The sequence below is a fragment of the Thermosporothrix hazakensis genome, from assembly GCF_003253565.1.
Lineage (GTDB): Bacteria > Chloroflexota > Ktedonobacteria > Ktedonobacterales > Ktedonobacteraceae > Thermosporothrix > Thermosporothrix hazakensis.
In genome coordinates, this window is record NZ_QKUF01000002.1 from 290,450 (window position 1) to 332,543 (window position 42,094).

39 protein-coding genes are annotated in these 42,094 nt (G+C 55.0%); 17 read left to right on the top strand and 22 right to left on the bottom strand.

Features of this window, described 5'->3' with window-relative positions; translation table 11 throughout:
* Positions 1-324 precede the first annotated feature (324 nt).
* Positions 325-684: a four-helix bundle copper-binding protein gene (locus EI42_RS06530; RefSeq protein ID WP_111320072.1), complete on the bottom strand. Its 360-nt coding sequence runs from the start codon at positions 682-684 to the stop codon at positions 325-327.
* Positions 685-1,087: 403 nt separating this feature from the next.
* On the opposite strand from EI42_RS06530, the gene EI42_RS06535 reads away from it, so the two are divergent.
* The 6 genes from EI42_RS06535 (at position 1,088) to EI42_RS06560 (ending at position 9,103) form a co-directional block, all read left to right on the top strand.
* Positions 1,088-2,974: a glycoside hydrolase family 15 protein gene (locus tag EI42_RS06535; protein WP_111320074.1), complete on the top strand. Its 1,887-nt coding sequence runs from the start codon at positions 1,088-1,090 to the stop codon at positions 2,972-2,974.
* 14 nt (positions 2,975-2,988) lie between these two features.
* The gene (locus tag EI42_RS06540) at positions 2,989-4,089 is read left to right on the top strand and encodes an enolase C-terminal domain-like protein (RefSeq protein ID WP_111320076.1); all 1,101 of its coding nucleotides are present in this window, start codon (positions 2,989-2,991) and stop codon (positions 4,087-4,089) included.
* 22 nt (positions 4,090-4,111) lie between these two features.
* Positions 4,112-5,137, top strand: coding sequence for a hypothetical protein (locus EI42_RS06545; protein WP_211326055.1), 1,026 nt, complete (start codon positions 4,112-4,114; stop codon positions 5,135-5,137).
* Complete coding sequence (locus tag EI42_RS06550; protein WP_111320078.1) at positions 5,134-5,901, top strand: gluconate 2-dehydrogenase subunit 3 family protein; 768 nt, start codon at positions 5,134-5,136, stop codon at positions 5,899-5,901. The genes EI42_RS06545 and EI42_RS06550 overlap by 4 nt, the downstream gene beginning before the upstream one ends.
* Positions 5,902-5,922: 21 nt before the next feature.
* Entirely contained in the window at positions 5,923-7,656 is a 1,734-nt protein-coding gene (locus EI42_RS06555; RefSeq protein ID WP_211326056.1) for a GMC family oxidoreductase, read from the top strand.
* 196 nt (positions 7,657-7,852) lie between these two features.
* Positions 7,853-9,103 carry an HAD-IIA family hydrolase gene (locus EI42_RS06560; RefSeq protein WP_111320080.1) on the top strand — a complete coding sequence of 417 codons (1,251 nt, stop codon included), beginning with the start codon at positions 7,853-7,855 and terminating at the stop codon, positions 9,101-9,103.
* 25 nt (positions 9,104-9,128) lie between these two features.
* On the opposite strand, the gene EI42_RS06565 is transcribed toward EI42_RS06560, so the two are convergent.
* Complete coding sequence (locus tag EI42_RS06565) at positions 9,129-9,929, bottom strand: arylamine N-acetyltransferase family protein (RefSeq protein ID WP_111320082.1); 801 nt, start codon at positions 9,927-9,929, stop codon at positions 9,129-9,131.
* Positions 9,930-10,087: 158 nt separating this feature from the next.
* Between EI42_RS06565 and EI42_RS06570 the strand changes: the two genes are divergently transcribed.
* The 8 genes from EI42_RS06570 to EI42_RS06605 all read left to right on the top strand — a co-directional run bounded on the left by EI42_RS06570 (position 10,088) and on the right by EI42_RS06605 (position 18,720).
* On the top strand, positions 10,088-10,444 hold the full coding sequence (locus tag EI42_RS06570; RefSeq protein WP_111320084.1) for a nuclear transport factor 2 family protein: 357 nt from the start codon (positions 10,088-10,090) through the stop codon (positions 10,442-10,444).
* An 87-nt stretch (positions 10,445-10,531) separates the two neighbouring features.
* Complete coding sequence (gene msrA / locus EI42_RS06575) at positions 10,532-11,011, top strand: peptide-methionine (S)-S-oxide reductase MsrA (protein ID WP_111320086.1); 480 nt, start codon at positions 10,532-10,534, stop codon at positions 11,009-11,011.
* A 416-nt stretch (positions 11,012-11,427) separates the two neighbouring features.
* Positions 11,428-13,095, top strand: a complete 1,668-nt coding sequence (locus EI42_RS06580) for an MFS transporter (protein ID WP_111320088.1) — start codon at positions 11,428-11,430, stop codon at positions 13,093-13,095.
* Positions 13,096-13,283: 188 nt separating this feature from the next.
* The gene (locus EI42_RS06585) at positions 13,284-14,978 is read left to right on the top strand and encodes a protein kinase domain-containing protein (protein WP_111320090.1); all 1,695 of its coding nucleotides are present in this window, start codon (positions 13,284-13,286) and stop codon (positions 14,976-14,978) included.
* Positions 14,979-15,557: 579 nt separating this feature from the next.
* A complete protein-coding gene (locus tag EI42_RS06590) occupies positions 15,558-16,067 on the top strand; it encodes an Lrp/AsnC family transcriptional regulator (RefSeq protein WP_111320092.1) in 510 nt (169 codons plus the stop codon).
* A 202-nt stretch (positions 16,068-16,269) separates the two neighbouring features.
* A complete protein-coding gene (locus EI42_RS06595; RefSeq protein ID WP_111320094.1) occupies positions 16,270-16,785 on the top strand; it encodes a GNAT family N-acetyltransferase in 516 nt (171 codons plus the stop codon).
* Positions 16,786-16,986: 201 nt separating this feature from the next.
* Complete coding sequence (locus EI42_RS06600) at positions 16,987-17,622, top strand: LysE family translocator (RefSeq protein WP_111320096.1); 636 nt, start codon at positions 16,987-16,989, stop codon at positions 17,620-17,622.
* A 327-nt stretch (positions 17,623-17,949) separates the two neighbouring features.
* A complete protein-coding gene (locus EI42_RS06605; protein ID WP_111320098.1) occupies positions 17,950-18,720 on the top strand; it encodes an HAD-IIA family hydrolase in 771 nt (256 codons plus the stop codon).
* Positions 18,721-18,881: 161 nt separating this feature from the next.
* On the opposite strand, the gene EI42_RS06610 is transcribed toward EI42_RS06605, so the two are convergent.
* The 4 genes from EI42_RS06610 to EI42_RS06625 all read right to left on the bottom strand — a co-directional run bounded on the left by EI42_RS06610 (position 18,882) and on the right by EI42_RS06625 (position 26,157).
* Positions 18,882-20,882 carry an aldo/keto reductase gene (locus EI42_RS06610; RefSeq protein ID WP_111320100.1) on the bottom strand — a complete coding sequence of 667 codons (2,001 nt, stop codon included), beginning with the start codon at positions 20,880-20,882 and terminating at the stop codon, positions 18,882-18,884.
* Between the two features lie 490 nt (positions 20,883-21,372).
* Positions 21,373-22,353, bottom strand: a complete 981-nt coding sequence (locus tag EI42_RS06615) for a class I SAM-dependent methyltransferase (RefSeq protein ID WP_111320102.1) — start codon at positions 22,351-22,353, stop codon at positions 21,373-21,375.
* 48 nt (positions 22,354-22,401) lie between these two features.
* Complete coding sequence (locus EI42_RS06620) at positions 22,402-23,682, bottom strand: class I SAM-dependent methyltransferase (protein ID WP_111320104.1); 1,281 nt, start codon at positions 23,680-23,682, stop codon at positions 22,402-22,404.
* A gap of 432 nt (positions 23,683-24,114) precedes the next feature.
* Positions 24,115-26,157, bottom strand: a complete 2,043-nt coding sequence (locus EI42_RS06625) for a molybdopterin-containing oxidoreductase family protein (protein WP_170142413.1) — start codon at positions 26,155-26,157, stop codon at positions 24,115-24,117.
* A gap of 653 nt (positions 26,158-26,810) precedes the next feature.
* Here EI42_RS06625 and EI42_RS06630 point away from each other — a divergent pair.
* Together EI42_RS06630 and EI42_RS32365 are read left to right on the top strand one after the other, a co-directional pair.
* Positions 26,811-27,062 (top strand): hypothetical protein, encoded by a 252-nt coding sequence (locus EI42_RS06630; protein ID WP_111320108.1) that lies wholly within the window; start codon positions 26,811-26,813, stop codon positions 27,060-27,062.
* Positions 27,059-27,223 carry a hypothetical protein gene (locus EI42_RS32365; RefSeq protein WP_170142414.1) on the top strand — a complete coding sequence of 55 codons (165 nt, stop codon included), beginning with the start codon at positions 27,059-27,061 and terminating at the stop codon, positions 27,221-27,223. The genes EI42_RS06630 and EI42_RS32365 overlap by 4 nt, the downstream gene beginning before the upstream one ends.
* Positions 27,224-27,261: 38 nt before the next feature.
* Here EI42_RS32365 and EI42_RS06635 read toward each other — a convergent pair whose 3' ends face one another.
* The 6 genes from EI42_RS06635 to EI42_RS32370 all read right to left on the bottom strand — a co-directional run bounded on the left by EI42_RS06635 (position 27,262) and on the right by EI42_RS32370 (position 31,939).
* Positions 27,262-28,056 carry an FprA family A-type flavoprotein gene (locus EI42_RS06635; protein WP_111320110.1) on the bottom strand — a complete coding sequence of 265 codons (795 nt, stop codon included), beginning with the start codon at positions 28,054-28,056 and terminating at the stop codon, positions 27,262-27,264.
* A gap of 72 nt (positions 28,057-28,128) precedes the next feature.
* Positions 28,129-29,322, bottom strand: a complete 1,194-nt coding sequence (locus EI42_RS06640) for a tetratricopeptide repeat protein (protein ID WP_170142415.1) — start codon at positions 29,320-29,322, stop codon at positions 28,129-28,131.
* Between the two features lie 461 nt (positions 29,323-29,783).
* Complete coding sequence (locus EI42_RS33130) at positions 29,784-29,987, bottom strand: hypothetical protein (RefSeq protein WP_211326057.1); 204 nt, start codon at positions 29,985-29,987, stop codon at positions 29,784-29,786.
* Positions 29,987-30,250, bottom strand: a complete 264-nt coding sequence (locus EI42_RS33135) for a deaminase (protein ID WP_211326058.1) — start codon at positions 30,248-30,250, stop codon at positions 29,987-29,989. The genes EI42_RS33130 and EI42_RS33135 overlap by 1 nt, the downstream gene beginning before the upstream one ends.
* 52 nt (positions 30,251-30,302) lie before the next feature.
* Positions 30,303-31,586 (bottom strand): aspartate aminotransferase family protein, encoded by a 1,284-nt coding sequence (locus tag EI42_RS06650; RefSeq protein WP_111320114.1) that lies wholly within the window; start codon positions 31,584-31,586, stop codon positions 30,303-30,305.
* A 197-nt stretch (positions 31,587-31,783) separates the two neighbouring features.
* Positions 31,784-31,939, bottom strand: coding sequence for a hypothetical protein (locus EI42_RS32370; RefSeq protein WP_170142416.1), 156 nt, complete (start codon positions 31,937-31,939; stop codon positions 31,784-31,786).
* A gap of 202 nt (positions 31,940-32,141) precedes the next feature.
* Here EI42_RS32370 and EI42_RS06655 point away from each other — a divergent pair, with 202 nt between their 5' ends.
* The gene (locus tag EI42_RS06655) at positions 32,142-32,447 is read left to right on the top strand and encodes an RNA-binding regulator (RefSeq protein WP_111320116.1); all 306 of its coding nucleotides are present in this window, start codon (positions 32,142-32,144) and stop codon (positions 32,445-32,447) included.
* Between the two features lie 161 nt (positions 32,448-32,608).
* Here EI42_RS06655 and EI42_RS06660 read toward each other — a convergent pair whose 3' ends face one another.
* The 10 genes from EI42_RS06660 to EI42_RS06700 all read right to left on the bottom strand — a co-directional run.
* A complete protein-coding gene (locus EI42_RS06660; protein ID WP_111320118.1) occupies positions 32,609-33,562 on the bottom strand; it encodes an aldo/keto reductase in 954 nt (317 codons plus the stop codon).
* Positions 33,563-33,630: 68 nt separating this feature from the next.
* A complete protein-coding gene (locus tag EI42_RS06665) occupies positions 33,631-34,212 on the bottom strand; it encodes a TetR/AcrR family transcriptional regulator (protein ID WP_111320120.1) in 582 nt (193 codons plus the stop codon).
* 112 nt (positions 34,213-34,324) lie between these two features.
* A complete protein-coding gene (locus EI42_RS06670; protein ID WP_111320122.1) occupies positions 34,325-34,930 on the bottom strand; it encodes a type 1 glutamine amidotransferase family protein in 606 nt (201 codons plus the stop codon).
* 56 nt (positions 34,931-34,986) lie between these two features.
* A complete protein-coding gene (locus EI42_RS31870) occupies positions 34,987-35,220 on the bottom strand; it encodes a hypothetical protein (protein WP_137686036.1) in 234 nt (77 codons plus the stop codon).
* A gap of 158 nt (positions 35,221-35,378) precedes the next feature.
* Positions 35,379-36,413, bottom strand: coding sequence for an alpha-hydroxy acid oxidase (locus tag EI42_RS06675; protein WP_111320124.1), 1,035 nt, complete (start codon positions 36,411-36,413; stop codon positions 35,379-35,381).
* Positions 36,414-36,670: 257 nt separating this feature from the next.
* Positions 36,671-37,621: a threonine/serine dehydratase gene (locus tag EI42_RS06680; RefSeq protein ID WP_111320126.1), complete on the bottom strand. Its 951-nt coding sequence runs from the start codon at positions 37,619-37,621 to the stop codon at positions 36,671-36,673.
* 83 nt (positions 37,622-37,704) lie between these two features.
* The gene (leuA, locus tag EI42_RS06685; RefSeq protein ID WP_111320156.1) at positions 37,705-39,381 is read right to left on the bottom strand and encodes a 2-isopropylmalate synthase; all 1,677 of its coding nucleotides are present in this window, start codon (positions 39,379-39,381) and stop codon (positions 37,705-37,707) included.
* A 433-nt stretch (positions 39,382-39,814) separates the two neighbouring features.
* Complete coding sequence (locus EI42_RS06690; RefSeq protein ID WP_111320128.1) at positions 39,815-40,252, bottom strand: hypothetical protein; 438 nt, start codon at positions 40,250-40,252, stop codon at positions 39,815-39,817.
* Between the two features lie 138 nt (positions 40,253-40,390).
* Positions 40,391-40,939: a DUF6036 family nucleotidyltransferase gene (locus tag EI42_RS06695; RefSeq protein WP_111320130.1), complete on the bottom strand. Its 549-nt coding sequence runs from the start codon at positions 40,937-40,939 to the stop codon at positions 40,391-40,393.
* A 55-nt stretch (positions 40,940-40,994) separates the two neighbouring features.
* On the bottom strand, positions 40,995-42,094 hold a 1,100-nt coding region (locus EI42_RS06700), incomplete at its 5' end, for an RNA-guided endonuclease InsQ/TnpB family protein (RefSeq protein WP_111320132.1).

Sequence of the window (42,094 nt, forward strand, 5' to 3'; positions counted from 1 at the left end):
GGAGAGCCAGTCTTTGTCTCTCCCTCCCCGATCCGCAGTGAACATAAAAAGAGAGGGAGAGCCAGTCTTTGTCTCTCCCTCCCCGATCCGCAGTGTAAAATGGCTGACGACCGGTTCGAATGATGCCCACGTCAGTGAGGTTTCCTCTTTCACTATACTGTGCATTGAAACAGAAAAGTATAGATTCATCAATTCTATGATATGGCATAATAGATTACCCGGGAGAGATACTGACAATATAGAGAGATGAGCTGAAATAAAAATTCGGCACCTGCTTCCAGAGTGGAAAACAGGTGCCGCCACAACAAACGGGAGTAGAAGGAGCTATGCCCTTCCCTGAGACATCTGCTGGCAGGTCTGTGCGCAGCGATGGCAGTGCTCAGCACAGGCTTTCATCTGAGCATCGTTCGGATCTACCTTCTCGCAGGACTCGGCACAGCGGAGACAGATCTGAGCGCAAAGCGTGCACAGTGCCGCATACAAGGGCGACTGCCGCAGCATGAAATCCTCACACATCTGACACATCTGGCTACAATCCTGCATCAGCCGAATGTGGTCAAGTTCGACATGCTTCCCACCTTGCTGAATACAGTATTGAAGGGTCTGGAGACAGCTTGCATGACACTCATGACACTCCTGAATACATTGCTGAAGCGTCTTCTGGGTTGTCGTTGTACGCTGCATGTTTTCCTCCTTTTATTGAGCGGTTACGACTATTACGTGAGAAACGAGACTTTGCCCTTTGCCGGCAAAGTACTCGACTGATAGAACTATTGAACAGGGCCACTTTGCCCTATTTCAACTCACCACTTGTATTCTACTCCTACGCTAAATACGCGCTTCTGAATAAACGACACGCTCCGCTATTGTTTCTCACGAACGAAGCTCAAAAAGGTGACAATGGGGCGGAAACATGCGCGGCGCATGCCCTTCCCGGCTCTCTCCGGCCCACAAATAAAGCGTGTTCACCCCGAAACACAAAATACAGGCAATACCGTCTATTACGGCAGAGCATGTAACATCACACCCCGCTCTATACGTGTGAACAGAGGATCACTGTCGTGTTCAGTTGAGGAGATATCGTTTTATGAGTGAACAACCCGCCACCTATCTTCCAATCGAAGATCATGCACTCATCGGAGATCTGCATACTGTGGCACTGGTTGGCATTGATGGATCCATTGACTGGTGCTGTCTACCTCGCTTTGACTCACCCGCCGTTTTCTGTTCCCTGCTTGACGCAAACAAGGGCGGCTTCTTTCGCATCTCGCCTACCGAGCAGGTCAAATGCAGGCAGCTCTATCTTCCCGAAACAAACATTCTGCTGACGCGCTTTCTCAGCACAGAGGGCGTCGCAGAACTGACGGACTTCATGCCAATCAAAGAAGCGGAATCGACGGAGCTTCAACACTTCCTGGTACGTGCTCTGAGTATCATTCATGGCTCGCTGACCTTTACCATTCATTGTCGGCCCACGTTCGATTATGCGCGTATGAGACACAAGGTCCACCTGGTCGATACCGGAGCCATCTTTGAGAGCAAGCAGATAACGATGGGCCTCGCCTCGCCGATCCCGCTGGAAGAAGATGGGCACGGAGGTGTAAAGGCAACGCTGACGCTACACGATGGCGATACCATTCGCTTCGTCCTGTCGAGCGATCATAGAGACGGGAGTTCGCCCCGCCCTCTGGATGAGCAGGAGTATAATCAGTCCTTTCGGAACACGGCCATGTACTGGCATAGCTGGCTTTCCCAATGCCTCTATCAGGGGCGCTGGCGCGATGTGGTACAGCGTTCGGCTCTGGTATTGAAGTTACTCACCTATGCTCCTACAGGCGCTCTGCTGGCGGCTGCAACTACCAGCCTGCCCGAATCAGTCGGCGGCGCACGCAACTGGGATTATCGCTATACCTGGATACGCGACGCCTCTTTTACGCTCGATAGCCTGCTTTCGCTTGGCTTTACGCAGGAGGCCGAAGCGTTTATGAAATGGCTTGATAACCGCTGTCATGAGCTCAAAGAGGGGGGCACGCTTCAGCCCATGTATGGCATTAACGGTCAACAGACGCTGACCGAGATCACCCTTGACCACCTGGAAGGCTACCGCAAGAGCCGCCCTGTGCGTATCGGAAATGGAGCCTATACCCAGAAACAGCTTGACATCTATGGCGAGATGCTGGACGCATTGTATATTTACAATCGCTATGACGCCATTTCATACGATCTCTGGAGTAATCTGCTCTTGCTGCTTGAATGGCTGGAAAAGCACTGGGAGGACCCTGATGAAGGCATCTGGGAGGTACGTGGCGGCCCAAAACAATTTGTCCATTCACGCCTGATGAGTTGGGTGGCCTTCGATCGCGCTACCCGCATCGCCCGCTTGCGCGGTTGGCCTGCCCCTATTAATCGCTGGATCAAAATGCGCTCCAGGATCTATCAGCAGATCATGCAACGTGGCTGGAGTCAGGAGAAGCAGAGCTTCGTGCAATACTACGGAAGCGAGGCGATTGATGCAAGCTCACTGCTGCTGATGCTCACTCATTTTACCGGGACGAAAGAGCCGCGCGTGCTCTCTACCCTTCGGCGCCTGAAAAACGAGCTTGCCAGCGGAGCACTGGTCCGGCGCTATCTGCCACAGTATGCCGCAGATGATGGCCTGGGCTCACAGGAGGGGACCTTTAGCGCCTGTAGCTTCTGGTTTGTGCAAAATCTGGCCCTTGCCGGGCACCTGGAGGAGGCACGCCTGCTGCTGGAAAAGCTACTCTCCTACAGCAACCACGTCGGCCTGTATGCCGAAGAGATCAACCCGACGGGTGAGGCGCTCGGGAACTTTCCGCAGGCCTTTACGCATCTATCACTGATTAGCGCCTGTACTACGATGGATAAGATGTTGAACCGACATCACAGACAATTACAGCTCACACTCAGACCACTCTATGGAGATTATAGACAAGAAATAATGAGATTACCATAAGCAAGGAGCAAAACATGACATCACTTGAAAAGGCAGCGATTGATGCCATCAAGGTGACAGCATGTACTATTCCGACCGACTTCCCTGAGTCGGATGGATCCTATACCTGGGATAAGACAACGATTGTGCTTGTAGAGGCGCACGCGGGCCATCGCTGTGGCCTCGGGTACACCTATGCCGATGAGGCCACGGCACACCTGATTCAGCGCTTGCTTGCGGGCATCGTCACCGGTCAGAACGCGCTGGACGTGCCCGGCTGCTGGCGAGCGATGGTTGCGGCTATCCGCAATCTGGGACGACCTGGCATCAGCTCAATGGCGATCGCTGCCGTTGATGCGGCCCTCTGGGATCTCAAGGCTCGCCTGTTTGATGTCGCCCTGGTCACGCTGCTTGGTGCCTCACGCGAGTGCGCACCCGTGTATGGCAGCGGTGGCTTTACCTCGTATTCACGTGAGCAGTTACAGCGGCAGCTAGGAGACTGGGCCGCACAGGGCATCCCGCGCGTAAAAATGAAGATCGGTAGAGAGCCCGACCACGATATAGAGCGCGTTCGTGAGGCACGTGAGGCCATCGGTCCACACTGTGCACTCTTTGTCGATGCCAATGGCGCGTACAGCCGCAAGCAGGCGCTGGCTCAGGCTGAGCGCTTTACCGAGCAGGGCGTGAGCTGGTTTGAGGAGCCCGTTTCTTCGGATGATCTGGCAGGCCTGCGCCTCATTCGGGATCGGGCGCCCGCTGGCATGGATATTGCTGCCGGGGAATACGGGTATGATCTCTGGTACTTTCGTCGCATGCTGGACGCCGGGGCTGTTGATGTGCTTCAGGCCGATGCCACACGCTGCGCGGGAATTACCGGATTCCTGCGTGTAGCAGCCCTCTGCGAAGCGCACGGCCTGCCACTCTCCTCACACTGTGGCCCGGCACTCCATGTGCATGCCTGCTGTGCCGTCCCTAATTTCCGCCATATGGAATACTTTCACGATCATGTACGCATTGAACATCTGCTGTTTGACGGCGTGCTGACGCCCCACAAAGGTGCACTGTATCCAGACCGCTCACGTCCGGGTATGGGGCTTGAGCTCAAACGCGCCGACGTCGCACGCTATGCGATTTGAGAGCGAAAGGGAACACAACTCTATGAAAGCCAAACCACCCATGCACGTTGTCCAGACGTGGCCTTTACCCGCAAAGTGGCTTCAGCGCCTGCTTCCTGCACCGCTGGCACAGGAGGAGCGCACGATTATTCTGCATATCCGTGAGGGACGCTTCCAGCGCAGTCTTGCTGTGATTACGGCCTGCGCCAGCCTGTTGAGCGGGCTCGAAGTCGCCTACGAACACTATATCGGGAGCTACAGCCAGAAGATCATGTATACACCGGTCATTCTTTGCTGCGGTCATATTCTCAGCAGCATCGGCGCGATCTTCAACCGCTGGATTGCTCGCATCCTGTTGCCCGTTATGTCGCTGCTGCTGGCGCTGGATGGCGTGGTCGGTTTCTTTCTGCACATCCGCGGTGTCCAGCGCAAGCCCGGCGGGTGGCGGCTCCCGATCTTCAATATTGTGATGGGACCACCGCTCTTTGCGCCGCTGCTGATTGCAACCAGCGGTTTTCTGGGCCTGATTACCAGTTTTCTGCGCAGTGAGAACGCCCTTCCTCCAGAGCTCTTTGAACACGTGAAAGGCGTCAGGAGGCGGTTCCCGCTCTGGATGGACCTGATGCCCAAAGCCCCGGTCAGAGAGCTCCTCTCAACAGAACAGGATATCCGCGAGGGACGCTTTCAGGGCTTGATGGGCGGAGCCACGGCCCTCTCAGCCTTCTTCAGTGGAGCCGAGGCCCTGTACTCGCACTATAAGAACAACTTCACCTATAAGATCGAGTGGACGCCTATTCTGCTTTCGCCGCTGGTCATGATCGCTGGTATCGGCACCATCTGGAGCCGCACGATTGCTCGCACGCTGCTGCCGATTACCTCGCTGCTGGCCGCCATCAACGGTATGCTCGGGCTCTATTACCATTTGCGCGGCATTTCCCGCCGCCCCGGAGGCTTCAAGAAGTTTCTCTATAACCTGCTCTATGGCCCGCCCATCTTCGCGCCGTTACTCTTCGCCTCGACCGGCTTTCTGGGACTGCTTGCAAGTCTTTTGAGGAGGACTCGACCATGAAGCATTCAACCGACCGTCTGCCTGTCGATCCACACACCGGGCAACCCATTCCACCGCGCGCGCAACCCGGCTACTATCCTGGCTTCCACACGCTCGATCAGCAGGCGTTCTGGGATGAGGCAACTCGTAAGGTCGTCCTGGATCGCGTCGAACATGTGCCGCCGATCCGCTTCTTTACGCCTGAAGAGGCTGAGCTAGCGAAAGCTATCTTTGATCGCTTGCTCCCGCAGGACGATCGGGACGAAGAGCATACCATTCCCATTGTGAACTTTGTGGACGAGCGCCTCTATCACAAGCGCATCGATGGCTACCGCTACGAATCGATGCCACCCGATGACGAGGCCTACCGTCTCGGTTTGCGGGCGATTGATGAGATCGCTCAGCATCTGTTTCAACAGCCATTTGTGCAGCTTGGCCCCCACGAGCAGGATCAGGTATTGCTCACCCTGCATTCCGCCGAGCCACCCGCCGCACACGAGATCTGGCAGAAAATGCAGGTGCATTACTTCTGGCTCCTGATCCTTCAGGATGCGGTCGGAGTCTATTATGCGCACCCCTACGCCTGGGATGAAATCGGCTTCGGAGGACCTGCCTATCCACGTGGCTATATGCGCCTGACAGGCGGTGCGCCTGAGCCCTGGGAGGTCGAGGAACAACGCTATGAGTGGCAGGGGCCCCCTACCTCCCTCTCCGATATATACAAGCAGCCGGGCGGCCCCGGTGGACACGGTCAACAGCCTCCCGGACAGGGCGGCACCCATTAGCGAAGGGAGGAATGACACGCGATGAAAAAACCGCTTTTCGGAGCCTTCAGAAAGCCAGAGGACAAAGTCCATCACCTCGGCCCGATGCAGAAGATCGAGACGCCTATGCGCCGCTTCGATCCTGATGAGGAGGTCGATTTCTGTATTGTCGGCGTCGGCTCTGGCGGTGGGGTGCTGCTTCAACGGCTGGCACGGGCTGGCTTCAAGGTCGTTGGCATTGAGGCAGGCCCGTTCTGGGATACCGAACGCGATTGGGTCAGCGATGAGGCGGGCTCACACCAGCTCTACTGGAACGACCTGCGCATCACGGGCGGCAGCGATCCAATCACGCTCGGCGCGAATAATAGCGGCAAGGGCGTCGGGGGCGGGTCTGTGCACTGGGCGGGCTTCACGCCGCGTTTCCATCCCTCGGACTTCCGCGTCTATTCCGAAGACGGCGTCGGGATCGATTGGCCGATCTCCTATGAAGCGCTCAAGCCCTATTACGAGCTGCTTGAGCTGGAAATTCCGGTTGCCGGTCCGGCCTATTATCCCTGGGGTGACCCGCACGGCTACCCGTTTGGGCCACATCCGCCCGCTGGCGTGCCCGACGTCCTTTCCCGGGGCTGTAGCAAACTTGGCATCCCGGTCAGCAGTGGCGGCCCGGTCGCAATTCTGGAAGGATCACGCAATGATCGCCCGCACTGCATCTATCGCGGTTTCTGCCTTCAGGGCTGCAAAGTCGGCGCGAAGCAGAGTACCCTGGTCAGTCACGTTCCAGACGCCATTCATCATGGGGCCGAGATCCGTGCAAACTGCATGGTGGCCCGCATTAACATGAAGAACGGGCGGACTACCGGCGTCACCTACTTCGATCCGGACAAGCGGGAACGTGAGCTCAGGGCAAAGGTGGTCGTGGTCTGTGGGTACGCGATCGAGACGCCGCGCCTGTTGCTGAACTCGGCCTGCCCGGGCTTCGAACACGGACTCGCCAATTCCAGCGGCACGCTCGGTCGCTATCTGATGGTGCAGATTGGCAATGTCGTTCTGGGGCGCTTTGAGGACCCAATCCGCATGTATAAGGGCCCACCCGCCCACTCGCTTACCGAGGAGTTCTACGAAACCAATCCCAAAAATGACTTCGCACGCGGCTTTGCCATTCAAACAGTCGCACCGTTGCCGATCGCCTTTGCCAAACAAATGCTGATGGCAAAGGGAGCCTGGGGTTGGGGCCTGCGCCGCGTGATGATGGACTACAACCACTGGGCACCGCTTGGCGTCCTGGGTGAGATTCTCCCCTGGGAAGATAACCGCGTTGAACTGGCCGAGGAGAAAGATCAGTACGGCCTTCCCGTCGCGAAAATCACGTTCGGGCTCCATGACAACGATCGCAAAATTGCGAAAGCAGGCGTACAGAAGACAACGGAGATTCTGGATGCTGCGGGAGCACAGGAGGTCGTTGAGGAGGCTCGCTATGCGCATCTGGTCGGGGGAGCGCGTATGGGCAACGACCCCCGGACCTCGGTCACAAACAGCTTTGGCCTGACACATGACATCCCGAACCTGTTTATCTGTGACGGGAGCCTGCTTCCCACGCAGGGCTCAGCCAATCCCGGGCTGACCATTCAGGCGCTGGCCGCTCGCAATGCTGACTATATGATCTCCAACGCCGCCGACATCTTCGCAGGGCGGTCTCCCTCCGTAGAGCAGCCGCCAGTGCGGAAACAGCTTTCACCTCCTGGCATAAAGGGGAAAGGCACTCCCAGAATCAGGTAATCCAAAGGGCTCCTCTTTTTTAAGCAGAGGAGCCCTTTTTTTTTGCTATTTCGCACGGCGCAAAACTTTTTATGACGGGTTAAAAACGACTTTCCAGCGTCAGCAACAACCTTTCGTCCAGGCGCAAAAACCGCTATACTGTAAGGGCCATATCCAGGCTCCGACGGGGCTTTTTCTACATCAGGAGGTTTTTCTTTTGCTGGCTGACAGATTTGACGCATTCTTTCTTGATCTTGATGGTGTCGTCTATGTTGGGCGTCAGGCGCTTCCCCATACAGTTCCGTCTCTGCAACGACTCCGGGCCGCTGGAAAGCAGATTCGCTTTCTGACCAATGCCACCTGTGCAACCCGGGAACAACTGGTTGAACGCCTGCGCAACCTGGGCATTGAGGCACACAAAGAGGAAATACTGAGCGCTTTCTGGGCAACCTGCCTCTATTTACGCGAACAGGGCATTCGCACCGTCTACTCGATTGGCAGCCCGAGCGTTGTTCAGGAGTTCAACGAAGTGGGCATCAGCATCGATGAGGAGCACCCCGAGGCTGTTGTTGTGGGCTGCGAGGAATTCTTTACCTATAACGAACTTAAACAGGCATCCTTCCATATCCGAAGAGGGGCACACTTTATCGCCACAATGGTTGACGCGACCTTCCCGACGCCTCTGGGGCCCGCTCCTACCACCGGCGCGATCGTCTCCGCCTTGCAAACCGCCACCGGGCAGTATCCGACCGTCATCGGCAAGCCATCGCCCACCATGTTTCTTGAGGCGCAGAAGAGCCTCGATGGCGTTGATGCCTCCCGCATTGTGATGATCGGTGATACGCCTGCGAGCGACATTCTTGGCGCTCATCAGGCGGGTCTCAGTGCTCTGCTTATTTCAAAAGCGGCTCCCAGCACACGCCTGTTTACCGGAGCCCGCGACCTGCGCGAACCGGATGGCATTATTCCGGATCTGGCCGCGCTCTTCGATGAAGAGTACACGATTCAGCCTCACAAGCCGCTTGGTTATCGCTGGCCGCAGAGCATACAGCCGGGCGTTGCCGCTGTTGTGCTCAATGCGGAGGGACAGGTGCTGCTGGTTCAGCGAAGCGATACCGGCCTGTGGAGCCTGCCCACGGGTCATGTTGAGGCGGGGGAAACGGTCGAGGAAGCGATCACCCGCGAGATACAGGAGGAGACAGGGCTACAGATCCGCGTTGAGCGGCTCAGCGGTGTCTACTCCGACCCCACCACCCAGGTCTTCTCATATCCTTCCGGGGAGGTCATTCACTTTATCACGACCTGCTTCCGGTGCACGGTAACAGGCGGCACGCTCCGCAGCGACCGACAGGAGACGATCGAAGCGCGTTTCGTCGACTCCAAGCATCTGCCTGATCCCTTCCTGCCACTACAACGCCGCTGGCTTGCCGATGCGCTGACAGAGACCGAGCGAGCGTTTATTCGCTAGCCTGCACGAGCGATAAGGGCAGCCTCTAGCGGTTGCCCCTGCTCCACTGCGCACCAGCCGGTAAGCGAATCCCGAAGTAGGAACGAAGCGCATCGCGGAACATCGTCTCATCCGCCAGTTCCATTGTATGGCTCTCGCCGTTCACATGGCGAATCTTCAACTCCATATTATTGAGTATCACCCGGGCGTCGGGAGCCGCGATTGCGCAAATAGGGTTATGTATAAAAGGCGAGTCAGGCGAGTGCGAGGTGTAAAAATTCATCATCCGGTAATCGGCGGGATAGTATGGTTCAAGCGTGAAGCCATAGAGCGGCCTCCATTCGTCCCTGACTTTATGTTGCAGGATGTAGCCAAAATCGGGATCGGTGACCAGCCGAAGCACCTCGAGCCGCTGATCGACCTCAACACCCGGCTCCAGAGGCAGGGGAGCAACCGGACAATTACCGCCGAATCCGACATCAACGAGCCAGCGCCGCCCGTTCAGCTCGATCAGCATCAATTTATGTGACTTCTGCTGCACAACGCCACCAATCATCACTCGCGCCGCCAGCGTCGTCACCTGAAAGCCGAGCTGACGCAATACCTGCTCAAGCAGCCCGTTCAGCTCGAAGCAATAGCCGCCCCGCTGGCTCTGAACCAGCTTCTGAAACAGGCTGGCCGGGTCAAGCGCGATCGGCTCGCCCATCAGTACACTGAAGTTTTCAAACGGAATATGCATGATCTGCCCGTTGTGAAGCTGAAACAGCGTCTCTTCTGTGGGGGTTGCTGGCCCCTGATACTCGATTCGTTCAAAATAGGCATCCAGTTGAAGCTGATCCTCAAACATATTTCTCTATCCTTATTTGTATTGAGCTTGCATCTACTCTGTACTTGCTATAACAGTGCTCTTCAGCTCCAGCATTCCCCTGATTTGAGGAAAGGATATACTGAAAATGATCCATGTTATGCTGTCCTCAGGTAGAATATGCGTAAGGAGCACTTGTGATGACACAAACAACTCTCAATATTACCACACTGCGACAGGCAATCGAACAGGAAAATGTTGATGTACTTGCCACGCTCTACGCCGACGACGCCTGCCTGACCATCGTTGATACGCTGCATCCGCCCTCCGCGCCGTTGGAGCTGAAGGGGAAAGAGGCCATCTGCGACTTTTACACCGACAATACGACCCGTCACCTTGCCTGTACGATTGTCGATGAGGTCATCAGCAAGGAGAAGCTGGCCTTCACCGAACTCTGCCAGTATCCCGGCGGTCAGCCGATGCTCGCGGCCACCTTTCTCGATCTTCGAGACGGCCTGATAACACGCCAGTTCACCATTCAGGTCTGGGACGAATAGGAGACAGCTCAATCGAACGGAACAAACGCCCCGACACGGTTGTTTTCTCTTAGAGAAGGAAGCCAAAAAGAAAGGAAGGTCTTCACCGTGGCAAAAGCAAAAGCAACGTTCGGCGCGGGCTGTTTCTGGGGCGTCGAAGAAGTATTCCGTACACAAAAGGGCGTCCTCTCGACCACTGTTGGTTATGAGGGCGGGCATCTGGAAAACCCGACGTACGAGGATGTTTGCACCGACAAAACCGGCCATGCGGAGGTGGTCGAGATCGAATACGATCCGGAGCAGATCAGCTATGACGAGCTGCTCACCCTGTTCTGGGACAATCATAATCCGACGACGCCCAATCGTCAGGGGCCCGATATCGGGACACAGTATCGCTCGGTCATTTTCTACCACACGCCAGAACAAAAGGCGGCTGCGCTCGCTTCCAAAGAGCGTCAGGAGCAATCGGGCAAATATCACCGCCCGATCGTAACCGAGATTGTTCCGGCATCAACGTTCTACAAAGCAGAAGACTATCATCAGCAGTATCTGGCAAAACGCGGCATCTCGCATTGCCACTTTGCCTGATCGTCGGCCAGTGGCAGCAGTTCAACAAGCTGCCCTGGCCCGCCTGCATACATTATTCTTCTCCCTGCAACTCCCCTTGCAATCTTCTCCCGGGCATGCTACACTAATAACCACTACAGGGGTTATGATGTATCAGTTCGCGACGAATATGATACAATAACTCGGACAAGAAACGCCACGTATTTGTGCTATCGGATGACCGGGCTTCGCACGAAGCAACAGTAAGGCGCGTCTCTCAGAGAGCATCAATCATCGTCCTGTATCCTGCAACTCGCCTGCGGTCCTCACCCCGGACGATCCTCTAGGATACCTGCCAGGAACATGCGCTATCATGTTCTCTTTTCTTATGCCTTCATTCTGTCTGTTTCGTCCATACGTCGATATCTATCTATTCACGAAAGGATAAGCTAAAGCATATGCCACCGACAGATCATACTGCCGGAGTGCGAGATGTTCAGCCACAACACGCAATCGCAGCCAGAACGCCGAACGTCCGTCCCTGGTTAGCGCTTCTCTCCATGATGTTCGGCCTCTTTATGGTGCTTATGGACGTCACCATTGTGAATGTCGCGCTTAACGAGATCCAGACCAGGCTTCAAACCGATCTGACAACCGTCAGTTGGGTGCTGAACGCCTACAACCTGGGATTTGCCGTCCTGCTGGTGACGATGGGCCGTCTGGCCGACCTGTTCGGGCGGAAACGTATGTTCCTTTTTGGCATGATCATGTTCAGCCTGGGCTCGCTCCTATGCGGTCTGGCCCCGAATATTGGTTTTTTGATCGCGGCCCGCGCGCTCCAATCCATCGGCGCGGCAGCCATTAACCCGATCAGTCTGGCGATTATTACCCATATTTTCCCGCCCCAGATTCGTGGACGTGCCATCGGCATCTGGGGTGCCGCCATTGGCGCGGCGGCGGCAGCAGGCCCGCTTCTGGGGGGTATTCTGGTTGAGATGCTCAACTGGCGCTGGATCTTCTTTGTCAATCTGCCCTTCTGCGTTGCTGGTATCATCATGGTGCTGCTCTTCGTTCCTGAGAGCCGGGATCAGGAGGCAAGCAGGCGCGTCGATATTCCGGGCGTAGTGGTCCTGACAGCATCGCTCTTCTGTCTGGTACTGGCAATCATCCAGGGGAGTGAGTGGGGCCTGACCTCTCTGCCGATTCTGGGCTTGCTGATCGCGTTCGCGGTTGGCCTGATCGCCTTCGTACTGATCGAGAAGCGCCAGGCCGAGCCGATTGTTCGCTTCTCGCTCTTCAAGATTCGGAGCTTTGCCATAACGAACGTCAACATGTTCCTTGCCAATCTGGCAGCACAGGGCGCGTTCCTGCTGCTGGTGCTGTTCTATACAAAAGCGCTTGGCTTTGATCCGATGCATGCAGCCCTTTTCACCATCGGGCTTCCATTGGCGGAACTGATCGCGGCAAGCCTGTCCAATACGCTCGGGCGCCTGATCGGTCCGGCGCGAACGGCGGCGCTTGGCATGGCTCTGATCTCAATTGGCATGCTGCTCCTGTTACTCCTGCCCTCAAATCCCACAGCCTTTGAGGCGGTCTGGCATGCCGCGGTGATCGGTGCGGGCGTGGGACTGGCCTTCTCCAGTTTCTCCAATCTGTCGCTCATGGATGTGCCACCCACACAACTCGGCATGGGAAGCGGCATCTACAATACGTTTATGCAGGTTGGGGCCACGATGGGCGTGACGATCCTGATCAGCCTCTTTACGCTCCAGTCGCACGTCAACATCGCGCAAGCACAGCAGCAGGTAAACACCGCCATTCAGGCCGAATCCCGCCTGCCCCAACCCTCACGCACCGAGATTGTACAGCTCGTCAACGAGCAAACAACTCACGGCGACCAGACCGTGATTACAAACTGGCAGCTTGATACAAAAGCACTCGCGCAGAAGCAAACCAGCAGCGAGGCAAAAGCCGCCATTGACGCGGCACAACAGACTATCACGCAGACCTTCAAGGATGCGCTGGTATCGGCCTTCAAGAATGTCTGGGTTATCGCGAGTATCATTGGCCTGGTGAACGTGGCCCTGATCCTGCTGAACCGATCGGGCAAGAAAGTGCTTCGCTAGGCTTTTCGGTTGAAGGACAGAGCGGCGTCTGCGGGCGTACGCTCTGCTTTTTGTTGCTCCTCTTGTTGTGTGGCCGGAATATGAGATAAAATAATATATTCGTTGCTTGATTTTGAAATGCCGTTTTCACTGGAAAAGGACGGTGTTCATCGCCCTGTGCGGTGCTCATATGAAAAGAGGACACACGCATGCAGCTTGAGAACAGGCTTCTGGACCAACGCTACCGGATCACTCAAGAGATTGGCAAAGGAGGCATGGGCACCGTCTACCGGGCACGCGACATCAGACATCAGCGCCTTGTTGCGATCAAGGTGATTGCGCTTGACGCCTCAAACAGCTTTTCCGCAGAACAGCTTCGGCGGGATCTCAAGCGCGAGATCGATATCATCGCCCACCTCACCCATACGCTGATTGTGCCGTTGTACGACTCCGGGACGATCGAGGATCAGGAGCCGGGCCTTGCCGCGTACTTCGTGATGCCTTACTATCAGGCAGGCTCGTTGCACGACTGGTTACGCCGCAGGGAGCAACCGTTGCCGCTTTCAACTCCGGCTGTAATCTTCTTTATCAATCAGGCAGCCGACGCGCTATCCTATGTACATCAAAACGCGATCGTGCACTGCGACGTGAAGCCGTCAAACTTCCTGCTCGATACTCAGAGCGCCACCGGTCTTCCCTATCTGCACCTCGCTGACTTCGGGATCGCGCGCATTCTGACGACAACAACCAGCACGAAACATGAGGGGGTCGGCAGCCTACCATATATGGCACCCGAGCAGATCAAGGGGAAACCCGTCTTTGCCAGCGATCAATATGCCCTGGCAGTCATGGCATATGAGATGCTGACCGGGAAACCACCCTTTCAGGGGAGTGACGAGCAGGTCCTGTACCAGCATTTACATCGCTCACCCAGACCGGCCAGCGAATTGAACAAACGTCTCTCACAGGCAGTTGATACCGTGCTGGGAAAGGCGCTCGCGAAAGATCCCGAGGAGCGTTTTGGCTCGGTGCTGCGGTTTGCTCAAACGCTGGAAAAGGCGCTGATAAGCCCGCGCACCTATACCGACGAGACGATCATACAGAAGTTTGTGCCTCCGCCACAGCAGAAACCACCGTCACAGCAGGCCCAGAAACAACCGGAAAAGCAGCCTCCAACCCGAGTCGAGCCACAGCGCAAGCGCGGTTGTCACCCCATCCTGCTGATCCTGGCGCTCTGTATGCTCGTCCCGGTAGGCTTTCTCTGCCTGCTTCTACAGGCGCATTTCAGCGGCCTTCAGCACAAATCACCACAGAAAATAGAGCAGACAACCACGTCACCATTTCTCCAACAGGTGCAGGGAGCGCCGACCGTCTTTCCCTTCGAGCAGAACAGCCCGGCCTTCCAATGGGAGCAGACCAGCGATCAGGCAGGCTCATGCATGATACAAGATCATGCCTATGCGGTCAGCCAGAAACAGCAAAACCTGTTCACAACCTGCATTGCCACCGCAAGCGACTTCCAGAACTTTGGCTACTCGGCGGAGGTTACAATTGTTGAAGGCGACACGGCGGGCATTCTGTTTCACGCGCAGGGGGCCAGCCTGTTCTACGTCTTTCAAATCGAGCTCTCGGGGCGCTACAGGCTGATACGCTACACCGAGAACAGGCGTCAGGGGGCGCAAATCCTGGCCGAGGGAAGCAGCGCGGCAATCCACACAAAGCCCAACGAGGCCAACACGCTCGGGATCATCGTGCGCGATACAACGATACAGCTCTACGTCAACGGGCAACTTCTGAAACAGAGCTCCATCGCCGCCGAACATGGACAGATCGGGACCTTTGTCGATGCGCTCAATCAGCCCACAACCGCCCTGTTCCGCAACGTCCGGCTCTGGAAGCTCTAGCGTCTCCCCATCTGAAGAAGAGAGGGCTGCACTGATCACTTCACCATCGATCTCTATGGTGATTGGGCCGCATCCTCCCTCGAAACAGGTAATAGCGAGTATGGAGGGCAGCTTTCGTTCACAAGAGATGAAGCCAGAAAGAGAGCTGTTCCCGCTTCATCAGCCCCATCAGAAAGCTATCTCATCCCTGAGAAACAAGCATGTTTCCCGATGCATTATCATCAAAACGGGGAGGGCCTCCCGAAACCGTCCTCGTCATATGAAGCACTCCCTGTATGCCCTTTTTCAGAAGAAGAGAGACCGATATCAATGCACTCCTTGCAATTCGTTTCTTTCAGCAGATCACCATTTTCATACCAGGCTATCAACCTGTGCCTCTCTTCCTATCGCCGCTACACAACAGCCAGCCAGGCGTATTCTCCCCTTTCTTCTCAACATATGCCCGGAAATGAAGGGAATACTGCTCACCTTATCAACGATTCATAGGCAAATAGCAGAGAGAGCTATTGATTTATTGAAGAGAAGGTGCTACAATACTACCAGTCGTAGGAAGCAGCCTGCGGTTTCTGATGGTGTGGTATGACCACGTTAGATGATATTGATCTCAAGATCCTGGAACTGCTGAATGAGGATGGTCGCCTCTCGCATGCGGCTATCGGCAAGGAGATCGGCATGACCGGGCCATCTGTCTATGCGCGTGTCCAGCGCCTGGAGCGGGATGGCATCATCCAGAAATATTCGGCGCATCTGTCTGCCGAGAAAATGGGCCTCGGTCTCACTGCCTTTATTCGCGTCAATATGCAATCGACGCCCGATGAGGATCTGATCTTTGAGCAGTTTGTGCGCTCGGATCCGCGTATCCTCGAATGCCACGAGGTGGATGGCGAAGCCACGTACTGGCTCAAGGTGCAGACGGGTTCCGCCCGCGATCTGCGCCACCTGATCACGGCGTTGCGGCGGCTCCCCGGATCTGTGTACACAACCACAAATATCTCTCTGGGTACGATTAAGGAGCAACAAACAACCGTTGCCCTGTATCGCAAAATTCACGGCCAACCAGAGGAAAGCGACGCGGACCGCTCCTGGTAACTCGGGTGCGGCGCTCTCTCAACCGCAGAGAAGGGGCTCTCTGTGGTGATTTTTGACGCCCTCGTTTGGGCATGCAGTAGAGTAGAATACCGGCAGAAGAGCAAGCGAGATCAAGTAAAAAGCAAGTTGCATTGCAGTGCTATGGTACACTGGCAATGCTTCCCATGAGAGAGCACAGCGATGTTGAAAGGATTGAGCAGGGATGATGATTGCCGAAACGGAGCGGCTACGCGTTCGCTATCTGCGAGATGACGACTTTCAGGAGATGCATGCCCTGTGCAGCGACCCGCTTGCCATGCGCTTTATGGGCGATGGCAGTACGCTGACAGCAGAGCAAGTCACTACCTGGATTGAGAAATCTCAATGGAACTATCAGGATCACCGGTTCGGTTGCTTTGCGGTGGAAACCCGGGCCGAGAGACAGTTCGTCGGCTTCTGCGGGCTGGTCTATCCACACGAGCATCAGAACCATGTCGAGATTATTTACGCCTTCTCCCAACCACATTGGGGCAAGGGGTACGCCACAGAAGCCGCCAGAGCCGTTCTCGACTATGGCTTCACGCGGTGCAACCTGCCGCGCATCGTCGCGACCATCGTTCCGGCAAACACGGCATCCCGGCGGATCGCGGAGAAGCTCGGCATGCGCTTTGTCGGGATAGTTCAAGACGCTGGTGAGGACGTTGCTTTCTACGAACTGCTGAACCCGCAACAGCACTAAAGCAAGCCGTTTGCGGACAGTATCACACAAGAGCATCGGGCAAAGAGCGCCCCTCTTTCCCCGGTGCTCTCTTATGGCCTGAAAATCCTGTCTTAAAGCAAAGCAAGTCTTGCATCCAGGCTTGCAGCTTACACATGCATAAAAAACCAGCATAGTAGAGAGAATAAAAAATATTCAAAAACGCTATTCAGGAGGACCGAAATGCCAGACATCACAACCTTACTTCTCTTTCTGACCTCTGCAATGACGCTGCTCCTGATTCCCGGGCCTGCGATGCTCTACATCGTTACACGGAGCGCCGCCCAGGGAAGACAGATCGGGCAAATCTCGGCGCTCGGCATTGCTCTGGGTGATATCGTGCAGGTGCTTGCCGCCACTTTCGGTCTCTCGGCGTTGTTGGTCTCCTCAAGCCTGGCCTTCTCACTGGTCAAATATCTGGGAGCGGCCTACCTGCTCTTCCTCGGCCTCAGCACGCTGATCAAGCGCGGGAAAGTAGAACAGCAGAGCATTCAACCGGTCAAAAGATCGCGAGCCTTCCTACAAGGGCTCGTTGTGGAAATTCTGAATCCGAAGTCGGCACTCTTCTTTCTGGCCTTCCTGCCTCAGTTCGTCAACCCGGCTCGGGGCTCGATCATTTTGCAGATGCTCTTCTTCGGCAGCCTCTTTGTGGCGCTCTCGTTTAGCTGTGACAACATCTATGCCTCGCTGGCAGGCCTGTTGAGCGGCAAACTGAAGGAGAGCAAGGGCTTTCTCTCCTCACAGCGCTACGTCGTCGGTGCCATCTATATTCTGCTCGGGCTCATCACGGCGTTTACCGGCATCCAGACAGAGGGCTAGCAAGACAACCATCCGTCCATCTCCACAGCGAAAGAGGCGGGAGCAGGCCCCACTCCTGCCCTCGCCTCCTCTATTGAGGAGAACATAACACAGAATAGTTGCATCCCGCTTCGAGAGAACAGGCAAAACGCTTCTCTAGCTTGATCTCTCTTTTAGCACAGGGACGCTTCAAACTCTTCTGCAGGCGACACTCGATCGCGAGTACATGCCAGCAGCAACGGGCAGAAGACGCCCTTGCATTGACATGACACGCGCCTTTACGCTACACTGATTCAGTGCTTCTTTGCACAAACACTACGGTGAGGGGCCGGTTTCCCGGAAGGAGTGATGTCATTGGATAACATCAAAAACTACCTGATCGATATGGATGGGGTCATTGTTCGCGGCGCAACGCTCATCCCCGGTGCCGCGGAATTTATACACAAACTACGTGAAAAAGAAGTTCCTTTTCTGATCTTCACCAATAACTCTCTATACACCCCACGTGACTTGCAGATGCGCTTGCACTATATGGGCCTCGAAGTGCCACCCAACGCCATCTTCACGTCAGCGCTGGCGACCGCGCAATTTCTGCATTCACAGCATCCGGGCGGGCGCGCCTATGTTATCGGTGAATCTGGCCTGACAACCGCTCTTCACGATATCGGCTATATTCTGACCGATCAAGATCCAGAATATGTTGTGATCGGTGAAACCACTACTTACAGCTTCGAGCGCATTTCGCGGGCAATTCGCTTTGTCAATGCTGGCGCCCGATTGATCGCGACAAACCCGGACGTCATGGGCCCCGGCGAAGGCGGGATCGTCCCGGCAACCGGCGCATTGGCCGCGCTCATCAACGCGGCAACTGGCACCAAGCCCTATTTTATCGGGAAACCAAATCCGCTGATGATGCGCATGGCCTTGCGCACCCTGAACGCTCACTCTGAGGAGTCGGTAATGATCGGCGACACCATGAGCACCGATATTGTGGCCGGCATCGAAAGCGGCCTGCGTACCATCCTGGTGCTGACTGGCGTTACCTCCCGTGAACAGGTAGAGCGCTTCCCCTATCGCCCGACCTGGATTCTCAACTCGGTCGCGGATATCGAGGTCTGATCACCTTGTTCTTTCTATACTATATATATAAAGGAATACAAAAAGCCAGGGAGGGCTGCTAGAACAGCCTTCCCTGCACTCTTGTTCTTCGTTCAGCTTCGGCGGCACATCATTGACGATCACGTGCCAACCATCGCGGCAGCGCCGTGCTTCCCGCTTGCTTAGAGGTGATCTCTTTCCAGATTCAGCCAGCGCACTTCATCCGGCGTCAGCTCGATCTCAAGCGCCTCAAACGAGGTTCGGGTCTCCTCAAGCGCCCGTGGCCCGATCAGCGGGAAGGTCGGGAACGGCTGCGAGAGCACGTAGGCCAGCGCGATCGAGATCGGCAGCACCTGCTTCTCGCGGGCCATCTGGTTCACCCGCTCCAGGCGCTGGAAATTGTCCTCGCTGTACCAGCAGCGCACCAGCTCAGGATCAGAGTGATCGTCGGGACGCGCCCGACCGGTGAAGAAGCCACGCGCCTGGCTTGACCAGGGCATCAGGGCCATTTGCCGCTCTTCTAACCAGGCCCGGGATTGTGAGTCGGAAGCCGCGATACAGCCCGCCCAGACCGGATCAACCATACGAGCAAGGCTGAAGTTGTTGCTGACCGCCACAAAACCGGACAGGCCATGCTCGGCAGCCCAACGGTTCGCCTCTTCAACACGCGCAAGCGACCAGTTGGAGGCGCCAAACGCACGAATGCGTCCGGCCTGCTTGTGCTCGTTCAGCACCGTGATAAACTCGCTGACCGGAATCTCGGGGTTATCACGATGCAACATGTAGATGTCGAGATAGTCGGTTTGCAGGCGCTCAAGACTGATCAGAAGCTGCTTCGTCAGCCACTCCGGCGTACAGAACGGCGTGTGCGCTCCCTTGCCCAGAATCACCACCTGCTCGCGAACGCCCCGGTTCTTGATCCACTGACCGAGCACCGTTTCACAGCGGCCACCACCGTAGATAAAGGCCGTATCAAAGCAGTTGCCGCCACGCTCAAAGTAGTCATCAAACATGACGGAAGCATGCGGCCACTCAGTCTGGTTGTCAACGCCCATCACCAGCCGCGCCACCTGCTTCTCGACGCCCGGCAGCGTGCCATACTTCATCTTGCTCCCGGGACGCACAGCAAGCGGACGACCACTGACGGTCAGCGTTTTTCCCTCTGGCTTCTCGGCCTCGTAGACAACACCGATGGCCTGCCGCCAGAGATCCAGCGTCCGCATATTGCCAAGCGAGTCACGCCAGGACATCGCCGCCGCCTCCCGCTGCTCAAGCGAGTTCGCGACCGTATCGGCTTCAAGCCCATAGAGATACTCGGTACACTCAACCTCGATCTCCTCCGGCTGCTCCTTCCCATATTGATAAAGAATGATCTTTGTATTCTGCGCATCGGGCGGCGTCCAGGGATCGGGCAACAACAGTGAGCCCTTGCTTCCCATGACGCGCACCACGTTCTCGGTTCGCAGGCGCACTCCGGTGGTCAGTTGCGCCAGAATCCCCCCTGGAAAGGCCAGAGAAGCGGTGGTATACTCATCAATGCCCGTCTCGCCAACAACGCCAGTCGCCACGACGGACAGCGGGTCCTCAAAGGGCTTGCCATTCGCTACCCCGGCAATCAGGCGAGCCATCGAGACGGGATAACCACCAACATCGAGAATGCCACCACCACCGAGCGCGTTGTTCATCAGGCGGCTCTCGGGATTGGGAGAGGTCTGGAAGCTGAAGGATGCCTGAATCAGCTTCACCTCGCCAATTGCTCCATCTCGAATCAAAGAGAGCAATGTATCAATCTGCGGGTGACAGCGATACATGTAGGCTTCCATCAGAAAGACATTGTTGCGCTGTGCCGCCTCCACGATCGCCATAGCTTCCGCATGATTAAGCGCTAGCGGCTTCTCACAGAGCACATGCTTCCCGGCCTCAGCGGCCTGGATAGCCCAACGAGCATGAAAGGGGTGAGGCGTTGCGATATAAATAGCCTGAACATCCTTGTCCTGTAACAGCGCCTCATAACTGCCATATCGATGTGAAATAGACCACTGCTCGCCAAAGCGCTCGGCTGCTTCCTGTGTGCGGCTCCCAACCGCATATAATGTCCCGGTTCGAGAATGGGTGACACCACGAGCGAACTTCCCGGCAATTGAACCTGTTCCCAGAATGCCCCATCGGAGCTTTTCGATCATCCTGACCTCCTGTCTGCTTCACTGCAAGTGACGAATGCACAATACGCTCTTGCCGACACACAAAATCTTCTGCGCGACGAAGCAAGCGGTTTTTTCTTTTATATCACCTGTAAAACAGCCAGGTCAAGTGTTGAAAGCGGTCCCGCCCTCGCTTTTCCTTCTTTCAGGGCATGCATATTCCACTATTTCATGAATATTGCCTCGCTTATTTCACCAGAAGAGGATCTCTTTTCCGCCTATCTGTCAAAGATCGATATATTTCTTTTCTGAAGCATGCTATAATTTTAATAGAAGTCGGGAGGCACCGGGCGGAGTCTATTTTTTCGGTTGTGTTCTCCTGCACGCTACGAAGCAAAGATCCAGGTCATCTGCTTGCTTCCCTATTCCTTTCTCTCACTCACGCTGCGGCTTCTCTCTGCTAACTGGTCCATTTCAGAAGGCAACCTCTTCCTGAGTCATACCCGGGAAGAGGTTTTGACCTTATCAACACTCAATGCGCCACCCATGCGGGACGAGTCGCAATCAGGACAGCCTCAGCAGTGATATCAGTCCAGATCTCGACGCGGAATCCCGCTTCTTTCAACCACTGATAGAGCCTTTGTGACGTACAGGACGGCTGGCTGACTGCGAAGAGATCCTGCACCGCTTCCCGGTAGCTCTCCAGCACAACCATGCAGGCACCTGGCTTGAGCGCCTGATAACACTGCCAGATCAGCGCCTGTGCTCCCTCAGGCATGCGGGCAAGATGTCCGGCAAAAATAAGATCAAAAGCCTCGCCGGGCAACTCAAGGGCAGCCAGATCGGTCGCACAGCATTCCAGGCGTTCACTCACACCATACTCCTGTGCGGAGCGCTGAGCCTGAAAAAGCGCCTCCGCGAAATCAAACGCGACTCCATGCGCCTGCGCGTCCAGTTCCAGCGCGGCAATCGCTCCAACACCAGAACCCAGATCTGCAATCCGCTGCGCGTGCCTGCTGCGGCCCACACCCAGACGATCCATGATACATCGTGCGACGGGATACATCAACAGGAATAGCGGATCAAGCGCCAGATCGGACAAAGGGGTTTCGAGCAGTAGCTTTTCCAGAGAGCAGAGAGAGAGCGCGCCGTCTGACTCCCAGAGCCGCACCTTGCATCGAAGCTCAAGCATCAGGTCGCCCAGGTAGTGGCTCCGATCAGCCACAAGATACCGCTCACTGATCGGCGTTAGCGCGTAGCCGCTGGCTGTACAACGCAGAAAGCGAAGCGCACAGAGCGCTCCGAACAGGCGGCTGAGTGCGGCTTCCGAAAGGGGCACCAGGAACGCCAGGCGGGCCGGGGTATCCACGCCACGAGCAACCCAGGTAAAGAGATCGAGCTTGACCGCGATCCAGAGCGGGTCACTTTGAGCGAAGGCAAAAGCAATATCAGTCATCTGAGCTGGCGGTATACACACATGCTCACCCAATCGTGCGATCGTTCCATTCTCCATGCAGGCATTGCTCCTCTACGAACTCTTGACCATCCCAACGCCAGTAGCTTACTCGGCAACGGTCGCGCCAACTGCCACAGCTTCCTGATGCTCCTGCGAGGCCGCGGCACGGGCCAGAAACAGCGCCACTCCCGCACTAACCGAGCGCTGTTCCAGCTCCGAGAATCCCGCCTCCTGGCACCAACCGCTGTAGGTCTCCGCCGCATAGATTCCGCCTTCCCGGGCCAGCGTTGCCTGAAACAGCGCATGCAGCGCGGGCAGTAGCGTCCCCATCTGATCGGCGCAGTAGTCAGCCAGCACCAGATGACCACCCGGACGCAGATATTGAGCACATGCCGTAAGAATGCGCTGATTGTCTGCCGCGCTACAACCATTACAGACGTAGCCCAGGTAGATAACATCATAAGGCGGTTCACCCCACGTCTCGGTCTGAAGCAGATCGCCGTCTGTAAAGCGAAACTGCGATAGCACCTTACAGCGCTTCGCAAAGGCGCGTGTGCTCTCCAGGACTGCCGGAACGTCAAGCGCATCAACGCGAATATCCCGCTTCTTGCGGGCCAGCGCGATACTCCAGACGCCTGAACCGGTGCCCAGATCAAGGACACGCTTCACCTCGCCCCGCTTGAACAGCGTATCGGCAACCTGCTGAGCCTCTTCCTGATGCAGCGGATAAAGCAGGCTGACGAGCGACTTGAGCACCTCGGGCTTCTGACTCGTCTCCGTTTGCCCGGTCTTCAGCAGAGACTCAAGTCTTGTAATAATATGGAGTAACACTTTTCGCATGGAACACACGTATTGCCCGAGGTAACATTCCTGATTGGGCACAAAATAGCGCCGCCCGGCCTCGGTCAGCACAAGCCGCTCATCCTCGCGTCGGGCAATCCCGAGCCAGATGAGCGTTTCTGAGGCATGAGCAGGCAGCGCCCCATCTTCGGACACAGCCGCGAACAGGCCATCCTCAATGCTCTGCTGTAAGGTCTGCAAGGCCAGCGCTATTTGATGAAACACGTCGGGAACGGAATGCATACGCTGGATGTAACGCCCGTCACGGAGCTCAAGCACGCCAGCCGCAAGCAAGACCTGCAAAATACAACGGGTACAACGGGGGTCGAAATGGGACTGCTCTATCAGTTCGTCTACGCTCTCAAAGGGAAGACGCAATCGGGAAAACAGACCTGTGCGCTCGGCAACCTGAAAGGCTGGCTCGACAAGCAGCGAGAGCAGCCATTCTTCCACTCGATGAGCCTGACTACCCGATCCATCAGCGTCCAGAAACGCTTTACTTGATGACCTGAAATAATGGGGATACTCTTGTAGTGATCTCAGCATTGCTTCTTCTCCTCCCTCAACCACCAGGCCCCACAAAACAACAACCGCTTACCCTCGGCGCAGTTCTGCCGTTGAATGACGCCGATCTTTTTTGCTTCCACTCGTGCGCTTCAATGCATCTTTGAGCTTTTCACCCGTTAACTCTTTTTATATTATAAACCCGCGATCAACCATAAAATGTACCTATCCATATACAGGTATATTTTATAATCATACAGCATCCAGATCTTATCCATTTACTTCAGATATACAATATAAGCAGAGCAATAGTAACCCGGTTTACTCCACCTATTACACACAAGAGATGCACGGTTCCTTCGGTCTTCCGTGCATCCCTCCTTTGCAGCAACTATCATTCAGCAGGAGAAATACGACATCCCTCTTTGCTAAGGAAGAGATGCGGTTCAAGTATGGGCGCATCTCTTCTCATCTTCAGACATTCTGAAGATCAACCCAGGCATCATAGGTCGCCTGCCCGCCAGGAATATCGGCAATGATATCGTTGGCCACAAGCGGCACAGTCTGTTGTCCGCTGGTGACTCGATTCACGCCAGACCAACCATCACGCATCCAGACAACACCCTGCAAAATTCCCTCGGTCACAAGGGCTTTTGCCTCAAAGTGGCCATGTCCGTTCGAGATCAGCACCCGGTTCCCTGTCTCAATTTTACGAGGGCGGGCGTCATTTGGATGCAACCAGATCTCCGGCTCAGGATTCGCCTTCGCCAGCGTGGGAAGCACCTTCCCCTCATCGTAGAAGGAATGGAACGCCGTGAGCGTCCGTCCCTGACAGAAGCGCAACGGATAGCGCGTGGCCTCCTCCTCAACAGCCGGGGTGAAGGAAGGCAGTGGCGACAGACCAGCCTGTAATGCGCGCTCGCTCCAGAACTCGACCTTCTTTGAGGGCGTATCGAAGCGTCGATCAGGATAGGCAACCTCTGAAAGGGCGGTTTTCTGCCAGTATCCGCCCTGCTTCCTCAGTTCGGCAACCGTCAGGGCCTCGCCTGAAGGAAGCTTCTGTGTGCTCAGGAGCGCATTGATATATGCTTCATCGTCCTGCCAGGGGAAGACGTCGGGAATGTCCAGCCGCTCCGCAAGCTCGCGCAGCACCCTGCTTAACGGACGAACCTCACCGACGGGCTGGAGCGCCGGTTCCATCAGATAGAGATGTGTGGCGGTTTGCTTCAGCCCCAGTTCTTCAAGCCAGATCGTGCCGGGCAACACGAGATCAGCCACGCGCCGAATCGTCTCATTCATAAAGATGTCATAGGAGACGATCAGCCCGACCTTCTCAAGCCCTCGTTCAACTGTGTTACTATCGGCAAAACCGGACAGGAAGTTCGCTCCGAGCAGCAGCAGCACATCAAGGGAACCAGAGGTCAGCGCCTCGGTAATCGAGGCCATATGACTCGGGATGTAGGAGCCCTGAGGCCGCACCACATCAGCCGTCACATCCGCGAGCCCGTTGGCCTGAGCGGTCGCCCCATGTCTCGGCCCCAGACCACCACCGGCTATCCCCAGTTGTCCGGTCAGTGCTGGCAGGCAGGCAATGGCTCGACTGGCCTCCCAGCCATGTTGGTGCTTGTACATCGAGCTTCCGCCAAGCACAATCATAGCAGGCGTCCGGGTGGCGTAGAGACGTGCCAGATGGCGAATCTGCTCGGGGTCGATGCCAGTCTGTCGAGCGCCCCACTCCGGTGTATACTGTCGCAGATGGTCGGCAAACTCCGCGAACCCGAGCGTGTATTCCTGCACAAACGCCTGATCGGTCAGTCCTTCCTCAACGATCACATGTGCCATCGCCAGGGCCAGTGCCGCATCAGTCCCCGGGCGGATCAAGACAACCTCATCAGCATGGCGCGAGGCCTCCGTTCGCCGCGTATCGATATGTACTACATACGCGCCGCGCTTGCGAGCTGCGACCAGATAAGGAGAGGTCCCGGGCTGGCTGGCAAGCGTCGCCCCCCAGAAAAAGACCATGCGTGAATGGGCCGCCATATCCACTTTGGTGTTAGTCTTAAGCACGCCCGTCAGGCCCAGGCCATAGCCACCAAGCGCCCAACAAACAATAGCAGAGACCCAGTGCTGAAAGCCGCCAAGAGAGCCAAAACGGGTTATAAGCGGGGTGTTTATCCCCGTCGAGCCGACCCCATGTCCGCGCCAGAGACCGACGCGATCGCGCTGTGTTCGCTCAATTGCTTCAACAATCATGGTATAGGCGTCATCCCACGAACAGGGCTCCCAGGCGTCTTCACCGCGTCTCTTGCGACGAATCGGAGTCAGCAGGCGAGCGGGATTATGGGGGATCTCACGAGTCGCGCGCCCCCGAATGCACAAAAAGCCTCGGCTTTCCGGGTGCTGTTCGTCTCCCTTCACAGAGAGAAGCTGATTCCCCTCTACCTCAACGCGCATGCCGCACTGGGTGGGCAAACAGTTCATCGGACACATGGTCCTGATCAGGCGTTTCTCAGACATACGCTCTTCTCTTTTCTCACTGTTCTCAGTCAATACTCCAAAATAGGTACGCACAGTTCTATCGTATTCGAGTATAACTCCTCCTGTAAAGAGCCAATATGCCTTCACAAAACCTGCCAGAACAGGCCATTCCTCCGCCGCCTTATATCCCGGTACTTTTCTGCTGCTTTTCAGTGATTTTTCGCGCATCTCTTCCATTTGATGCGCATATACGATATACTGATCTCATCAGAGTGAATAGATGCGTATACGCTTGAGTATCCTTGCAAGCATAGAATGCTGTTCTATCATAGAGAAACACATCAATCTCTTTTTCTGCAAGGCTGTTCTCTGGCGTCGTCCAGGCCCGCGCTGAACTAACCAACGGCTTCCGGGGGAGAGGTAGCAGGGAAGCGCCACGGGAGGGTTTGCCATACTCACAAACTCGCAACAATCAAGAAAGGAGCAGAGAATTTCAGATTCTCAAAAGAAGACGCTGTGACTTTCTTTGAACGTTTTGCGTTCAGCAGTCGCTTTCTGTATCAGGGATGGGAGCCCCCCCGGGCAACGCTCCGTTCCAAAGCACCCGCTGATGTGCTGGCAGTAGCACAGAGCACGCCTATGTATCGCAGCGCCGCAGAAAGATCGGGCAGGCACTTCAGTTCGGAACGCCGGTGCAGGTGAAGCCCTATCAGCAAACGGGCAAATTCGCCACGTACCGGGTTATCCCGGTGCTGAACGAACGACAGATGCCACTGTTCACCTTCCTGTATGACACAGAGGCAAAGCGGCTCCGCGCCTCTGAGTTTGCTGCTGTGGCGAATCAGACGTTTTATGCCACGCATCCATTTCCTGCCCTGAAGCGGAACAGGTCGCGCAACACCTTTACGCTCAGAGACATGTCCGGGCGGCTCACCAGGCCATGACGCAGGGAGAAAAAAACTGGTCGGGAGGTGGCGGGTCCGCGATTGATTCCATCTGGCAGGTTCGAGGCGTCGATGGACATACGTACTATGTGGATCGAACCGGCACAGTGTATACAGAACAACAGATCCCACTTGATCCCGCCTTTCCTACCTTTTCATAGCACCAGAGGGAGCGGTCAGCCCGCCTCCCTCTGGATCCCTATTCGGGCAACCGCTTGCCGAGCAGCGTTCCGTCAAATGCGAAAGGCTCCGTTCGCAACGCCTGCGCATATTTCGGCCAGAGATCCCGCGCCAGACTGCCGCCATGCATCGGATGAACCCATTGCAAGCCAAGCCGCTCAAGACGCTGAAGTACACGCAAAACCGGCTCACTGGCAGCAAAAATGCCAATCTCCCGATAGAGCTCACACATCTGCTTGCCCAGATCTTCGCGCACAATCGCGGGCTGCTCCCCGGGCTGCACAAACAGGTCAGCAGGAAACAGGCTCCCGGTCGTCTCCTCAACGAGCATCAACGAGTCCCAGTGATGCACATGGGGCGTTTCCAGAAACCGCAGGCTATGCATGCCCAGATCCAGTGTGTCGCCATCCTGCACGCCAAGCACCGGGCCACTGTAGTCCCACTGTGACAGGTTGATCGCTGCGCCCGTGCGACTACAGACCAGCACCGCATCAGGAGCAGCCTCAAGCAAGCGTCCCATGCAGCCGCATTCGTCACTCTCGAAATGCAGCACGACGACATACCGCAAGCGGGCGGGATCAAGCACCTGCGCGATTGCTTTCCGCACATCGTCATACATGGGATACATGCCGGTATGGATCAGGGTTGGCGCATCATCAGCGATCAGGAACTGATTCACGGTGATATTCCACACGGGAACAAAGGATGAGATACGATAAATTCCCATCGCGATCATATCAATTGTTGCCATCAAAGAGCCTCCAACAAGCCCCACAGGAGCACACTCGACACCTATCAATACGATATCAGCCAAACACGTACTCTCTTTTGAGTATACTCGCACTTGCTGTATGCGCTCTTTTCAGGGCAGAATCACCGGGCAACATCAGACAGGCACAATCATACTGGTGTTTGCAAACTCCTCACGCTGCGCCGCCTGGTATGCCTCTCGCCAGCAATCAATTGCCTGCACGTGCTCGCCCTGCGCTTCCAGCACGCCTGCCCACTCGGTATACAACAGCGCAAGATCTACATCGCTTTGCACCAGAGACAGGCAGTGAACAGCCCGCTTGTACAGATCAGAAGCCGCTCTCAGGAAGATCATGCGGACCCCTTTCTCTGAAGAACGCAGCGCCTGCTTATATCGCGTCTTGCCGATCGCTCGATAGGCACGTGCACAGAGATGCATATACTCTTTTCGCTTCTCCCAGCGCTCTACAAGCGGCAACAGATACTGACACTTCGCCCACGCCTGTTCCAGCTCATCTAGAGAAAGGAAAAGGGTGATCTGCGAGGAACAGATCATTAACGTGATCAGGGGAGCATTGGTTGTCTCCTGGTTCAGTTGCAAAGCCTCCTCAAGCATTGCTGTGGCCCGCTCATACTGCTTCAGCTCACGATAGGTGCGCCCGAGCAGATAGAGCGACCAGGCTTCTAGCTGCTTATCATCCCGCTCACGATAGAGCTGAAGCGCCTCCTGACCATGCTTCAAAGCCTCCTCATACTCCTTGCGCAATTGGTGGGTCAGACAGAGTCCATAATGCACATGGGGCACTTCCTCCTGATCGTGATAGAAACGGCAAAGCTGAAGCGCCCTTGTATACTTCTCGATTGCAAGCTGAAGTCGCCCACAACCCACAGAGGCCAGCCCCCAGAGATAATGGGCCTTGATTCGCACAGAAGGAAGTGGGATACGCCGCGTACGCAATAAGCACAGACAGCCAGCAAAGTGATAGGAGGCATCACTATACAGCGAAAGGTTCAGCGCCGCAATCCCCAGATAGAGCAAGAAATAAGCAATCTTTTCGCGCTCAAGGTGTATCTCACGCACCTCCTCTATGTCAACATGGCCTGGATGCGCCAGGTTCTGCTGCACAAAAGGAGAGAGCGCCTGGATCGCTGCTTCCCAATCCTGAAGCAGGACATAATACCAGCCATAGAGATAAGCGATCTCGCGCTTTCGCTGCTCATCATCGGGAACGATACTTTGAAGATAAGCCAGCGCCTGCGAGAGCTGTCTATCTTCCAGTGCCAGTCGAACACGCTGTACCTGTGTTGAATAATAGATCGGTTCTGTCATCTTTTCCCCCTCAACTGGTAAACGATATATAAAGACAAAAAGCCAGCACTTTAAGCTTTGTTTCTTTCTCTCTCTGCTTTCCATCGTGCACCCATTCGCTCTACTCTACAAGTGTCTATATAGAATGAACGCGACTCATAATCTCTCTTCAATCCAGTATAAATTGTATTTCAGAAATATGTCAGAAACGTAATACTGCTCCAAATAGTAGAAACATCCATAGAAAGATAGGAAAAAATCTGCTCGCTTTTTTACTGACGCGTCCTGTACCCAAAGGAAAAAGTCATATTCAGTGTAGCATAATCTCATATATCAATACTGCTATAAGCAGCGAGCAATGGTACTTCTGGATAAGCGGCAGCGACAGTATTACATTACTGGAAACTCTATTCTGAGATGAGGAGAACGTGACCGCCATTCCACCTCTTCCGCTTTTTTCTCTACAAAAACTGGAATTGCTCTCAAAGCAGCTTGCCCATCAGTGCCAGAAGCTCCCGTCCCTCCTCACGCCGCACACCCGGCACCAGCTCTACAGGCCCACGGATTAACAATGGATTCAACTGTTCAAGCGTTATCCCGCGCGCGATCGCTATTTCTTCCTTCCCATCCTCATTGAGCGCCGCATAGACGACACCTCCCACAAAGGAAAGCGCAGCAAAGCACATCAGGCAGGGTTCGAGCGTGCAGTATAAGACCAGCTCCCCGCGCTCATCGCCCCAAGCTGTCGGGCGGCCTGCCGAAAGACCACTATTTCAGCGTGCGCCGTCATATCACCGGTCTCTTCATACTCGTTATGCCCGAGCGCAAGGATCCGGTCGCGCCAGAGCAGCAGCGCCGCCGTGCCCGCTTTCCCATGTTCGATAGCCTGACGCGCCTCGGCCAGCGCCTTCCCCATCATCTGGTAATCTTTCTCGGTTGGTTGACCCATTTCACCCTCTCAACGCGCAAGGACGGCTCACAGGAGCCGTCCCGTTGTTGCACTATCTGCATTTTGCGAAGGCCTGATCGAGCACAGAGAGCGCGTGTGCAAGCTGTTCCTGCCCGATCACCAGCGGTGGCTGAATGCGCAATACATTGCCATCCTGGCCACCCGTCCCGATCAGAACACCACCCTCAAGACACATCTCCCGAATCAGTGTTGCCTCCCGGGTCGCTGGCTCCTTCGTCTTGCGATCACGCACCAGCTCAACCCCGATCATCAGCCCTTGCCCGCGCACATCGCCGATCAAGGCATAGCGCTCCTGAAGCTTGTGGAGTTCCTGCAAAGCATACGCGCCGAGCGTTGCCGAGCGCTCTATCAACCCCTCATCCCGCAACACCTCAATGTTTGCTTGCGCCGCAGCACAGGACACCGGATTTCCTCCAAAGGTGCTCAGATGCTCGCCCGGATGGAAGCTATCAGCGATGGCGTCAGGCGCGATAAAGGCCCCGAGCGGGAAGCCATCAGCGATCCCTTTGGCCATCATCATAATGTCGGGATCCACGCCCGGATGATGCTCAACCCCAAACATCTTGCCGGTCCGCCCAAAGCCGGTTTGCACCTCATCCACCAGCAGCAAAATATTATGGTGACGGATGATCTCCTGCACGCGCTGAAGATAGCCCTCTGGAAGCGGGATCAGCCCACCTTCGCCCAGAACCGGTTCAACGATGAACGCCGCGACATCACCGCTCGTCTGGTAGCGAATCACGTCCTCGACCGCGTTGGCGCAGGCCAGACCGCAGGCGTCAGGCTTCAGGTTCAAAGGACAACGATAACAATAGGGTGCAGGCGCAAAGGCCACACCGGGCATATACGGGCCTCCTCGCGTCTTGCGCGTCTGGTTTCCCGTCACCGACAGCGCGCCATAGGTGCGCCCATGAAACGACTGCTGAAGCGCGATCACCTCACGTTTACGTGTTACGATCTTCGCCAGCCGCAGCGCACCCTCCACGGCTTCCGCACCAGAATTGCAAAAGAAGGTTTTCGTCAGGGCTCCCGGCGTGATATGAGCCAGCAACTCCGCCAGATCAGCCACCGCAGGGACATAATAGACATAGGAGGCCGCATGGATCAGCTTCTCTATCTGCCCTTTCGCCGCTTCAGCCACCCGTGGGTGCACATGCCCGGCATTGACGACCGCAATCCCGGCAAAGCAATCAACATAGTGCCTCCCATCAGCAGCAACAATCTCCGCTCCGGAAGCCCGCTCAACAACAATAGGCTCAACACGCTTGACGAAACTCGTATTGACGTATCGGGCGTACTTCTCCATTGTATCCATTATGTACCTCTGCTTTCATTACTGAAACGAAAAACACACTCTATCGAGAACGTACACGAAAGAATTGCATCTGTCAATAAATACGGCCGGACAAAAAGGAAACGCGGGACGCTCTGCTATTAGTTCAAATATAGCGTTCTCTACCAAAGAGCAAACAGCTAAAGAGAAGTCAAAAAAATGGGAATAAGATCAAGGCATCAGGTGTTTTCTCTAATAAAGACAGTCATCGGGTTTTGTGGCACAGTTATCAGAGATGACGCGCCTGAGATCACACTGAAGAGGCCTGCACCGGTTCGAGAACGCATCTCGCTCAAAGCATTCCCTCTGCTCTCACCCGCCTGATAGTCCAGCAAACGACTTCGCTCCTTCTCTGGAAGCAGGTTTTCCCGAGAAGCAGAACCTTATTGAGATATTGTCTCATTGACAAATGACGTTTTCTGGGGTATCCTTGAAGAAGGCAACATTCTTCGTCGCGGGCCTTTTTGAGAGAATATGGAGTCTCAACCCGCTGTCGATGCACAGAAAGAATGTTGTTCTGAAAGGAAAGACTGTACAATGAAGATTTATGTCGGGAACCTCTCGTATCAGACAGACAGCCAGAATTTGTCATCGCTATTTGAGCGAATGGGGCAGGTAGACAGCGCTCAAGTGGTCACTGATCGAGATACCGGGCGCAGCCGTGGCTTTGGCTTTGTGGAAATGGCAAACGACCAGGAAGCATATGAGGCCATCCAGAATCTGAACGGGACAGAGTTTGAGGGTCGTCGCATCACGGTGAGCGAGGCACGAAGCCGCAACACTCAGGGTGGCTACGGTGAGCGCCGCTACAACAACGGTCCCCGCAGAGAAAGACGCTACTAAACCCGTCAAACACATAACGACCAGCAGGAAACAGACGTTTCTTTCTGGTCGTCTGCTTTTTTGGATAGTCTGAACAGGACAATAAAAAAAACGCCCGTTACACATTCACGCATAACGGGCGCCGGAAAGAAGTGCCGCCGATGGTCTCAGACTACTCCAGCTTAGAACGCGCTCGCCTGATTGAGCGTCTCAAGCGCAGCCGCATCGAGTTTCAGTTCTGTGGCTTTCAACAGGTCTTGCAACTGGGTGACGCTGGTTGCGCTGGCAATCGGAGCCACCACACCCGGACGCGAGAGCAGCCACGCAAGCGCCACCTGGGCAGGGGTCGCCTGATACTGAGTCGCCACCTGATCGAGTGCCTCCAGAATACGGAAATTCCGCTCGTTCAGATACTTTTCCACCAGCGGACCACGTTTGGACACCCGCAGATCCTCCGGTGAGCGATATTTACCGCTCAGGAAGCCGTTCGCGAGCGAATGGTATGGAACCACCCCGATCTGCTGTTCGACTGCAAGCTGCATCAGCCCGCTTTCATAGCCCGCACGATCAACCAGGTTGTATTCTGGCTGCAATGTCTCGTAGCGTGGCAGGTTGCTTTCCTGGCTCACCCGAAGCGCCTGCGCCAGCCGTTCAGCGCTATGGTTGGAGGCGCCTATCACGCGCACCTTTCCCTGCTGAATCAGGTCGGCATAGGTTGAAAGTGTCTCCTCAAACGGCGTCTCCTGATCGTCCACATGAGACTGATAGAGGTCAATATAGTCCGTCTGCAAGCGGCGTAGCGACTCCTCAACTGCCTGCTGAATGTAGGCACGCGACAGTCCTTTCTTCTTCGGATCCTTGTGTGCCCAACCCACCTTTGTCGCGATAATCAAAGCATCGCGGTTGCCACGCGCCTTCAGCCACTTTCCGAGAATCGTTTCAGATTCGCCGCCCATGTTGCCGGGCACCCAGTTCGAGTACACATCGGCGGTATCAATAAAGTTGCCGCCTGCCTCAACGTAGGCATCAAGCACCGCGAATGACTCCTTCTCATCGGCGGTCCAGCCAAACACATTCCCCCCTAGCATAAACGGGACAACTTCCAGTCCTGAGCGACCAAGTGTACGCTTTTCCATTGTTACTCTCTCCTTCTCTATTTTGAATGATCGTTACAGAATTTTTGCAGAAAAAAAGGGAATGACTATCAGTGAAAGAGGGAAAGTGCCGTTGTAGCAATCTCCTGAAGCATCTTCCGATCTGGATTGGCACGCGCAAGGGTCCGAATGCCCAGATGGGTATTGAGCAGAAAACGAGCCAGTTGATGCGGGTCCGCCTCCCACGAGAGTTCACCTGAGGCCTGTGCCTGTATCAGCATATAATAGAAGAGCTCTTCTACCTCTCTGAAGGCGCTTTTGACCTTACCGGCAATCTCTGGATCATGTGGAGCCACTTCCAGCGCCGTATTGACCATCAAACAACCACGGTGCGTATCGGCTTCGAGCGCTTCCGCGATGCTCTCCTGAAAAAACGCCTTCAGCATCTCGAGCAGAGGGCCTGTTTTCTCTCGAAAGATCTTCCTGCGTTCCCTGTTCTGCTGCTCATAGTGGTCAAGGGCCGCAAGATAGAGCGAGCGCTTGTCACCAAAGGTGGCATACAGGCTACCACGTCCTAACCCGGTACACTGAACCAGATCCTCTACTGAAGCCCCTTCGTACCCTTTTTCCCAGAACAGGTACATCGCTTTTTCCACAACCTGCACTGGATTGAATTCTTTCTGTCGGGCCATCAGTAACCTCCTGCCTTTCTCTGGTATATACTATACACTATTCTGGAATAAGAAGTCAAGAAAAAAGCCATGCTCTCCACAAAAGAAAAGCATGGCTGTGATAAGCGGATACTCAGGCTTGCATGGCCTGCTGTAACGCGATAAAATAGCGCGACTCACCTGTTTTATAGAGCATGTACCACGCTTCCAGCGCGTCTTCAGAGAATAGTTCGAGCATCTGGAAAATCTCGCGGGCAAATTCCAGAGGTGAGACGCCTCCCGCCGTAATCAGCTTGCCATCAGCAACCGCCCGCTCTGCCTGATAGAGCGCCTCCCCACGATACGCACCAATTTTCACAAACTCGGGCGCGTTGCTTGTATGCTTCCGCTCGTTCAGCAGGCCAACGGAAGCCAGCCCGGCAGTCGCGCCACAGATCGCCGCAACAGGCACTCCAGCCGCCAGAAAGCGTTGTGCCATCTCCAGCGCATCGCCATACATGCCCGTTTCCCATCCCTCACCACCGGGGAGAATGAGCATAGAGCTCTCTTCAGGCGTCAGCTCTGCAAGGGTCATATCGGGCACGATCGTCACTCCGCCAAGCGAGACCACCGGTTCCCTGCTCATTCCTACCGTTTTCACCTGATAGCGTCCGCCCGAAAAGGTGTTGAGCCCCGCGACTGCATAGCCGTATTCCCAATCCGCCAGCGTAGGATAGACAAAAAGATGTACTACCTTCATTTTTTGCTCCTGCTTTCTTGTTTCTGTCTCATAACTGATCCACTACCATCACTCTATCACGGATAGAGGACATTTTCTGTCCTGTTATCTCTATCAGTTTCAAATGATGGACTTTCGATCGGCCTCACGAGTATGGATCGGGCAACACGGGCTCTGATAGAAACCAATCGGGTTGCTTTTATGCTCAGTTCGGCCAGATGATAACCGCGAGGCGTATCGGCCATGAGGGCGCGCCGACACCACTCATGACGCGTTGCCACAAACGGCATATGCGCACCTTTCTTATCCATAGAGCTGATAGTCCAGCCTCCAGTTGCTCACCACACCACGCGGCCCGTCAGAGCGAGAAAGCTGTATTTACTCTATATAGATGTAGGAAGGTCCCTTCTTGAAGGATAAGCACCTATAGACATATAAGATGAATCTTCCGTCAAGTCGGGACGTTTATCTACAGGATATGCGCCTCGCGAAGTAACGAACGGTCAATGCAAGAAACAGCAGGACAGCCGGAGAGCATCATTGCATACTCTAGCTCTTCGCGTAGAATTGCGAATACATCTGCTACCCCCTGTGCTCCATTTACCGCCAGTCCCCAGATCAGTGGCCTGCCCACAAAGACAGCGCGAGCACCCAGAGCCAGCGCCTTGAAGACATCCGTGCCGGTCCGAATACCGCTATCAAAGTAGACCTCTATCTGCCCATTCACAGCCTCAACCACTTCAGGCAATGCCAGCAACGAAGGAAGAGCAGCGTCTAGCTGCCTGCCACCATGTGTGGAAACAATGATGCCATCCACACCGTGCGCGAGCGCTTTTCTGGCATCTTCGGCAGTCAACACCCCTTTGAGCAGGATGGGGAGCCGCGTCAGGGAGCGAAGCCAGTCAATCACCTCCCACCCGTATTGACTGCCAACCATGCCACTTGCATGCTCGTCCAGATTGGCCTTCAGCAACGTGCCGGGCATGCTATAATTGCCGCGTGCGAAACGCTCTTTTCGGCCATACCAGGGAGTGTCTACCGTCACCACAATCGCCCGATAGCCAGCCGCCTCGGCCCGCTGCACAAGCTCCGCCGAGACGTCGCGCTCCTCAAAAAGGTACAGTTGAAACCACAGCGGACCGGTTGCCGCCGTCGCGATATCTTCCAGGCGAGTCGTTGCGCTGGAACTGGCAACATAGAGCGTCTGCGCCTGGCCGGTTCCCTGAGCTGATGCCCGCTCGCCCTCAGGATGAAACCAGCGCTGAAAGCCAATTGGTGCGGCCAGAATCGGCATACTGACCGGGCTGCCAAGCACTGTCGTGTTCAGGTCAGGAGCCTGCATCGGTACAAAGACGCGTGGACGTATCCAGTACTGCTCAAAGATCTTGATATTTGCGCGAAGCGTCTGCTCGGTTCCGCAGCCACTCTCAAGGTAACACCAGGCAGCTTCATCAACTTTTTGACGAGCCGCCTCTTCAAATTGACTGGTCTGGATAAAATGCATAGAATGCTCCTCAGCACTTTTCAGAAAAGCGGGATTGAAAAAGGGGAAGAGAATACCAGAGTGCAGCGAACAGAACAAAAGAAGCCTGCACCCATTCAGCAGGTTGATACTTACCCTATTACGCTGCCATCTCTGGCTAGCAAGCAGAGAAAATGAGTAGCATCCGTTGCATGAAGGTCCTCAAAGTAGTAATCGCGCTGATAGTTGTAGTTGAAATCATTCCCAGTATACCAGCAGAACGCTCCGGTAACAAGCCTCTACAACACAGAACGAAGCGTCTCCAGGCTGATATTGGCACCACAAAGCACTACAACCGTCGTTTTCGCCTGAAAACGGGTAGGCTGCTTCAGCAGCGCTGCCAGCGCCACACCAGCCGCGCCCTCAATCAGCATATGATGCTGCTCAATATGCTGTCTCATGGCCTGCCGAATCTCAGCTTCGCTCACCAACACGTAGTCATCGACAAGTTGCTGACAGAGCGGAAACGTAATGGCATCTGGCTCGATACCGCCAGCCGTGCCGTCCGAGAGCGTTGGCAGCGAGGGAATATCCAGAATGCGCTGGGCCTCAACTGACTTTGCCATAACCGCGGAGTTCTCAGGCAAGCACCCGATCACCTGCGCATGGGGGAACACCGCCTTGAGGTACGTTGCAAGCCCGCTGATCAGTCCACCGCCTCCCACAGCTACATAAGCCGCATCAACCCTCTCAACCTGTCTGCATATCTCGACCGCGATCGTCCCCTGACCGCCAATCACACGAAGGTCGTTATAAGGAGGGATATAGAGCATAGCATGCGTTTCAGCATAGGAGCGAGCATACTGTTCCGTCTCCACTGAATCAGTGCCCCATGTTTGCACGCGCGCCCCATAGCTCTGAATAGCCGCGACTTTCACCGGAGAAGCACCTTCCGGCACGAAGATTATGCCCTGCATTCCAAGCTTCTGCATGCCATACGCGACAGCACACCCATGATTGCCTGAAGAGGCCGTCACGACTCCCTGCAAACGCTGTTCCTCATTCAGAGAGAGCAACGCGTTCAGCGCGCCCCGCACCTTGAACGAGCCGGTATATTGGAGATTTTCCAGCTTCAACAACACGTGCCCGCCCGTCAGCTTGCTTAACGGCTGAGAATAGAGCAGTGGTGTTTCATAGATGTGCGGACGTATTCGTTGTTCTGCCCGAAGGATTTCCTGCAATACATTCATTAAAGATCATCCCACAGAAGCGAGCAACAAAGGAGCAGCCTTCCCCCTTGAACACCGCTCCCCTGCTGCACTCGTCTGTTTGCCTATGCTTGCGAGCGGTTGATAGCGCTCAGAACCGCATTGATAGACGCGACCTTGATATCGGTGCCGATTGCCGCGCCAAAGCAGTTGCGACCATCGCCCATCTGAATCTGGATATAGGCGACGGCTCGAGCCTCCGCACCTTCATCCAGTGAATGTTCGGAATAGGAAACGAGCTTGAAGTCTGCAAGCTTCGCTTCATTGATTGCTCGCACGAACGCATCGATAGGACCATTGCCCTGGCCGCGAATCTCGCGATCATTCCCATCCACCGAGATACGAGCGATACACTCAACAGTGGTGTTACCGGCTCCATCGGTGATCTCCTCAGAGTGGAAGCCTTCCAGCTTGAAGGGCGAGGTACGCTGCAAATACTCGCGCTCGAAAGCCTGGTAGATCTCCTGCGGTTGCAGCTCTTCACCGCGCTCATCGGCAATGGCATTGATCGCCTTACCAAACTCAATGCGCATCTCTTTCGGCAACTGGAAGCCGTATTCCGACTCCATGATGTAGGCCACGCCGCCCTTACCCGACTGCGAGTTAATACGAATAATCGCCTCGTAGGAACAGCCAATATCTTTCGGGTCAATCGGCAGATACGGCACCTCCCAGAGCGCTCCCGGTGTCGGATCAAGCGCCGCCATACCCTTATTAATCGCGTCCTGATGCGAGCCAGAGAAAGCGGTGAAGACCAGCGAACCAGCGTACGGGTGACGGTCATGAATGTCCATACGAGTGCAGCGTTTGTAGACCTCTGCGACCTCTTTAATATTGCTGAAGTCCAGTTTCGGATCAACACCCTGCATATACATATTCAGCGCAAGCGTTACGATATCAACGTTACCGGTACGTTCGCCGTTGCCGAACAGGGTGCCCTCAACGCGCTCTGCGCCGGCCATCAAGCTCAACTCGGACGAAGCAACACCAGTGCCCCGATCATTGTGTGTATGCACGCTCATAATGACCGATTCCCGATTCTTCATGTTGCGCAGGAACCACTCAATCTGGTCGGCATAGACGTTCGGCGTGGAGATCTGAACGGTTTCGGGCAGGTTCAGAATCATCTTCTTGTCCGGCGTCGGCTGCCAGACATCCATGACGGCCTCACAGATTTCGAGCGCGTAATCAAGCTCGGTCAGGACAAAGCTTTCAGGGGAATACTGATAAATAATCTCGGTCTCAGGAACGGTTGCAACGAGATCTTTGACGATCCGGGTACCACGCGTTGCAATTCCGGTAATTCCGGCCTTATCCAGACCGAACACAAGGCGGCGCTGTGCAGGAGAAGTAGAGTTGTACAGATGGAGGATCACGCGTTTCGCGCCTCGAATCGCCTCAAAGGTGCGTGTAATCAGCTCTTCTCTGGCCTGCGTGATGACCTGAATGGTCACATCATCGGGAATCAAGTTCTCATCAATCAGGCGACGGATAAAGTCAAATTCGATCTGCGACGCCGAGGGAAAGCCTACCTCGATCTCCTTAAAGCCAATGTTGACCAGCAGCTTGAACATTTCCAGCTTCTCTTTGATACCCATTGGCGTTGGTAGAGCCTGATTACCGTCGCGCAGATCCACGCTACACCAGATCGGAGCAGATACAATCGAGCGTGAAGGCCACTGGCGATCGGGCAAATCTACCAGAGGATACGGCTTATACTTGGTGATATTGCCCTTCTGCATGCCGCCTTGAGCCTGTGCAAACTTCTTGACCATATTACTCATAACTCGTCCTATCTCCTTTTTGCAACTGAACCAAAACAGGGAGTAAAAACAGAACAAGCCGTGGAAGGAGATCTCCACGGCTACAACACATCAAGAAAGCCGTGGGACCAACTGTCGCCCACGGCTTCTTTTTCATCTCTGCGATTTTCTTATCTCAGGAACTTACGAGCAAATCACAGGGCTGTGGGCGACGCATGTAAGGAGGAGCCCAAGCCCAAGAAGGCTATTATGTCGCATTTTAGGTAAGGAATGATTTGCCCTTCTCTTCTCCATCAAGAAGAAAGTTCCTTTCGCATGTACTGACTGATGACTGTCTTGTTATACATGACTATACCACTCTTTGCCATCGTTGTCAAATGAGCAAGCCAAATTGTACCGAAAGGGGGACAACCTATGCCGATCGCCTTGCCTGTGCCAGTTCATACTTGTTCACAAACATCCGATCACCACAATAGATGTTTCGGCGCACAAACGGCTCTGGTGTTGTCCGCATCAGGCGCTCACGCACCTTTGGCTTATGCGCACCAAGCGAATAATACCACGGTTCAGACAACTGATAGACCGGATCATACACCCACGCCGGGCAGGGCAGCCCATACTTCTGACAGAGGTACTCAACGGACGCAGCACAGAACGTGGCCCAGCGCAAATGCTCCTCGGAAGGCTCTTCGGGCAGGCGTATCGGCTCTTCTACCAGCTCTTCACGCTGGTCTGGAAAGTTCCCGAAGAAATCGTTCATAAAGTTGCCAAGCGGAATCCAGGGATCCTCACCCGCGCACATCTCCTGATATGAAACGCTCATTGTCTGCAATTTTTCACATGTTTGCATGGAATATCCACCTTTTCCCATTTCTGCTGTTCAAGATAGTGCAGCGCCTTTCCTATCAGCGCATCAGCTTCACTGCCCTCTCCCCTTCAAATTGTAACATGAGACAGACAAAAAGCGAAAGCAACCCCGCATCCTGCCCTAATCGAACAGAGTGTCCAGCGTCTCTTCAAGCAGATACTCTTCCTGCCAGCGTGGGTCCGGCACAAAGCGATCCACAATAGCCTGTGCCTGCTCACGGGTTGTCACATCGAGTTCCTGTAGCAGCGCCTCCACATCGCTCATATCTTTCTGCCGAAAGACCATCAGCTTGAGCGCCAGAATATACTCTTTTGCTGGCAGATAGATATGCAGCTTGCCATACTTGCGCCAGAGCGTTGCCTGAGGATCAGGCGCCATATCACGAATAAAGTAGGCCACATCATCATTCAACCAGCGTCGCTTGAGCTTGAACCGACCTGCGACCGCACGTACAGCCGCCTTAAATGCTTTCGCCTCGGGTGTCGGGTTCGTCGTATCTGGAAGATCCATCAAAACAACATCGACATCCTCGGTCGATTTTCGATTCTTGACGATCAGCAGCATATAGCCGCCACCCACAACCAGTACCCGCACCGGCTCCTGAAGCGGGCTTCGTTCAAGTTCTTCGCCTAATGCTATGAAATATCGCTCGATGTCCTGACTTTCCATAGTCCGTTCTCCAATACTTAGACATTTAGGACAGAGCCTAAATGCTGGTTGGTTCCTACTTCAACGTGGGAAGTTTCGCTTGTTGGCATTCCAACAAGCCAGAGCTTCCCACTCCATAGGCGTGACTTCCCGACGAACTGCCGGTAGTTCTCAGTGCTTCTTGCAAGATGTTGATGGCGGCATTCAGATCACGATCAAGGACGAGTCCGCATTCATGGCAAGTGAAGAGACGATCTGCAAGTGTTTGCTCGTCATCTTGCCAGCCACAAGCAGAACACCTCTTGCTTGATGGATAGAAGCGATCAATCTTTACCAGATGAACGCCGTGCCAGACAGCTTTGTATTCCAGTTGCCGCCGTATCTCGCCAAAGTTGCTGTCACTGACGGCTTGGGCGAGCTTGTGATTGTTCAGCATCCCCGCAACATGCAAGTCCTCAATCGCTACCAATGCGTGGTTTTTGCAGAGGGAGGTGGTGAGTTTGTGGGCGGCATCCTTGCGGATACGTGCAATGCGGGCGTGCTGCTTTGCCAGTTTGCGGCAGGTCTTCTTGCGGTTCTTACTGCCCAACTTCCGCCGTGACTTTTGCCGCTCTAAGTGTCTCAATCTCTTCTGAGCGTGCTTTAAGGCACGTGGATTTTCAAACGTGACACCATCAGAGAGCGTGGCAAGCGTCTTGATACCCAGGTCTACCCCGATAGCCGTTGTTGCTGGAGGAGTGAGCTGTTCCTGTTCTTCCTCTACCTGGATACTGACAAACCAACGTCCAGCTTCTTCTGAGACGGTAGCAGAAAGTATCCTGGCAGTCGTTGGAATGAAATCATGCTCATGCAAGCGCATGCGGCCCAAACGCGGCAATTGCACGGCATCTCTCAAGACTTTGATGGAGCCAGTCAAGCGGAATGAGCCGATGCCTTTGCTTTTCTTCTTGAAGGTGGGAAAGCCGAGCTTGCCTTTCCACTTGCCTTGTTTCTTCAGTTCGACTCTGCGGAAGAAGTTTTTATATGCTTTCTCCAGGTCTCTCAGTGCCTCTTGCATGGCGCACTTGGACACCTCATACATCCAGGGATAGTCCGTCTTTTTCAGGGCATTGAGTTCTTTGTGCAAGTCAATAGCAGTCGGACGTTTGCCGGTGGCACGGTAGGCTTCTTGAGAAC

Coding starts and splice junctions, on each gene's coding strand:
- EI42_RS31870 (WP_137686036.1), bottom strand. CDS start 35,220: ATGGATAAGAAAGGTGCGCATATGCCGTTTGTGGCAACGCGTCATGAG.
- EI42_RS06605 (WP_111320098.1), top strand. CDS start 17,950: ATGTCATTGGATAACATCAAAAACTACCTGATCGATATGGATGGGGTC.
- EI42_RS06555 (WP_211326056.1), top strand. CDS start 5,923: ATGAAAAAACCGCTTTTCGGAGCCTTCAGAAAGCCAGAGGACAAAGTC.
- leuA (WP_111320156.1), bottom strand. CDS start 39,381: ATGCAGAAGGGCAATATCACCAAGTATAAGCCGTATCCTCTGGTAGAT.
- EI42_RS06655 (WP_111320116.1), top strand. CDS start 32,142: ATGAAGATTTATGTCGGGAACCTCTCGTATCAGACAGACAGCCAGAAT.
- EI42_RS06580 (WP_111320088.1), top strand. CDS start 11,428: ATGCCACCGACAGATCATACTGCCGGAGTGCGAGATGTTCAGCCACAA.
- EI42_RS06540 (WP_111320076.1), top strand. CDS start 2,989: ATGACATCACTTGAAAAGGCAGCGATTGATGCCATCAAGGTGACAGCA.
- EI42_RS06650 (WP_111320114.1), bottom strand. CDS start 31,586: ATGGATACAATGGAGAAGTACGCCCGATACGTCAATACGAGTTTCGTC.
- EI42_RS06615 (WP_111320102.1), bottom strand. CDS start 22,353: ATGGAGAATGGAACGATCGCACGATTGGGTGAGCATGTGTGTATACCG.
- EI42_RS06680 (WP_111320126.1), bottom strand. CDS start 37,621: ATGAATGTATTGCAGGAAATCCTTCGGGCAGAACAACGAATACGTCCG.
- EI42_RS06600 (WP_111320096.1), top strand. CDS start 16,987: ATGCCAGACATCACAACCTTACTTCTCTTTCTGACCTCTGCAATGACG.
- EI42_RS06535 (WP_111320074.1), top strand. CDS start 1,088: ATGAGTGAACAACCCGCCACCTATCTTCCAATCGAAGATCATGCACTC.
- EI42_RS06690 (WP_111320128.1), bottom strand. CDS start 40,252: ATGCAAACATGTGAAAAATTGCAGACAATGAGCGTTTCATATCAGGAG.
- EI42_RS06565 (WP_111320082.1), bottom strand. CDS start 9,929: ATGTTTGAGGATCAGCTTCAACTGGATGCCTATTTTGAACGAATCGAG.
- EI42_RS06660 (WP_111320118.1), bottom strand. CDS start 33,562: ATGGAAAAGCGTACACTTGGTCGCTCAGGACTGGAAGTTGTCCCGTTT.
- EI42_RS06595 (WP_111320094.1), top strand. CDS start 16,270: ATGATGATTGCCGAAACGGAGCGGCTACGCGTTCGCTATCTGCGAGAT.
- EI42_RS06665 (WP_111320120.1), bottom strand. CDS start 34,212: ATGGCCCGACAGAAAGAATTCAATCCAGTGCAGGTTGTGGAAAAAGCG.
- EI42_RS06640 (WP_170142415.1), bottom strand. CDS start 29,322: ATGACAGAACCGATCTATTATTCAACACAGGTACAGCGTGTTCGACTG.
- EI42_RS06610 (WP_111320100.1), bottom strand. CDS start 20,882: ATGATCGAAAAGCTCCGATGGGGCATTCTGGGAACAGGTTCAATTGCC.
- EI42_RS06550 (WP_111320078.1), top strand. CDS start 5,134: ATGAAGCATTCAACCGACCGTCTGCCTGTCGATCCACACACCGGGCAA.
- EI42_RS33135 (WP_211326058.1), bottom strand. CDS start 30,250: ATGGGTCAACCAACCGAGAAAGATTACCAGATGATGGGGAAGGCGCTG.
- EI42_RS06620 (WP_111320104.1), bottom strand. CDS start 23,682: ATGCTGAGATCACTACAAGAGTATCCCCATTATTTCAGGTCATCAAGT.
- EI42_RS06695 (WP_111320130.1), bottom strand. CDS start 40,939: ATGGAAAGTCAGGACATCGAGCGATATTTCATAGCATTAGGCGAAGAA.
- EI42_RS32365 (WP_170142414.1), top strand. CDS start 27,059: ATGACGCAGGGAGAAAAAAACTGGTCGGGAGGTGGCGGGTCCGCGATT.
- EI42_RS06545 (WP_211326055.1), top strand. CDS start 4,112: ATGAAAGCCAAACCACCCATGCACGTTGTCCAGACGTGGCCTTTACCC.
- EI42_RS06530 (WP_111320072.1), bottom strand. CDS start 684: ATGCAGCGTACAACGACAACCCAGAAGACGCTTCAGCAATGTATTCAG.
- EI42_RS06590 (WP_111320092.1), top strand. CDS start 15,558: ATGACCACGTTAGATGATATTGATCTCAAGATCCTGGAACTGCTGAAT.
- EI42_RS06585 (WP_111320090.1), top strand. CDS start 13,284: ATGCAGCTTGAGAACAGGCTTCTGGACCAACGCTACCGGATCACTCAA.
- EI42_RS06670 (WP_111320122.1), bottom strand. CDS start 34,930: ATGAAGGTAGTACATCTTTTTGTCTATCCTACGCTGGCGGATTGGGAA.
- EI42_RS06675 (WP_111320124.1), bottom strand. CDS start 36,413: ATGCATTTTATCCAGACCAGTCAATTTGAAGAGGCGGCTCGTCAAAAA.
- EI42_RS33130 (WP_211326057.1), bottom strand. CDS start 29,987: ATGTGCTTTGCTGCGCTTTCCTTTGTGGGAGGTGTCGTCTATGCGGCG.
- EI42_RS06625 (WP_170142413.1), bottom strand. CDS start 26,157: ATGTCTGAGAAACGCCTGATCAGGACCATGTGTCCGATGAACTGTTTG.
- EI42_RS06570 (WP_111320084.1), top strand. CDS start 10,088: ATGACACAAACAACTCTCAATATTACCACACTGCGACAGGCAATCGAA.